Raw genomic sequence first — 55,184 nt, 5'->3', positions numbered from 1 at the left:
CGATCAACCAGGCTGGCTTGGAAAAAATTCATGTCGGAAGCAGAGGTATCAATACCTCGTGATTCAACCGTTCGTGAAACCGGGCGTTCTGTGAAGTCGTCAGCGAGCACGCGCATGTAAACCTCCGGCAAGACGCTAGGAACGTTCTTGTTGGTTTGGGAGTAATGTTGGTTTTTTTCGACGGTTCAGCATGAGCCATGCTAGCAAACGGGTTGCTTCCTCTATGTTTAATAGAGGAAGCAAAGGTTTAAAACCTTAGTTTGCCTATGTTTTCGAGTTCTTTTGTCATTATTTCGTTTTTAACCTCCTCTATTTTTAGTCGACGCATTTCAGCTTTTTTTGCCGCTTCGATATCGGAATTGTCTCCGCCACCAAGACTGCTGGCAGTAACCCGCTCGTTAACATCGATTTTACTCATAACATCACCTCTGAGTTGCTCGATTTAAATTTTTTGTTTGTTTGTGCGTTGATGCTTAACCACGAACGTAGACCCATCGTTGCCCGTCAGGCATATGAACCAAGCACATGGCTGGCCCGATCGGCGAAGTTGCTGATCATGTAGATGGCCTTTCCTTGAGTGGTTAAATGAAGATTTCAGTTCCAGAAAAACTGCTGGTCCTGGGTTTAACCTGTTCCGCCGAGTGATATATCCAGTTGTTTCATCCTGTAGTACAGCGTGCGCTTGGCAACCCCCAATTCCCCGGCTACTCCATCCACGTTGCCGCCGTGACGGCGCAGCGACTCTTCAATCAGCGATTTCTCGATTTGCTGTAGCCGCGCCTTGAGGTTCATCTCTATGTCCTGATGGTCCCTCATCGACTCTGAAAGCGGCGGAAGATCCAACACAAAGCGCTTGGCTGTCGAGCGCAGTTCGCGGACGTTGCCCGGCCAGGAATGGCATAGCAATTGTTGCAGCAGCGAGCTGGATGCCAGGGGTATCGGGTATTTAAAGTACTCGGCTTCCTGGCGGACGATGTTCAGGAACAAGGGGATAATCTGCTCGCGACGTTCGCGCAGGGGAGGGAGGCTGATGCTGATTACGTTCAGGCGAAAATACAGGTCGCGCCTGAACAATCCTTGCTCGACCATTTCGTGCAGCGAATGCTGGGCGGACGCGATAACGCGCATGTCCACCGGGATAAAGCGGGTGGAACCCAATCGTTCAACGCCCCGGGACTCCAGTACCCTCAGCAGTTTGGCTTGCAGGGTGAGGGGCATGCTGTCTATTTCGTCGAGGTACAAGGTACCCAAGTGTGCGGCTTCGACAAAGCCTGCCCGTGATTGCATCGCACCGGTGTAGGCGCCGCTGTTGACCCCGAACAGTTGGCTTTCCGCCAGGCTTTCGGGAATTGCAGCACAGTTGACGGCGACGAAGTTGCCTCGCCGGCCCGATAAGCGATGGATGCGTTGGGCCAGGGTATCTTTACCGGTGCCGGTTTCCCCCAGCAAAAGTATGTCGATGTTTAAAGCCGCAGTATTGTTGATAGTGGCTTCAATGGTTGGGCATTCAGTAAATGGATCATCCGTTTCAAACGTGCTTTGATAGGAGGCCGACATATCGCTGTTGCTCCTATTGTTTCTCATTGTTTTACTGAGGGGCTTCCCTGCTGATATGGATAAGTAGAACGGAATTTAGCTGATTTGTCATTCTGTCGGAGAGTGCGAAATAGACGTTTGTGATGTGTGAAAAACCAAAAAATCTTAAGTTAAATATTATCAAGTGGGCGCTCGCTCGTGATTGCCTGATAATGGGTCGGAATAATCTTAAACTCGGGGGTGTCAGGGAGGATTGGCGTATTTTTACGTATTGAGGGCTGTGGTTGTTTTATATGTTTGCCGTATTAAGATGTCAGGGGATATTTCAGAGTCGATCTTTGTAGAAAGTTGCAAACATCGCCCACAAAAAAGCCGATGCAGTGCATCGGCTTTTTGTTTTGCGGCATAGGCCGCAGGTAAAGCTTATACGTTGAAGCGGAAGTGCATCACGTCGCCATCCTTGACGATGTATTCCTTGCCTTCCAGGCGCCATTTACCGGCTTCCTTGGCACCGGCTTCACCCTTGAACTGGATGAAGTCGTTGTAGGCGATGACTTCGGCGCGGATGAAGCCTTTTTCGAAGTCGGTGTGGATCACGCCAGCCGCTTGCGGGGCAGTGGCACCGACCTTGACGGTCCAGGCGCGTACTTCTTCAACACCGGCGGTGAAGTAGGTCTGCAGGTGCAGCATTTCGTAGCCGGCACGGATCACGCGGTTCAGGCCAGGCTCTTCCAGGCCCAGGGCCTCGAGGAACATGTCTTTCTCTTCGCCGTCTTCCAGCTCGGCGATTTCCGCTTCGATCTTGTTGCACACTGGAACAACCATCGCGCCTTCTTCTTCGGCAATTGCCATGACCACGTCGAGCAGCGGGTTGTTCTCGAAACCGTCTTCAGCCACGTTGGCGATGTACATCACCGGCTTGGTAGTCAGCAGGTGGAAGCCCTTGATCACCGCCTTTTCGTCGGTGCTCATGTTCTTCATCAGGCTGCGTGCCGGCTTGCCCAGAGTGAAGTGGGCAATCAGTTGCTCCAGCAAGGCTTTCTGGACCACTGCGTCCTTGTCGCCGCCCTTGGCGTTACGCGTGACCTTTTGCAGTTGCTTCTCGCAGCTGTCGAGGTCGGCGAAGATCAGTTCCAGGTCGATGATCTCGATATCGCGTTTCGGGTCGACGCTGTTGGAGACGTGAATCACGTTCTCGTCTTCGAAGCAGCGGACCACGTGGGCGATGGCATCGGTCTCGCGGATGTTGGCGAGGAACTTGTTGCCCAGGCCTTCACCTTTCGACGCGCCGGCTACCAGGCCCGCGATGTCGACGAACTCCATGGTGGTCGGCAGGATGCGCTTTGGATTCACGATGGCCGCCAGGGCGTCCAGGCGTGTATCGGGCATCGGCACGATACCGGTGTTCGGTTCGATGGTGCAGAAGGGGAAGTTCTCCGCCGCAATACCGGATTTGGTCAGGGCGTTGAACAGGGTGGACTTGCCGACGTTAGGTAGGCCGACGATGCCGCAATTGAATCCCATGGTGTTTCCCCTCGGGTAAAGAGTCAGGCCTTCTGGCTGTGCAGGTTTTTCATCGCACGGTTCCATTCACCGGCGAAGATATCCGGCAGCACGCCGAGGGCAAAATCGATGCTGGCATCGAGTTTTTCCTGTTCGGCGCGTGGCGCACGACCCAGGACGAAATTTGAAACCATACTGGCAACGCCCGGGTGGCCAATGCCAAGCCGCAAGCGGTAGAACGTATTCTGATTGCCCAACTGCGCGATGATGTCGCGCAGGCCATTATGCCCGCCATGGCCGCCGCCTTGCTTGAGCTTGGCAACGCCGGGTGGCAGGTCTAGTTCGTCATGGGCCACCAGGATTTCTTCGGGTTTGATCCGGAAGAAGCCCGCAAGCGCCGCGACAGCCTGGCCGCTGCGGTTCATGTAGGTGGTGGGAATCAACAGACGAACATCCTGACCCTGATGCGAAAAGCGTCCGGTCAGGCCAAAATATTTGCGATCGGCCACAAGATTGACGCCTTGGGCGTGGGCGATACGCTCAACAAAAAGGGCCCCCGCGTTATGCCGGGTCTGTTCGTATTCGGCGCCTGGATTTCCCAGGCCAACGATCAGTTTAATGGCAGTCACGACAGGGGCCCTTCCTTTGGAGTTGTGGATAACATCGCCGTTGGTGCGGCGAAAGTGGACGACAAAAACTCATTAACCGTTAGAGGCCAACTTCGCATTCTCGCCCGCTTTCTCGCTACGTTCCGGTCCGCGATGTTTCCTCAAGCTCCGGCATTACAGAGTGAATTACTCTGCAGCGCCTTCTTCAGCTTCTGGTGCAACGCGCGGAGCGTGTACGTTTGCAACAGCTTTGTCGTCACCGTGAGCCAGTGCAACGAACTCAACGCCTTTAGGAGCCTTGAGGTCGGACAGGTGAACGATTGCGCCGATTTCCAGAGCCGACAGGTCGACTTCGATGAACTCAGGCAGGTCTTTCGGCAGGCAGGTCACTTCGATCTCGGCGATAACGTGCGAAACTTCGCCGCCTTTCTTGACCGGAGCTTCTTCACCAACGAAGTGCACAGGCACGATAGCGGTCAGTTTCTGACCAGCTACTACGCGTACGAAGTCAGCGTGCAGCACGTGGCCTTTAGCTGGGTGACGTTGCAGTGCCTTGATGATGACGTTCTGCTTGGTGCCGCCAACGTTCAGCTCGATGATGTGGCTGTAAGCCGCGTCGTTTTCGAGCAGTTTGGCGATTTCTTTAGCCAGCATGCTGATGGATTCAGGGGCTTTTTCGCCACCGTAAACTACAGCTGGAACCAGGCTTGCGAGACGACGCAGGCGGCGGCTCGCACCTTTCCCCAGGTCGGAACGCAGTTCAGCATTCAAAGTAAAATCGTTCATGTTGTATCTCCAAAATAACCACATTCGCCCTAGCGTTTGCGACCAGCGCTAAAGGCGATATGGGCAAAAAAGCCCCGCCCCAACAGAATGCTGGGGCGGGGCGCTTTTCGTCAGGTTGATGCCGCTAAGGTTTGACCCTTAACGGAACATCGCGCTGATCGATTCTTCGTTGCTGATGCGGCGAACCGCTTCGGCAACTACCGGTGCGATATCCAGTTGACGGATACGCGAACAGGCTTGAGCGGCAGCGGACAACGGGATGGTGTTAGTCACCACCAGTTCGTCCAGCATTGAGTTCTCGATGTTCTCGATCGCTCGGCCCGACAGCACAGGGTGTGTGCAGTAGGCGAAGACTTTTGCTGCACCGTGCTCTTTCAAGGCTTTCGCCGCGTGGCACAGGGTGCCGGCGGTGTCGACCATGTCATCAACCAGAATACAGGTACGCCCTTCGACATCACCGATGATATGCATCACTTCAGAGTGATTGGCTTTCTCGCGGCGTTTGTCGATGATCCCGAGATCCACGCCCAGGGATTTGGCAACAGCCCGTGCACGCACGACGCCACCAATGTCCGGGGACACGATCATCAGGTTTTCAAAGCGCTGGTCTTCGATGTCATCCACCAGGACGGGGGAGCCGTAGATGTTATCTACCGGAATATCGAAGAACCCCTGGATTTGGTCAGCGTGCAGGTCAACCGTGAGAACACGGTCGATACCTACCACGGTCAGCATGTCAGCAACGACTTTCGCGCTGATAGCCACACGTGCGGAACGCGGACGGCGATCCTGACGGGCATAACCAAAGTAAGGGATTACAGCTGTGATTCGAGTCGCTGAGGAGCGGCGGAAGGCATCAGCCATCACGACGAGTTCCATCAGGTTATCGTTGGTCGGAGCGCAAGTCGGCTGAATAATGAAGACATCTTTACCGCGGACGTTTTCATTGATCTCGGCTGTAATTTCGCCGTCGGAGAATTTACCGACAGAGATGTCACCGAGAGGGATATGCAGCTGACGTACAACACGCCGAGCCAGATCGGGGTTAGCATTCCCCGTAAAGACCATCATCTTGGACACGCGCAGTACCTAGAGGCTGAGGGTAACCTGGATGAGTATAGAAAATGGCAGGGGCGGCTGGATTCGAACCAACGCATGGCAGGATCAAAACCTGCTGCCTTACCGCTTGGCGACGCCCCTGTATCTGTTGCAACGAGTACCCAGTACTCGGTTCCTTTAGAGCAGACTTTGCAGCTTGCGATGCAACATCGAAACGTTGCTTCCCTTTGCTACAAACCCTGTAAGGGTCTCTGTAAGAAGGGCCGAGACTTTATCAGCTTCAGCTTTGCTTGGGAAGCCCCCAAACACACAACTTCCAGTTCCGGTTAATTTTGCTTCGGTAAAATTACCTAACAAATTCAAAGCGTTACGTACATCTGGATAACGCCTTGCTACAACCGGTAAGCAGTCATTTCGACTGTTTCCCTTGGGAACGGGGCGCACTTTAATGGGAGGAGAGTTACGTGTCAACAGTGGATCTGAAAAAATTTCTGCTGTACTTACAGATACTTGCGGAACAAGCACGACATACCACGGCTCTTCGGGGTCTACAGGGGTGAGTTTCTCCCCCACGCCTTCGGCAAAAGCGGCGTGCCCACGCACGAAAACCGGGACGTCCGCGCCCAGTGTCAGGCCCAGCGCCGCCAGGCGATCGTGGTCCCAACCCAGTTGCCACAAGTGATTCAGGCCGAGCAATGTCGTTGCGGCATTTGAGCTGCCGCCACCGATGCCGCCGCCCATGGGCAGGATTTTTTCGATCCAGATGTCGATGCCCAATGGGCAACCGGATTGTTCCTGGAGTTTTTTCGCGGCCTTCACAATCAGGTTGCTGTCGTGAGGTACGCCGTCGAATTCGGTGTGCAACTGGATCACGCCGTCATCGCGAACGGCGAAGGTCAGCTCATCGCCGTAGTCGAGAAACTGAAAAATCGTCTGCAACTCGTGATAGCCGTCTTCACGGCGACCAAGAATGTGCAGCATCAAATTCAGTTTGGCCGGGGAGGGCAGGGTCAGGCGTTGTTCGTTCATCTCACTGCCCCAGCTTGCGCGGTTGCCAGTCCTTGATCACCAGCGTGACGTCAAGGTCGGTGCCATGCAGCTTGATGCGCTCGGGCAGCCAGTAACCGTTCTGTTGCACATAGCTCAGGTATTCGACCTGCCAGCCATCCTGTTCCAGCGAAGCCAGGCGGCTGTCGCCATTGAGGCTCAGGCGGCTCTTGCTGTCTGGCGCAGGAAGACCGCGTACCCACCACACGAGGTGCGATACGGGGAGTTTCCAGCCCATCTGTTCTTCCAGCAGGGCTTCCGGCGTTGGCGCTTCATAGCGGCCCTGATTGGCCACTTCCAGGCTGACTTGCCCCGGCCGGCCGGTCAGGCGTGCCGCACCGCGGCCCAGCGGGCCAGACAGGCGAATGTCGTAATAGTCCTGGCGTTGCAGCCAGAACAAGGTGCCGCTGCCTGAATCTTTCGGGGCGCGAATGCCCACCTTGCCCTCGATCTGCCAACCATCAAGGCTGCTCAGTTGATCCTTGTGCTGCTGCCACTGCGCCGGGTTGCCCGGGCCTTCGACAGATTCACGGGTGCCAAGACCGGAACAGCCGGCAAGCAGGGCAATAAAGCTGAAAACGATAACGTGGCGCAAAAACATAAAGTTAAAGGGTCTCGGATCCGGTCAGGCGCTTGATGGTGCTGCGCAGGATTGGGCTTTCGGGCTGTTCCTTGAGGAACTTCTCCCAGATTTGTCGCGCTTCACGCTGCTTGCCATTGGCCCAGAGCACTTCGCCCAGGTGTGCGGCGACTTCCTGGTCGGGGAAGCGCTCCAGCGCCTGGCGCAACAAGCGTTCGGCTTCGTCCAGGTTGCCCAGGCGGTAATTCACCCAGCCGAGGCTGTCGAGTACGGCCGGGTCTTCCGGGTTGAGCTGGTGAGCTTTTTCAATCAGCTCCTTGGCTTCGGCGTAGCGCGTTGTACGGTCGGACAAGGTGTAACCCAGGGCGTTCAGTGCCATGGCATTGTCCGGGTCGCGCTTGATGATCAGGCGCAGGTCTTTTTCCATCTGCGCCAGGTCATTGCGTTTTTCCGCCTGCATGGCGCGGGTGTACAGCAGGTTCAAGTCGTCCGGATATTGCAGCAAGGCTTGCTGGAGGATTTTCCAGGCGCGATCGCCCTGCTTGTTGGCCGACAGGGTCTCGGCCTGGATCAGGTACAGCTGGATCGCGTAGTCCGGTTCGGCATCCCGTGCGGCAGCCAGGCGTTTTTCCGCCTCGTCGGTACGGCCGTTGTTCATCAGGATATCGGCCTGGCGCAGTTGCGCCGGCAGGTAGTCATTGCCGGCGCCGACCTGGGCGTATTCAAGCAATGCAGCCTGCGGGTCGTTACGCTCTTCAGCGATGCGGCCCAGGTTCAGGTGCGCCGAATCCACGTGGCTCTCGCGGGCGATCAGGTCTTCCAGGTAACCCTTGGCCTCATCCCAGGCCTTGGCTTCCAGGCACACCAGCGCCAGGGAGTAGCGCAATTCGTCATCGTCCGGGTATTGCTGCACGAGGTTGGCGAACTGCACCTTGGCGTCTTCCATGCGGTCCTGTTCAACCAGCATGCGGGCATAGGTCAGCAGCAGGCGTTTGTCGCCCGGGTACTTCTTGATGCTTTTTTCCAGCAGCGGAATCGCTTCCTTGCCGCGGTTGAGGTTTTGCAGCAGGCGGGCGCGCAGCAGGATCGGCGCGATCTCGCCCTCTTCCGGCGGGTGTTGCTCCAGCAGCTTCAGCGCAGCCTCGGGCTCATCATCCTGTTGCAACAACAGCGCCTTGCCGAAAATCAGCTGGCTGTTGTTCGGGTGTTTTTGCAGCAGGCGGTCGAAACTCTTCATCAGGCCGTTGCGGGTGTCCTGATCGGTGTCGGCGGCCGACAGCGCGAGGAAGTCAAAATGCGTGTCGCCCTTGGCCTGCAGGACCTTCTCCATATACACCATGGAGTCGTCATAGCGCCCGGCTCGGGCCAGTTGAATGGCCGCTGCCCGTTGCGCCTCGAGATCGTCCGGGGCGTTTTTCGCCCAGATCAGCGAGGAGTCCAGGGCCGCCTGATCGGCGCCCAGGTACTCGGCGATGCGAAACGCCCGCTCCGAAATCCCCGGATCCTGAGTATTGATGGCCTGGGTCACGTAGTTATCCAGGGCAATGTCGAAACGATTGCGCTGGCCGGCCAGCTCCGCGCTCAGCAGGCTGAAGATCGTCTCTTCACTGAACGAGGAATAAACCTTGGGCTTTTCAGGGGCGGGGGTGCTGTCTTCTACCGGCGGCGTACCGTCCGGCGACACGGGTGCCATGGCCTGGCAGCCGCTGAGAAAGACAAAAGCAAGGAGCAACGCGGAAGATCTATTCATATAGGAAGAGGACGACTAACCTGCGGTCGGATCATCATGACACAAGCCTTCGGCCAAACATAACCGTGTAGGAGCGAGCTTGCTCGCGAAGAACCAGAGGACAACGCGTTTTATCCCGTAAGCCAGCGTTATCGTTAACGACCATCGCGAGCAAGCTCGCTCCTACAGATGGCCTTTATAGGCGTAAGCTACTAGGACAATAGCCTACGGTGGTTGTTCTGAATCATTCGAAGTAGGACAATTGTCGGCTTCCCGACATCATCAGCGATATTGAATGGCCTTCCTTGCACTCGGTATTAACCACAAGACTGCTTCTGTAGACGTCCGCGAGCGCGTGGCTTTTACTCCCGAGCAGTTGGTTGAGGCCTTGCAGCAGCTCTGCCGGCTCACCGACAGTCGCGAAGCTGCGATCCTTTCGACCTGTAATCGCAGCGAGCTCTATATAGAGCAGGAACATCTTTCAGCGGATGTGGTGCTGCGCTGGCTGGCCGATTACCACCATTTGAGCCTCGATGAGCTGCGCCAAAGCTCATATGTGCACGAAGAGGATGCGGCAGTTCGTCACATGATGCGAGTCGCCTCCGGGCTGGATTCGCTGGTGTTGGGCGAGCCGCAGATTCTCGGCCAGATGAAGTCCGCCTACGCCGTGGCCCGCGAGGCCGGCACCATCGGCCCGCTGCTGGGGCGCCTGTTCCAGGCCACCTTCAACTCCGCCAAGCAGGTGCGCACCGACACCGCCATCGGTGAAAACCCGGTGTCCGTGGCGTTTGCCGCCGTCAGCCTGGCCAAACAGATTTTCAGTGACTTGCAGCGCAGCCAGGCCCTGCTGATCGGCGCCGGCGAGACCATCACCCTGGTCGCCCGCCACCTGCACGAGCTGGGCGTAAAGCGCATTGTCGTCGCCAACCGTACCCTGGAACGCGCCAGCATCCTGGCCGAGCAGTTCGGTGCCCACGCGGTGTTGCTCTCCGACATCCCGGCCGAGCTGGTGCGCAGCGACATCGTTATCAGTTCTACTGCCAGCCAGTTGCCGATCCTCGGCAAGGGCGCGGTGGAAAGCGCCCTGAAACTGCGCAAGCACAAGCCGATCTTCATGGTGGATATCGCCGTTCCCCGGGATATCGAGCCTGAAGTCGGCGAATTGGACGACGTTTACCTCTACAGCGTCGACGACCTGCACGAAGTGGTCGCCGAAAACCTGAAGAGTCGCCAGGGCGCTGCCCAGGCTGCCGAGGAAATGGTCAGCACCGGTGCCGACGATTTCATGGTGCGCCTGCGTGAACTGGCGGCAGTGGACGTGCTCAAGGCCTACCGTCAGCAAGGCGAACGCCTGCGGGACGAGGAATTGATCAAGGCCCAGCGTATGCTCGCCAACGGCAGCAGCGCCGAAGACGTGCTGATGCAGTTGGCGCGCGGCCTGACCAACAAATTGCTGCATGCTCCCAGTGTCCAGTTGAAAAAGCTTACCGCCGAAGGCCGCCTCGATGCGCTGGCCATGGCCCAGGAACTCTTTGCCCTCGGTGAGGGCGCGACAGAAAGCTCTTCGGATAAAAAACCGCAATGAAAGCGTCACTGCTCAATAAACTGGACGTCCTTCAGGACCGTTTCGAAGAACTGACCGCCTTGCTCGGCGATGGCGAGGTCATCTCCGATCAGACCAAGTTCCGCACCTATTCCAAGGAGTACGCGGAAGTTGAGCCGATCGTGGGCACCTATAAACAGTTGCTCAAGGTTCAGGCTGACCTCGAAGGCGCCCAGGCGCTGCTCAAGGACAGCGACCCGGACATGCGCGAAATGGCCGTTGAAGAAGTGCGAGAGGCCAAGGACAAGCTGATCGAACTGGAAAGCGACCTGCAACGCATGCTGTTGCCCAAGGATCCGAACGACGGGCGCAACGTATTCCTTGAAATCCGCGCCGGCACCGGCGGTGACGAAGCGGCGATTTTCTCCGGCGACCTTTTCCGCATGTATTCGCGCTATGCCGAGCGTCGCGGCTGGCGTGTGGAGATTTTGTCCGAGAACGAAGGCGAACACGGCGGCTATAAAGAAGTCATCGCCCGGGTTGAGGGCGAGAATGTCTACGGCAAACTGAAGTTCGAATCCGGCGTGCACCGCGTGCAGCGGGTGCCGGCCACGGAATCCCAGGGCCGTATCCACACCTCGGCGTGCACCGTGGCCGTGTTGCCCGAGCCCGACGAGCAGGAAGCCATCGAGATCAACCCCGCAGACCTGCGGGTCGACACCTACCGCTCATCGGGCGCCGGTGGCCAGCACGTCAACAAGACTGACTCGGCGATCCGTATCACTCACTTGCCTTCGGGCATCGTGGTGGAGTGCCAGGAAGAACGTTCCCAGCACAAGAACCGTGCGCGGGCCATGTCCTGGCTGTCGGCCAAGCTGAATGACCAGCAGACCAGCGCCGCCGCCAATGCGATTGCCAGCGAGCGTAAGCTGCTGGTGGGCTCGGGCGACCGTTCCGAGCGCATTCGTACCTACAACTTTGCCCAGGGCCGGGTCACCGACCACCGCGTCAACCTGACGCTGTACTCCCTGGACGAAATCCTCGCCGGTGGCGTCGATGCGGTAATCGAGCCGTTGTTGGCCGAATACCAGGCCGACCAGCTTGCGGCGATAGGTGAATAAATGACCATTATTGCCAGTTTGTTACGCGCCGCCGACCTGCCGGACTCGCCGACTGCGCGCCTGGACGTGGAATTGTTGCTGGCCGCTGCCTTGGGCAAGTCCCGCAGCTACCTGCACACCTGGCCGGAAAAAATCGTCAGCAGTGAACACGCGCTGACCTTTGCCGACTACCTGCAACGCCGCCGTGCCGGCGAGCCCGTGGCCTACATCCTCGGCCAGCAAGGCTTCTGGAAGCTCGACCTGGAAGTGGCACCGCACACGCTGATCCCGCGTCCGGAAACCGAGATGCTGGTGGAAGCCGCCCTGGAATTGCTGCCTGCCACACCGGCCAAGGTCCTGGACCTGGGCACCGGCAGCGGCGCGATTGCCCTGGCCCTGGCCAGCGAACGCCCGGCCTGGCAAGTGACGGCGGTCGACCGCGTGCTGGAAGCCGTGGCCCTGGCCGAACGCAACCGCCAGCGCCTGCACCTGAACAACGCCACGGTGCTGAACAGCCATTGGTTCAGTGCCCTCGAAGGCCACACTTACAACCTGATCATCAGCAACCCACCTTATATAGCCGACACCGACCCGCACCTGGTGGCCGGTGACGTGCGCTTTGAACCGGCCAGCGCGCTGGTATCCGGGCATGACGGCCTGGACGACCTGCGGCTGATCATCGCCCAGGCGCCTGCGCACCTCGACGCCGCGGGTTGGTTGTTGTTGGAACACGGTTACGACCAGGCGCCCGCCGTGCGCGACCTGCTGCAGGGGGAAGGCTTTGAAGAAGTCCACAGCCGCATCGACCTGGGCGGCCACGAACGCATCACGTTGGGACGCCGCCCGTGATGAACGACCAGGAGCTGTTGCGCTATAGCCGGCAGATTCTGTTGCAGCATGTCGACATCGAAGGCCAGTTGCGCCTGAAAAACAGCCGCGCGCTGATCGTCGGCCTGGGTGGCCTCGGTTCGCCAGTGGCGCTGTACCTGGCGGCGGCGGGTGTGGGTGAGCTGCATTTGGCGGATTTCGACACTGTCGACCTGACCAACCTGCAACGCCAGATCATTCACGACACCGACAGCGTCGGCCTGAGCAAGGTCGACTCGGCGATTCGCCGCCTGAGCGCGATCAATCCTGAAATACAGCTGGTTGCCCATCGCAGCGCGCTGGATGAGGATTCCCTCGCGGCCGCCGTTGCGGTGGTCGATGTGGTACTGGACTGCAGCGACAACTTCTCCACCCGCGAAGCAGTCAACGCTGCGTGTGTCGCTGCCGGCAAGCCTTTGGTGAGCGGTGCGGCGATTCGCCTCGAAGGCCAGCTGTCGGTGTTCGACCCTCGTCGCGCCGAAAGCCCCTGCTACCACTGTTTATACGGGCACGGCAGCGACGCCGAACTGACCTGCAGCGAAGCTGGTGTCATCGGCCCGCTGGTGGGTTTGGTCGGCAGCCTGCAAGCCCTGGAAGCCTTGAAATTGCTGGCCGGTTTCGGCGAGCCGCTGGTGGGGCGGCTGTTGTTGATCGACGCCCTGACCACGCGTTTTCGCGAGTTGCGGGTCAAGCGCGATCCCGGCTGCAGCGTCTGCGGTAGCCAACATGGTTAAGGATGCGCCGATTGGTGTGTTCGACTCCGGTGTCGGCGGCCTGTCGGTGCTGGACGAAATCCAGCGCCTGCTGCCCCATGAGTCGCTGCTGTACGTGGCGGATGGCGGGAATATCCCCTACGGCGAGAAAACCCCGGCGTTCATCCTCGATCGTTCGCGACAGGTGGCGGCGTTCTTCCGTGAGAAGGGCGCCAAAGCGTTTGTGATTGCCTGCAACACGGCGACCGTTGCGGCGGTTGCCGATTTGCGCCAGGACTATCCCGACTGGCCATTGGTGGGCATGGAACCGGCAGTCAAACCCGCGGCTGCCGCGACCCGCAGTGGCGTCGTCGGCGTGCTGGCGACCACCGGCACCCTGCAAAGCGCCAAGTTCGCCGCCTTGCTTGACCGCTTCGCCACCGATGTGCGGGTGATCACCCAACCCTGCCCGGGCCTGGTGGAGCTGATAGAAACCGGCGACCTGGACAGCCCGGCCCTGCGCCTGCTGTTGCAAGGCTACGTGGAGCCGCTGATTGCGGCCGGTTGCGACACCATCATCCTTGGCTGCACCCACTACCCGTTCCTCAAGCCCCTGCTCGCCGAGATGCTCCCGCCGACGATCATTTTGATCGACACCGGGGCGGCAGTAGCGCGTCAATTGCAGCGTCTTTTGAGTGATCGCGAACTGCTGGCCACTGGCAATCCGCCGCCTGTACAGTTCTGGACCAGCGGCGATCCGCAGCATCTAAGAAATATCCTACCGACCCTATGGAAATCTCCCGGAGTTGTGCGTAGTTTTGGCGTGTGAAAAAAACGTGAAATAACGCCTTTATCCGCTGAACTTCTGGCTATACGGCAGCTTCTATAGCAAGTTAGCCGGTACAAAATCATACAACTTCGTTCGGAAGGGATGTTTCTCTATGAAGCGCTTGTTCTGTTTGGCTGCGATTGCGGCCGCAATGTTGGGGCACTCTTTTTCCGCACAGGCGGCAGGCCTGGAACTTGGGGTGGGAAGTACGAGCGATTCGACCATGACCTATCGGTTGGGGCTGACCTCGGACTGGGATAAAAGCTGGTGGCAGACCGATACGGGGCGCGTGACCGGGTACTGGAGCGGCGCCTACACCTACTGGGACGGTGACAAGCGGGCCAGCGTCAGCAGCCTGTCGTTCTCACCCGTGTTTGTGTATGAGTTTGCCGGGGAGAGGGTGAAGCCGTACATCGAGGCCGGCGTGGGTGTGGCCGTGTTCTCCCGCACGCGGGTAGAAGACAACAATATCGGCCAGGCTTTCCAGTTTGAAGACCGGCTGGGCTTTGGCTTGCGCTTTGTCGGTGGCAGTGAAGTGGGGATTCGGGCCACCCATTACTCCAATGCCGGGATCAGCAGCAATAACGATGGTGTAGAGAGTTATTCGCTGCACTACACGCTGCCGTTGTAGTTTTTTAAGCACACTGCAAAACCATTGTGGGAGCGGGCTTGCTCGCGAAAGCGGTATATCAGCCACGAATCAGTTGACTGACACACCGCTTTCGCGAGCAAGCCCGCTCCCACATTGGCTACTCATTGGTTCCGAAATCAGCGATACACCGTCGCAATCCCCTGGCGCTCATCGATGCACTCCGGCGCGCCCATCTCGAATTCCCGGCAGATCAGCGGCCGCTTCTCGTAAATCGTGCACATCATCGTGTCGCGGTCCAGCGCCGCGCACCAGCCGTCATCCAGGCGCAGCATGACTTCGCCGCCCCAATCGTCGGTATCGATAAAGCGATCGGGCACGCCGGTGTCGGTGATCAGCATGACTTCCAGCTGGCAGCAGCACGCGGCGCAGGTGGAGCAGGTGACGGCAGGTTCGGCGATTTGGGTATGGGGGATGTTGGTCATAGGCGCGCAGTGTAAGGCAAGCGGCTCATAGGTGTGTGAAAGGCCTGACGGACGTCAATGCGCCAACTGCCTGGCGACCCAATGCAACAACGGAAAAATCATCCCCCAGAGTAACGCCAGGCCGATGACGGTCGGCACGGTGCCATAGCCGAAACTCACCCCGGCCAGTTGGCTGCCCGCGTAATAGGACAGCGGCCCGCCCACCGCCCCCAACAAACTCGCACGCCACCAGGGCTGCGCGCTCCAGGCCAGGCAATGGCGCAGCGTGGTCGCCAGCAATGCCCACAACAGGATCAGCCACAATGGTGCCAACGGTCCGGGCAGGCTGAAATGAAACACGCCGAATGCTCGTAGCACGGTGTCGATCACGGTGCCCAACAAGGTGACGGCAAGAATCACCTGGCCTTCCGCTGACCACGAACTTATCCACAGCAGGTGGATTACCAGCACCGCCAACCCCACCAACAGCCACAGACTGTCGCCGCCCAGCACACAGGCAAACCAGCCGCACTGGAACAGCACGGCATTTGCCAGTGGTTTAAGCATCAAAGCGCCCGAGCAGTGGCTGGGTCAGCGCCGCCGGCTTGGCCAGCAGCATCTGCGCGGTGCCGATGGTGCGCTCCATAAAGCCGCCTTCGCAGTAGCACAGGTAAAACTCCCACAGCCGCAGGAAGTATTCGTCGTAGCCCATTTCCGTCAGGCGGCTGTGGGCGCGACGAAAGTTCTCATGCCACAGGCGCAGGGTTCGCGCGTAGTGCAGGCCGAAGTCCTCCATGTGCAGCAGGTTCATGTCCGTGTCGCGGCTGACGACCTCCAGCATCTTCTGTACACACGGCAAGGCGCCGCCGGGGAAGATATAGCGCTGGATAAAATCCACGCTGCTCTTGGCCTGTTCGTAGCGCTGCTCGCGAATGGTGATCGCTTGCAGCAACATCAGGCCGTTGCTCTTGAGCAACTGCGCGCACTGTTTGAAATAGGTCGGCAGGAAGCGGTGGCCCACGGCTTCGATCATCTCGATCGACACCAGCTTGTCGTACTGCCCGGTCAGGTCGCGGTAGTCCTCCAGCAGCAACGTCACCTGATTCTGCAAACCCAGGGCCTCGATGCGTTTTTCAGTGTAGGCAAACTGCTCTTTGGACAGGGTCGTAGTGGTGACCTTGCAGCCGTACTGCTGCGCGGCATAAATCGCCATGCTGCCCCAGCCGGTGCCGATTTCCAGCAGGTGGTCGGACGGTTTCAGCGCGAGCTTCTGGCAGATGCGTTCCAGCTTGTTCAGTTGTGCCTGTTCCAGTGTGTCATCGGCGGTGAGGAACTGCGCGGCCGAATACATCATGGTCGGGTCGAGGAATTCCTCGAACAGGTCGTTGCCCAGGTCGTAGTGGGCGGCGATGTTTTTCTGCGAGCCCTTGCGCGTATTGCGGTTGAGCCAGTGCAGGCCCTGGGTGAAGGGCCGCGCCAGTTTGGCCAGCCCACCTTCCAGCGCATCCAGCACGTCGAGGTTGCTGACCATCACCCGTACCACGGCGGTCAGGTCCGGGCTGCTCCAGTAACCATGGATAAATGCCTCGCCGGCGCCGATGGATCCGTTGGCCGCCACCAGCCCCCACACGGCTGAATCGAGGATCTGGATCTCCCCCAGCAGGTGCGCTTCCCGTGCGCCGAAGACTTGCCGTTCGCCGTCCTCGATCACCACCAACTGGCCGTGGCGCAGTTGGCCGAGCTGGCGCAGCACGGCTTTGCGCAGCAGCGCGGCGGTCATGCCGTTGACGTTCAAGCGGTTGGATTTGACCGATAAGCTAGGGGATTTCATGGCGGCGATCCTTGGTGTAACCGACTGCGGTGCGAGAAGCGCCTTCGGCGGCGTGATGGGAAAAAATCGGCGTGCGTTTAAGCAAGAGGCGCAAGGCCTGCCAATAAATGGCCAGGCAGGTCTTGGCGGTCATCCACGGGAAGCGCCACAGGTAGCGGTGCAGGCTGGCGCGGTTCAGGGCTTCGCGTTGCAGGCTTAAGGTGGCGTCGAAGACTTTCAGTTCGCCCTGCCAGTCGGCCATATGCACGCCGAGCCTGGCGGCGGGCGGGCTGAAGCTCATGCGGTATTCCAGGTCCCGGGGCAAGAACGGCGACACATGAAACGCCTTGGCCACGGCGAAGTGCTGATGCTCACCGGCAGGCAGCGCCTGGGCCGGCAGCACGTAGTGATAGCGCTCGCGCCACGGGGTGTTGGTCACTTCACAAAGGATCGCGGCCAGCGTTCCGTCGGCCTCGAAGCAGTAGAAGAAACTCACCGGGTTAAAGGCCAGGCCCCAACTGCGGGCCTGGGTCAGCAGGCAGATAACGCCCGAGGGGATGCGCCCCAGGGCCTTGCCGACTTCTTGGCGTACGGCATCGGTCAAGCTCATGCCGTGACGGGTAAATTCACGCAGGTAATCCTGCTGGCGAAACGCGAACGGCGCCCAGCGCTCGCCCGCCAATGGCGACAAGCCGAACACTTCGTCCTGTTCGCTGAGGTCCAGGTACAGCAGGCCGATCCGGTAGCGGAAGGCATGGCCCTTTGGCGTAAACCGCCGATGGGCGATCCAGCCACCGTACAGGGCGCTGTTCACAGGATTTCCCCGAACGCCTTGGCCACGCGCAATGCGCTGACCACGCCGTCTTCGTGGAAACCGTTGGCCCAGTAGGCGCCGCAATAATAGGTGTGCTGCGCGCCGTGCAGTTCTTCCCAGCGCGCTTGGGCGGCCACGGCGGCCAGGCTGTATTGCGGGTGGGCGTAGGTGTAGCGGGCGAGGACTTTGAGCGGGTTGATCAGCGCCGTTTGATTGAGGCTCACGCAAAAGGTGGTGGTGCTGTCGATGCCCTGCAGGATGTTCATGTCGTAGGTCACCGCCGCCTGTTTTTGCGCGCGGCCATCCAGCCGGTAATTCCAGCTGGCCCAAGCCAGTTTGCGCTCGGGCAGCAGACGGGTATCGGTGTGCAGGACGACGTCATTGTCGGCGTAGGGCAGGGCGCCGAGGATCTGTTGCTCGGCCAGGCTCGCATCCCCCAGCAAGGCCAGGGCTTGGTCGCTGTGGCAGGCGAACACCACCTTGTCGAATGCCTCGCTGCCGGCGGCGCTGTGGATAACTGCGCCGATGGCTGAACGCTCAACCCGGGTGACCGGGCAATTGAGGCGGATATTTTCGCGGAAGGACTGGGTCAGCGGTTCGATATAGCGGCTGGAACCGCCTTCGATCACGCACCACTGCGGCCGGTTGCTCACCGACAACAAGCCATGGTTCTTGAAGAACCGCACGAAAAATTGCAGGGGAAACCCGAGCATGTCAGCCAGAGACATCGACCAGATCGCCGCGCCCATCGGCACGATGTAGTGCTGGATAAATCGCTGGCCGTAGCCGCCCGCTTGCAGGTACTCGCCCAGGGTCGTCTCGGCGCTGATGCGTTGCTCTTGCAGGTCCAGGGGCGCCTGGCGGTTGAAGCGCAGGATATCGCGCAACATGCCCCAGAACCCCGGCGACAGAATATTCCGGCGCTGGGCAAACAGGCTGTTGAGGTTGTTGCCGTTGTACTCGAACCCGGCGTTCGGGTCGCACACCGAAAAGCTCATCTCGGTGGGTTTGTACGTCACGCCAATTTGCCCCAGCAGCTTGATGAAGTTGGGATAGGTCCAGTCGTTGAACACGATAAAGCCGGTGTCCACCGCATGGCTTTTGCCTTCCACTGTGACATTCACCGTGTGAGTGTGGCCGCCGATGCGGTCGCCCGCTTCGAACAGGGTGATGTCGTGGCGGCGACTGAGCAGGTAGGCGCTGGTCAGCCCGGCAATGCCGCTGCCGATAATGGCGATCTTCACAGGTCGTCCTTTCTCGGCGGCGGGCTGCGCAGCATGCGTTTGCCAATGATCAACTGGACGCGGTTCGGCAGTTTCGACAGTGGCCACAAGGCGGCAATAAACAGGGCAGGGAAGGCAATTTCCAATGGGCGGTTTTGCAGCTTGGCGAAGATATGTCGCGCGGCCTTGTCCGCCGGCCAGCTCAGGGGCATCGGGAAATCATTGCGGGCGGTCAGCGGGGTGTCGACAAACCCCGGGCTGACCACGGTGACGTCGATCCCTTCAGGTGACAGGTCGATACGCAGGGACTCGAACAGGTAACGCAGGCCGGCCTTCGACGCACCATAGGCTTCCGCCCTGGGCATCGGCAGGTAGGTCACCGCACTGGCCACACCGACCAGGTGCGGTGTATGACCGGCACGCAACAGCGGCAGCGCGGCCTCGATGCAGTAACTGCTGGCCAGCAGGTTGGTGCGCACCACGTGCTCGATGATCGAGGCGTCGAATTGCCTGGCATCCACGTATTCGCAGGTGCCGGCATTCAGGATCACCGTATCCAGCGAACCCCAGGCCACTGCGATGTGTTCACCGATCTCGCGCACGGTCTGGCTGTTGGTCAGGTCGCCGGCCACCACCAGCACTTGCCCGGGGTATTGCTGGGCAAGCTGTTCCAGGGGCGCCTTGGAGCGGGAACTGAGGGCCACATGGGCACCGCTTTCGAGCAGCGTCTTCGCCAGTTCGGCCCCGATGCCACTGCTGGCACCGGTCAACCAGTAACGACGTGGAAGGTTAAGGCTCATCCCATTCTCCTTTTCAGCCAGCTGACCACACCGCCAAGGACCGGCACGTGTTCATACAGCAACTGTCCAGCGTCAAAATAATCCCGGTGGCGATACACCTTGTCGCGCCACAGCAGGTGCGAGCAGCCTTCCACACGAATCACTTCGCCCTTGGCCAGGCGCGGGTGGCAGAAGCTCATTGTCCAGCGCAGGTAGCCTTCGCCTTCCGCCACTTGATCAAAGCCATGGAAGTCAAAGCGCAACTGGGTAACGTTGTCGTACAGCTCGGCGAAGTAGCGGTGCAACGTCGGCAGCCCGTGCACCTCGTGCAGTGGGTCGGTGAAACTGATGTCCTGGCTGTACAGGCCGTCGAGCAGGTGCAGGTTGTGCTTGTCCACACTGGCGAACACCTGGGCGAAGCGGCGCAGGAAATCACTCATAAGCACCTCCGACCGCCTGGCGTGAAGGCAGGTTGCGGAAAGCGGCGAGGGCGCGCTCGCGGGATTTTTTCAAGTCGACGATAGGACGAGGATAGTCGGCCACACCAAACAGGCCGCCCACGGCGTCGGGGTTGTGCACTTCCTTTTTGTTCAGCGCCGCCAGTTGCGGCAGCCAGTGCTTGATAAACACACCTTCGCCGTCGAATTTTTCCGATTGGCTCAAGGGGCTGAAAATCCGGAAGTACGGGGCCGAGTCGGTGCCGGTGGACGAACTCCACTGCCAGCCACCGTTGTTCGCCGCGAGGTCGCCGTCGATCAGGTGACGCATGAAAAAGCGCTCGCCTTCGCGCCAGTCGATCAGCAGGTTTTTGGTCAGGAACATCGCCACCACCATGCGCAGGCGATTGTGCATCCAGCCGGTTTCCAGCAGCTGGCGCATGGCGGCGTCGATGATCGGCAGGCCGGTGCGTGCTTCCTGCCACGCTTTCAAGTCTTCCGGGCTGTTGCGCCAGGCCACGGCTTCGGTCTCTGGGCGGAATGCGCGGTGGCGCGAGACCCGTGGGTAGCCCACCAGAATATGTTTGTAGAACTCGCGCCACAGCAGCTCGTTGATCCAGGTAATCGCGCCGATGTCGCCGCTTTCGAATTCACCCTGGTTGCTTTGCAGCGCGGCATGCAGGCACTGGCGCGGTGAAACCACGCCCGCTGCAAGGTAGGCCGAAAGCTGGCTGGTACCGGGCTTGGCCGGGAAGTCGCGTTCGTCCTTGTAGTAGCTGATTTGTGCGTCGGCGAACTGGTCGAGACGGCGCCGGGCTTCGGCTTCGCCGGCAGGCCACAGGGCGCGCAAGGCTTCGCTCGGGGTAGCGAAGCCCTCGACGTGATCCGGAACCTCGTCGCTTTTGAGTGTGAGCGGCGCCTGCGCCTTGGGAGTGGCGACCAAACGCGGCAAGGCGCCATGCAGGCGGCTGTAGCAGACCTTGCGGAACTGGCTGAACACCTGGAAGTAGGTGCCGGTCTTGGTCAGCACGCTGCCGGGCTGGAAAAACAACTGGTCCAGATAGGTGTGGAACGTGATGCCTTGAGCTTCGAGGGCCTTGGCCACGGCGGCGTCGCGGCGCTCTTCGTGGATGCCGTATTCGTCATTGACGTGCACCGACTCCACCGACAGTTCCTGGCACAGGCCTGCCAAAACTTTAGGTGCTTGATCCCAAGTGTCGGCATGGCGGATCAATAACGGAATGTTCAACTCGCCCAGCGCTGAGCTCAAGCGCTGCAGGTTGCGCAGCCAGAAATCGACCTTGCACGGCGCGTCATCGTGGGCCAGCCATTGCCCGGGGCTGATCAGGTAGACGGCCGCTGTCGGGCCACGCTGTGCGGCGGCGGCGAGGGCGGTGTTGTCATGTAGGCGCAGGTCGGTGCGCAGCCAGATCAAGTGCATTTAAATAAGTCCACGCTGGATCAGTACCTGATGGGCCGACAACGGGTCTTCGGCCAGGAGCAATTCAGGAATCTCTTGGGTTAATACGGACAGCTCCGCCTGGTGGATGCATACCGTTGGTCCGGTTATCAGTTTTGGGCAACTGAAGCCGCTCAACAGTTTGCCCAGCACCGAGGTATGGAGTGCCTTGCTCGAATACAGCAGTACCGCGCGGGGTTGCAGATGCTCGACGGCCAGGGCCAGTTCGCCTGCCGGCAATGGCCAGTCGAAAACTTCCACCGGGCAATCGGCGCTGCTGGCGAGCCAGGCGGTGAGCCACAGGTGCGGCTCCAGCGGCAGGTCGGAATGGTTGATCAGCAGCAGGGGGGCGCCGTTGAGCTGGCGGTTGTTGTGATACATCCGCGCACCGAATTTGCTGCGCAGCCAGGAATAGAAAAATACCCGTTCCATCTGCGCGCCGAACTGGCCTTGCCAGCGCAGTTCGAGCTCCTTGAGCAACGGCAATAACAGTTGCTCGCACAAGGTGCGCGGCGGGTACAGCGCCATGGCCTGGTTGAAGGCATCATCCACCCGGCGCTCGGCCAGTTCGCTGATGGCCTGCACCAGGTGCTGGCGGCGGTTGTGCCATTCGTTTTCCACCGGCGGCTCGCTGGTGGCTTGCGCGGTGTCGATCAGGCTCTTGACCTGGCTGACCGGCACACCGCGGTTGAGCCAGGTCAGGATGGTATGGATGCGTTGCACGTGCTCGGCACTGAACAGGCGGTGCCCCTTGGGCGTGCGCTGGGGCACGATCAGCCCGTAGCGCCGCTCCCAGGCGCGCAAGGTCACGGCGTTGACGCCGGTCTGGCGCGCCACTTCGCGGATCGGCAGCCAGCCTTGTTCGATGGCCTCGGCGATGTCTTCGCCAGGTTCTTGCAGGGGAAAAGTCATAGGTTAAATCGCATTACGCAGGCTGAGGTTTTCCGGGTGCGGTTGCAGGTAGGCCTGCTGCGCGATATAGCGGTCCGGATGCTGGCGAAAGTGGTGCTTGAGCAGCGTCAGCGGTACCACCAGCGGCACGATGCCCTGGCGGTATTGGCTGATGATGGTCTGCATTTCCTGTTTGTCTTCGGCGCTGATGGCTTGCTTGAGGTAGCCGCTGATGTGTTGCAGCACGTTGGTGTGGGTGCCGCGTGTGGCGCACTGGGTCAGGGCGCTCATCAGTTCGCTGAAGTAGCCGGCGGCCAAGGCGCCCAGGTCGACGTCCCTGGGCATGCTGCCCAGCAGGTTGCCGAGGCTTTTGTAATGCACCGGGCTGTGGGCCATCAGCAGGTATTTGTAGCGCGAGTGAAATTCCAGCAGGCGGTGACGGGTCAGGCCTTCGGCGAGCAGTTGCTGCCAGGTGGCGTAGACGAACACCCGGGTCAGGAAGTTTTCCCGCAGCACCGGGTCATTCAGCCGACCGTCTTCTTCCACCGGCAGGTTGGGGTGGCGCGCACAAAACGCCTGGGCGTAGATGCCGCGCCCGCCGCCGTCGATGGGCATGCCGTTGTCCTGATAGACCTTGACCCGCTCCAGGCCGCAGGACGGGGATTTCTGCATGAAGATGTAACCGCAGAGGTCGGTGTGTTCAGCAGCCATTTGCTGGCCGTAATCGTCCAGCGGCTGGGTCACGTTAAGTTCGCGGTTTACGGTGCCAACGGCCTGTGGATTGAGCGGGTCGCCCACCAGGCGAATCGGTTCGCGGGGGATGCCCAGGCCAATGGCGACTTCAGGGCACAGCGGCACGAAGTCGAAATAATCGGCCAGGGTCTGGCTACACAGCTGGGATTGTTTATGCCCGCCGTTGAAGCGCACGTTCTCGCCCAACAGGCAGGCGCTGATGGCGATTTTCGGTTTGCCGGTGGCGGGCAGGGTGCTGGACATGGCCAAACCTCGATGAAATTCCTGTACAGGGTTAAATTCCTGTACAACTTAATCTCATCATAGGTTTGAAGCTGTACAAGTCAAATAATTTGTACAGGTATTTGCGGAATGGCTATTTCCAGCCGATTTTCCAGTCTTCGGCGTTTTGCAGGGTTTGCCAGGCCAGGCGCTGCACGCGATGGCTCATCACGGCTTCCAGCTCGATTTCCTGCACATCGCCTTCGTCATCACGCAGCAGTTTGGTCACCAGAAAATGTTTTTCCTTGTGCTGCGGGCGGGCTGCTGTCCACTTCGACAGCAGCAACTTGGCGGGATTGATGCGGTTCATCGCAGGTGCTCGATCAACCGCCGCGCCGCCTCCTGGCCGCTGAGCCACGCGCCTTCCACGCGGCCCGACAGGCACCAGTCGCCACACACGTACAAGCCCAGGTCGGCGTCGGCCAGCACGCCAAATTCATGGCTGGTGGACGGCCGCGCGTACAGCCAGCGGTGGGCGAGGGTGAAGGATGGCGCCGGCATGGCGCTGTGCAGCAGTTCGGCGAAGGCGCCGTGCAGGTGTTCGATCACGGCTTCCTTGGACAGGTCCAGGTGTTGCTTGCTCCAGGTGCTGGTGGCGTGCAAAACCCAGGTGTCGAGGGTGGTGTCGCGCCCCGGTTTGCTGCGGTTGCGCGCCAGCCAGTCCAGCGGGCTGTCCTGGACGAAGCAGCCTTCCATGGGCGTATCCAGCGGCTTGTCGAAGGCCAGGGCAATGGCCCAGGTCGGGTCCATCTTGACCCCGGCGGCGACACTCGCCAGCTTGGGCGCAGCGGCCAGCAAGGCAGTGGCCTGGGGCGCCGGGGTGGCGATGATCACGTGGCTGAACGGGCCGTGGCTTTCGCCGTCGGCGTCCAGCAGGTTCCAGTGATGTTTACCCTGGAACACTTCGGTGATGCGGCAACCGAACTGCACCGGCAAGTCATCGAGCAGGGCGCGGGTGATCGCACTCATGCGCGGCGTGCCGACCCAGCGGATCTGTTCATCGGGGGAGGGCGTCAGTTGGCCGGACTTGAAGTTGTACAGCTGTGGCTTCCATTGCTCGGCGCAACCATTGGCCTGCCAGCGTTGCACCTCGTTGACGAAGCGCCGGTCGCGGGCGGTGAAGTACTGTGCGCCCATGTCCAGCGATCCCGCATCGCTGCGCTTGCTGGACATGCGACCGCCACTGCCGCGGCTTTTATCGAAGAGTTGTACAACGTGCCCCGCGTCTTTCAACGCTCGGGCGGCGGAGAGACCGGCGATGCCGGTGCCAATGATCGCGATGGGAACAGTCATGGGAGGCCTCGTTTTACCGTTGGGTACAGACTACGCCGACACCAATAGCTGTACAATATTGTTTTTTGGTATAAGTTTTGGCGTACCTGATCGTTTGGCGTGACCTATGGTTAAACCTGAAGGTTTAACCAGCGTTGCGCCCGATTAAAACATCCCTGTTTATAAAATAGACTAACGGTGGTCGGCGAACGTTACACGAGGAACAACTCATGCACATTTTGCTGACCGGCGGTACCGGTTTGATCGGCCGTCAACTTTGCCAATACTGGCTTGCCCAGGGCCATCGCCTCACGGTCTGGAGCCGCCATCCCGAACAAGTGGCTAAATTGTGCGGCGCCCAGGTGCGTGGCGTCGCCCGCCTGCAGGACATAAACGAGGCGGTGGACGCGGTGGTCAACCTGGCCGGCGCGCCGATTGCCGACCGGCCCTGGACGCATAAACGCAAGGCGCTGTTGTGGAGCAGCCGTATCGGCCTCACCGAAACCCTGCTGGCCTGGTTTGAGGACCTTGAGCACAAACCGGCGGTGTTGATCTCCGGTTCCGCGGTGGGCTGGTACGGCGACGGCGGTGAGCGCGAGCTGACCGAAGACAGCGGTCCGGTGCAGGACGATTTCGGCAGCCAGCTCTCCATTGCCTGGGAAGAAACCGCCCAGCGTGCCGAGGCATTGGGCATCCGCGTGGTGCTGGTGCGTACCGGGCTGGTGCTGGCGGCGGAGGGCGGCTTTTTGTCGCGGCTGTTGCTGCCGTTCAAACTGGCGCTGGGCGGGCCTATCGGCAATGGTCGGCAGTGGATGCCATGGGTCCATATAAAGGATCAAATCGCCCTGATTGATTTTCTTCTGCACAAGACCGATGCCAGCGGTCCTTATAATGCCTGCGCGCCACACCCGGTACGCAACCTGGAGTTCGCCAAGACCCTGGGCAAGGTGCTGCACCGCCCGGCGTTCATGCCCATGCCGGCGTTTGCCTTGCGTATCGGCCTGGGCGAGTTGTCCGGTTTGTTGCTGGGTGGCCAGCGGGCTTTGCCGCAGCGGCTGTTGGCGGCCGGTTTCACTTTCCAGTTCACTGAGTTGCATGCGGCCCTGGACGACTTGTCCAGCCGCCTCTAGAGATAGGATGTTGCATGACGGATCACGCGTTGTTACTGGTCAACCTGGGTTCACCGGCGTCCACTTCGGTGGCGGATGTGCGCAGCTACCTCAATCAGTTCCTGATGGACCCTTACGTCATTGACCTGCCATGGCCGGTTCGGCGTTTGCTGGTGTCGCTGATCCTGATCAAGCGCCCGGAGCAATCGGCCCATGCCTACGCCTCGATCTGGTGGGACGAAGGCTCGCCGCTGGTAGTTCTTAGCCGTCGCTTGCAACAACAGATGACTGCACAGTGGACCCAGGGGCCGGTGGAGTTGGCCATGCGCTATGGCGAGCCGTCGATTGAAAGCGTACTGACCCGGCTGGCGTCCCAAGGCATCCAGAAAGTGACCCTGGCGCCGTTGTACCCGCAGTTTGCCGACAGCACCGTGACCACGGTAATCGAAGAGGCCCGGCGCGTGGTGCGGCACAAAAAGCTGGCGATCGAGTTTTCGATTCTGCAGCCGTTCTACGATGAACCGGAGTACCTGGATGCCTTGGCCAACAGCGCCAGAGCCTATGTGGAAACGGATTTCGATCACCTCCTGCTGAGCTTTCATGGGTTGCCCGAGCGCCACCTGAAAAAGCTCGACCCTACCGGGCAACACTGCTTCAAGGACGCCAACTGCTGCCAGAACGCCTCTCCCGAGGTGCTTGCCACGTGCTATCGCGCGCAGTGTTTCAGCGTTGCGCGGGATTTTGCCGAGCGCCTTGGCTTGCCGGATGGCAAATGGTCGGTGGCGTTCCAGTCGCGGCTGGGCCGGGCCAAGTGGATCGAACCGTACACCGAGGCACGCCTTGAAGCGTTGGCTCAACAGGGCGTGAAGAAGCTGCTGGTGATGTGCCCGGCGTTTGTTGCGGACTGCATCGAGACACTGGAGGAAATTGGTGATCGCGGCCTGGAGCAATTCCGCGAGGCGGGGGGCGAGGAGTTGGTGTTGGTGCCGTGCCTGAACGATGACCCGCAGTGGGCGGCGGCGCTCAATACCCTGTGTGAAAGAGCGCCGGTCGCGCTGTAATCAAGACGAGTGAGGACTGAATGTGGGAGCGGGCTTGCTCGCGAAGGCGGTGGGTCAGTTAATGAAGATGGCGACTGACACACCGCTTTCGCGAGCAAGCCCGCTCCCACATTGACTGTGCCCACTCTGAATTTTCGGTGTTACTCGTGATGCGGCTCGCCCAGGAAGGTCAGGGAACTGGAAAGAGCGCCGGTTGCACTGTAATCAAGCCGAGTGAGGACTAAATGTGGGAGCGGGCTTGCTCGCGAAGACGGTGGGTCAGTTAATGAAGATAGCGACTGAAACACCGCTTTCGCGAGCAAGCCCGCTCCCACATTGACTGTGCCCACTCTGGATTTGCGGGGTTACTCGTGATGCGGCTCGCCCTGAAAGCTCAGGGAACTGGAAAGAGCGCCGGTTGCACTGTAATCAAGCCGAGTGAGGACTAAATGTGGGAGCGGGCTTGCTCGCGAATACGGTGGGTCAGTTAATGAAGATGGCGACTGACACACCGCTTTCGCGAGCAAGCCCGCTCCCACATTGACTGTGCCCACTTTGGATTTGCGGGGTTACTCGTGATGCGGCTCGCCCAGGAAAGTCAGGGAACTGAACAGTCCGCGAGTCGCGACATCAGCATTGTCTTTGAGCGGGATTTCCACCTGCGCCGCAATCACATTCAATCCTTCATTTCTCACCAGCACCTGGGCGCGACCGTCTTTATCGGTCTCGGTGCTCAGGGTGTTCGGTGCGTTGCGATAGTCTCCGATCAGCTTGACCCCAGCCGCCGGCTTGCCATCCAGCAGCACCCGTACCGGCAGTGATTTACCCGGGCCGACCGTCAGCGGATCAACTTCTGGCAAGATCAGTAGCTTGATCTGATCCAGCTTCGGCACCTTCGCCCCCGGCTGGTAGATCGCCAGGCTGTACTTGAAGGTCTGGGTCGACTCAATCGCCCCCGGCACCTTGCTGCGGCCCTCGTTGATCCACTTCTTGTCAGGCGTCTGTGACCACATCCCGTTATCCAGGGCGACCGCCAATACAGCCGGCGATTTGAGCGGCTTCAGGCGCGCATGGTCGGGCAGACGTTCCACGGTCACCGGGATCATTTTGCCGCCCGCGTCATAAGCCCAGGCGCCGCTGATTTTCTGCGCCTTGAACGCGTTGTCTTCGGCGCCGTGGCCGTAGATCACTTCGATATTGCCGCGCCGTTGTTCGGTCCACAGTCCGTGGGCCGAGACTTGGGTGGCAAACAGCAGGCCGAGCACGGCCAGGGATTTGAAGGCTTGCATGGTGACGTCCTTTTACAGGTTGAGGGTCAGGCTGACGGTGAAGTTGCGCGGCTCGCCGGGATTGACCCAGTAGTTGCTGTAGGAGCGCTCGTAGTACTTTTCATCGAACAGGTTGTTGAGGTTCAGGCCCACGGTGACGTTGTCGCTGGCCTTGTAATGGGCCAGTAAATCGACGGTGTGGTAGGCCGGTAATTCAAAGCTTTTGCCGGCTTCGCCGGAGCGGTCGCCGACGTAGGTAAAGGCCGCGCCGAGGTCGGAGCCGCGCAGCAAGCCGTCCTGGAATTCATACACTCCGAGCAAGCTGGCGCTGCGTTTGGCTACGCCGAGAATCCGGCTGCCAGTGGGGATGGCTTTGTCGCCTTTGGTCACTTCGGCGTCGATGTAGGCAAAGGCGCCGATCACCCGTACGGCGGCAGTCACCTGGCCGGTCAGTTGCAGGTCAAAACCCTGGCTGCGGGCCTTGCCCATGGCGCGCTGTGTGTCGGTAGCCGGGTCCAGGGCCAGGACATTTTCTTTCTCGATATGGAAGGCGGCGAGGGTGGTGCTCAGGCGGTCGTCGAACAGCTCGCTCTTGATCCCGATTTCATACCCCACGCCTTCTTCCGGCTTGAAGGATTTGCCGCCGGCGTCCAGGCCATTGTTGGGTTTGAACGAGGTGGAGGCGTTGGCGAACAGGCCCACTTCAGGCGTCAGTTGGTAGAGCAAGCCGGCGCGTTGGGTCAGGGCGTCGTGGGTCTGCCGGCTTTTGGCATGGTTGCGGCTGAAGTCGTCGGTGCGCTGCTCGAAGTGTTCGAACCGCGCGCCGATCATCCCGCGCAGGCGGTCGGTGAAGATGATCTGGTCCTGCAGGTTCAGCGCCTGGCTTTTCACCTGTTCGAAAAAGTCAGTGCCGGAGCGCTTGCCGTTCGGTTTGGGCTGGCCATAGACCGGGTCATAGATGTCGATGGCGTAATCGCCGCCGGCGATGGCGGTCACCCGTTCTTTCTTGCGGTAGTCCTCGTACTCGGTGCCGATCAGCAATTCGTGCTGCCAACTGCCGATGTCGAACCGACCGCGCAGTTCGAGCTGGGTGATGCTGTCATGCCAACCGGTGGAGCGCTCGCGGTAGCGACGGCTGAGGGTGTGGCCATCGGCATCCAGCGCGCGGTTTTCCGAGGCGTTGCCCCACAGGCTGCCTTGTTTGTAATGGCTGGCCAGGCGCAGTTGCCAGGTATCGTTGAGGTGATGCTCGAGGCTGGCTTGCAGGCGGTTGTTGTGGTTGCGGATATCGCCGTCGTCGGGCTCGCCGAGAAAGGTCGAGCGGGAGACGCCGCTCCAGCGGTTGTTGGGCGCGACGATGCCGCGGTCGAAAGTGGAGCGGTGACGCACGAATTCACTTTCCACCAGCAGGCGGGTGTCCGGGTCCAGTTGCCAACTGATGGAGGGCGCGACGAAGACCCGCCTGGCCTCAACGTGGTCGCGGAAGCTGTGGTTGTCTTCCACCGCCAGGTTGACCCGCGATAACACGTTGCCCTCGCTGTCCAGCGGCGTGTTCACGTCCAGCGCGGTGCGGTAGCGGTCCCAACTGCCGGCGCTGGTCTGCAGTGTGGTGAAGGCCTCGGGCTGCGGCTTTTTGCTGACGATATTCACCGTGCCGCCTGGGTCACCACGGCCATACAGGCTGGCGGCGGGGCCCTTGAGCACCTCGATGCGCTCGATATTCGCCGCGTCCGGCGTGCTCGGGTAACCGCGGTTGGCGCTGAAACCGTCCACGTAAAACTCTGACGTGGTGAAGCCGCGAACGCTGTATTCGTAGAGCGTCAGGCCGCCGAAGTTGTTCTGTTTGGACACGCCGCCGGCAAACTCAAGGGCACGCTCGACGTTGGTGCTGCCCAGGTCGTTGAGTACCGAAGCGGGAATCACGCTGATGGACTGTGGGATATCCCGCAAGGCGGTGTCGGTTTTTGTGGCGCTGGCGGAGCGGGTGGCGCGATAGCCCTTGACCGGGCCGGTGGCTGATTCGTACGCCTCGCTGGTGATGCGGGTGGCTTCCAGTTCAATTGTCGCGGTGTCTTCGGCGTAGGCCGGGTCCACCAGCAAACCCAGGGCGATTCCCGCCAGCGGGGCAAATCTTCGAGACGGCATGATAGAGCGTTCCAATAGCGATATTGAAACAATATAACATGACTAATGAGAATGAATTTCTTTTGAAATATTAGGTAACAGGAGCCCGCGAACGGGCTCCCGAAGCCGTTATTCCTCTTCTTTCACCGGTGCAGGCGGCGGACGCAGGCCGATTTCAGCCGACAGCTTGATTTCCTTGCCATTGCGCATCACCTGGATCGCCACCTTGTCGGTGGGTTTGATCCGCGCCACCTGGTTCATCGACTTGCGACCATCTCCGGCCGGCTCGCCGTCGATGCTGAGGATCACATCCCCCAGTTGCAGGCCGGCTTTCTGCGCCGGGCCGTCGCGGAAGATCCCGGCGACCACGATGCCAGGGCGCCCGGTCAGGCCAAACGACTCGGCCAGTTCCTTGGTCAGCGGCTGGACTTCAATCCCCAGCCAGCCACGAATCACCTGGCCATGCTCGATGATCGACTTCATCACTTCAGTGGCCAGCTTCACCGGAATCGCGAAACCGATGCCTTGGGAGCCGCCGGACTTGGAGAAGATCGCGGTGTTGATGCCGGTCAGGTTGCCGTTGGCATCCACCAGCGCGCCGCCGGAGTTGCCCGGGTTGATCGCCGCGTCGGTCTGGATGAAGTCTTCGTAGCTGTTGAGGCCCAACTGGTTACGCCCGGTGGCGCTGATGATGCCCATGGTCACGGTCTGGCCGACGCCGAACGGGTTGCCGATGGCCAGCGCCACGTCACCTACGCGCAGCCCTTCGGAGCGCCCGATGGTGATCGAGGGCAGGCCTTTCAAATCGATTTTCAGCACCGCGAGGTCGGTTTCCGGGTCGCTGCCGACCACGCGGGCCAGGGTTTCCCGGCCATCACGCAGGGCCACCACAATCTGGTCGGCGCCGGTGGTCACGTGGTTGTTGGTGAGGATGTAGCCTTCCGGGCTCATGATCACACCGGAGCCGAGGCTGGATTCCATGCGCCGCTGCTTGGGCGAGTTGTCGCCGAAATAGCGACGAAACTGTGGGTCTTCAAACAGCGGGTGCGCCGGTTTGTTGATGACCTTGGTGGTGTACAGGTTGACTACGGCGGGGGCGGCGATCACCACCGCATCGGCGTAAGTCACCGGGCCTTGTACCACCGCGCTGGTTTGCGGTGCCTGTTGCAGGTTGACATCAAGGGTCGGCAGGCCGACCAGTTGTGGATAACGCTGAATAATCAGCATCGCGATCAGCACGCCAGCCAACAATGGCCATCCAAAAAAACGCAGTGCCTTGAGCATGAAGAAAAATCCTGACAGGTTGCAGGGGGCGGGAGAGCGCCCATAATGTCGCGCATTATACGAGGCCGTGAGCGCCTCTGAACGGGATATTTAGGAGTCTTTTATGGCCGTTGCCCTGAGCACCTTAGTCGAGGAAGCGGACCGCTACCTTAATAGTGCCAAAATCGCCGATTACTGCCCCAACGGCCTGCAGGTCGAGGGCCGACCGCAAGTGCTGCGCATCGTCAGCGGCGTGACCGCCAGCCAGGCATTGCTGGACGCGGCGGTCGAAGCCCAGGCCGACCTGGTGCTGGTGCACCACGGTTATTTCTGGAAAGGCGAAAGCCCGTGCATCACCGGCATGAAGCAGCGCCGCCTGAAAACCCTGCTCAAGCACGACATCAGCCTGCTGGCCTATCACTTGCCGCTGGACCTGCACCCTGAGGTCGGCAACAACGTGCAACTGGCCCGGCAACTGGACATCACCGTCGAAGGCCCGCTGGACCCGGACAACCTCAAGGTCGTCGGCCTGGTGGGCTCCCTGGCCGAGCCGGCGTCGCCCCGTGATTTTGCCCGCCGCGTGCAGGAAGCCATGGGCCGCGAGCCGCTGCTGATCGAAGGCAGCGAGATGATCCGCCGCGTGGGCTGGTGCACCGGTGGTGGCCAGGGCTATATCGACCAGGCGGTGCTTGCCGGGGTTGACCTGTACCTGAGCGGCGAAGCCTCGGAGCAGACCTTCCACAGCGCCCGGGAAAACGACATCAGCTTTATCGCGGCCGGGCACCATGCCACCGAGCGGTATGGTGTACAGGCGTTGGGTGATTACCTGGCGCGACGCTTCGCCCTCGAACACCTCTTCATCGATTGCCCAAACCCGATCTAACGAACACCACCGGACACATGTGGGAGCGGGCTTGCTCGCGAATGCGGTGCATCAGTCGCCATATGCATTGACTGACACACCGCATTCGCGAGCAAGCCCGCTCCCACATTTGATCGAGTCGAGCCAAACCCAGCGGTATATTGATATACCGTTTCGATCTAGCCAGCCCCCTCAATAGAATCAGGCGCTGTGCTAGCATGCCCCGCTCGAACACGGCCCGCTGGCCGTCCATAAGATCGTTTTTCCGTGAGTAACCATGGTCGACAAACTGACGCATCTGAAACAGCTGGAGGCGGAAAGCATCCACATCATCCGCGAGGTCGCCGCCGAGTTCGATAACCCGGTGATGCTCTACTCGATCGGTAAAGACTCCGCCGTGATGCTGCACCTGGCACGCAAGGCCTTTTTTCCGGGCAAGCTGCCGTTTCCGGTGATGCACGTCGACACCCGCTGGAAATTCCAGGAGATGTACAAGTTCCGCGACAAGATGGTCGAAGAGCTTGGTCTTGAGTTGATCACTCACGTCAACCCGGACGGTGTGGCGCAGGGCATCAACCCGTTCACCCACGGCAGCGCCAAGCACACTGACATCATGAAGACCGAGGGCCTGAAACAGGCGCTCGACAAGTATGGTTTCGATGCTGCATTCGGCGGTGCCCGTCGCGATGAAGAGAAATCCCGTGCCAAAGAGCGCGTGTACTCGTTCCGCGACAGCAAGCACCGCTGGGACCCGAAAAACCAGCGCCCGGAGCTGTGGAACGTCTACAACGGCAACGTCAACAAAGGCGAGTCGATCCGTGTGTTCCCGCTGTCCAACTGGACCGAGCTGGATATCTGGCAGTACATCTACCTGGAAGGCATCCCGATTGTCCCACTGTACTTCGCCGCCGAACGCGAAGTGATCGAGAAGAACGGCACGTTGATCATGATCGACGACGACCGCATCCTCGAGCACCTGTCCGACGAAGACAAAGCCCGAATCGTCAAAAAGAAAGTACGTTTCCGTACCCTTGGCTGCTACCCGTTGACGGGCGCGGTGGAGTCCGAAGCCGAGACGCTGACGGACATCATTCAGGAAATGCTCCTGACGCGAACTTCCGAGCGCCAGGGCCGTGTCATCGACCACGATGGTGCCGGCTCGATGGAAGATAAAAAACGTCAAGGCTATTTCTAAGGGGCTGTCATGTCGCATCAATCTGATTTGATCAGCGAGGACATCCTCGCCTACCTGGGCCAGCACGAGCGCAAGGAAATGTTGCGCTTCCTGACCTGTGGCAACGTCGACGACGGCAAGAGCACCCTGATCGGGCGCCTGCTGCACGACTCCAAGATGATCTACGAGGATCACCTGGAAGCCATCACCCGCGATTCGAAGAAATCCGGCACCACCGGTGACGACATCGACCTGGCGTTGCTGGTCGACGGCCTGCAGGCCGAGCGTGAGCAGGGCATCACCATCGACGTTGCCTACCGCTACTTCTCCACCGCCAAGCGCAAATTCATCATCGCCGACACCCCCGGCCATGAGCAGTACACCCGCAACATGGCCACCGGTGCCTCCACCTGTGACCTGGCGATCATCCTGATCGACGCCCGCTACGGCGTGCAGACCCAGACCCGTCGCCACAGCTTCATCGCCTCGTTGCTGGGCATCAAGCACATCGTGGTGGCCGTCAACAAGATGGACATCAATGGCTTTGACCAAAGCGTATTCGAGTCGATCAAGGCTGATTACCTGAAGTTTGCCGACGGTATCGCGTTCAAGCCGAGCACCCTGGCCTTCGTGCCGATGTCGGCGCTCAAGGGCGACAACGTGGTGAACAAGAGCGAGCGTTCGCCCTGGTACACCGGCCAGTCGCTGATGGAGATCCTCGAGACCGTCGAGATCGCCAACGACCGCAACTACACCGACCTGCGTTTCCCGGTGCAGTACGTCAACCGTCCGAACCTGAACTTCCGTGGTTTTGCCGGCACCCTGGCCAGCGGCATCGTGCACAAGGGCGACGAAGTTGTGGTGCTGCCGTCGGGCAAGAGCAGCCGCGTCAAATCCATCGTCACCTTTGAAGGTGAACTGGAAAACGCAGGTCCCGGCCAGGCCGTGACCCTGACCATGGAAGACGAAATCGACATCTCCCGTGGCGACCTGCTGGTGCATGCCGACAACGTGCCGCAAGTGACCGACGCTTTCGACGCCATGCTGGTGTGGATGGCTGAAGAACCGATGCTGCCGGGCAAGAAATACGACATCAAGCGCGCCACCAGCTACGTGCCGGGTTCTATCACCAGCATTGTGCATCGCGTGGATGTGAACACCCTGGAAGAAGGCCCGGCGAGCGCCTTGCAGTTGAACGAGATTGGCCGGGTCAAGGTCAGCCTCGACACGGTCATCGCCCTGGACGGTTACGCGAGCAACCGCACCACCGGTTCGTTCATCGTCATCGACCGTTTGACCAACGGCACCGTGGCTGCGGGCATGATCATCGCGCCGCCGGTGACCCATGGCAGCGCGGCGCAGCACGGCAAACTGGCTCACGTGGCCACCGAAGAACGCGCCCAGCGCTTCGGCCAGCAACCGGCGACCGTGTTGTTCAGCGGCTTGTCGGGCGCCGGCAAAAGCACCCTGGCCTACGCGGTTGAACGCAAGCTGTTCGACATGGGCCGTGCGGTGTTTGTGCTGGACGGCCAGAACCTGCGCCACGACCTGAACAAGGGCTTGCCGCAGGACCGTGCCGGGCGTACCGAGAACTGGCGTCGTGCCGCGCACGTGGCGCGTCAGTTCAACGAAGCCGGCTTGCTGACGTTGGCGGCGTTTGTTGCCCCGGATGCTGAAGGGCGTGAACAGGCCAAGGCGCTGATCGGCGGTGATCGTTTGCTGACTGTGTACGTGCAGGCTTCGCCGCTGGTGTGTGCCGAGCGTGATCCGCAAGGTTTGTACGCGGCGGGCGGCGATAACATCCCGGGTGAGTCGTTCCCGTATGACGTACCGTTGAATGCGGACCTGGTGATCGACACCCAGGCGTTGTCGCTGGAAGACAGCGTCAAGCAAGTGCTGGAGCTGCTGCGCCAGCGCGGCGCGATCTAAGCTTCACGCGCGCAAAAAAGCCCGCCATGTTGGCGGGCTTTTTTTATGGGGCCTTGGAAACAACTCGGTCAAATGTGGGAGCGGGCTTGCTCGCGAAAGCAGAGTGTCAGCCGCCACATGTATAGGTTGGCACACCGCATTCGCGAGCAAGCCCGCTCCCACATTTTGATCAGCGACTGGCGGGATAATCTGTGTGCAATTTGGCGAGCAGCACATCCTTCTCTTCCCACAACCGGTTGATCCAGCCCTGGAACGCCAACCGATATTCCCCATCCTGCTCATAATTCTTGCCGATAAACTCGGCCGGAATCTGCACCTCTTCAAACTGCACGACAACGTCCTTCACATTCCCGCACAGCAAATCCCAATAACCGGGGCGCCCACCAGGATAGTGAATGGTCACGTTCACCAGCGACTTCAGCTGTTCACCCATGGCATCCAGCACAAAGGCAATGCCGCCGGCCTTGGGCTTGAGCAGGTAGCGAAACGGTGACTTTTGCTGTGCATGCTTGCCCGGGGTAAACCGCGTGCCTTCGGCAAAGTTGAAAATGCCCACCGGGTTGTGGCGAAACTTCGCGCAGGTCTTGCGGGTAGTTTCCAGGTCCTTGCCTTTCTTTTCCGGGTGCTTTTCCAGGTACGCCTTGGTGTAGCGCTTCATGAACGGGAAGCCCAGTGTCCACCACGCCAAGCCAATCACCGGGACCCAGATCAACTCTTGCTTGAGGAAGAACTTCAGCGGGCGAATGCGCCGGTTGAGCACGTATTGCAGCACCATGATATCGACCCAGCTCTGGTGGTTACTGGTCACCAGGTACGAGTGTTCATAGTCCAGGCCTTCCAGGCCCTTCAGGTGCCAACGGGTGCGACACACCAGGTTCATCCAGGCCTTGTTGTTGCTGATCCAGGCCTCGTGGGTCTGGTTCATCAGCCATTCGCTGAAGCGCTTGGCAAACGGCAGCGCCTTGAACAGCGCCACGATAAACAGGAACGAGCACAGCAAAATCGTATTCAACGCCAGCAACAGCGAGGCGATCACCCCGCGCACAGCGGCAGGTAGAAAATCCAGCATTTAGACATCCATAGGTCGGTTGGCGGCTTGAATCGCGGTCAATGCGATCGTGTACACGATGTCGTCCACCTGCGCCCCGCGGGGCAGGTCGTTCACCGGTTTGCGCAGGCCTTGCAGCATTGGGCCCAGGCTGACGCAATCGGCACTGCGCTGCACGGCCTTGTGGGTGGTGTTGCCGGTGTTGAGATCCGGGAACACGAACACCGTGGCCTTGCCCGCCACCAGGCTGTTGGGCGCCAGTTGCCGGGCCACGCTTTCGTTGGCGGCGGCGTCGTACTGCAACGGGCCGTCGATCAGCAGCGAGCTTTGGGCTTCGTGGGCGAGCAGGGTGGCTTCGCGGACCTTCTCGACCTCCTCGCCCGTGGCCGAATCACCGCTGGAGTAACTGATCATCGCCACCCGTGGCGTGATACCGAATGCGGCGGCCGAGTCGGCGCTTTGCAGGGCGATTTCCGCCAGCTCCGCCGCGCTGGGGTGCGGGTTCATCACGCAGTCGCCGTATACCAGCACTTGCTCGGGGAACAGCATGAAAAACACCGACGAGACCAGGGTGCAGCCCGGCGCGGTCTTGATCAGTTGGAGGGCCGGGCGAATGGTATTGGCAGTGGAGTGGATGACGCCGGAGACCAGGCCGTCCACTTCATCCAGGGCGAGCATCATGGTGGCGATCACCACGGTGTCTTCCAGTTGCTGCTCGGCCATCGGCGCGTTGAGGCTTTTGGTTTTGCGCAGGGCCACCATCGGTTCCACGTAGCGCTGGCGAATCAGGTCGGGGTCGAGAATCTCCAGGCCTTCGGGCAGCTCGATGCCATGGGCGCGGGCTACGGCTTCCACGTCGGCCGGCTTGGCCAACAGTACGCAACGGGCGATCCCGCGTGCCTGGCAGATGGCGGCGGCCTGCACGGTCAGCGGCTCGCTGCCTTCGGGCAACACGATGCGCTTGTTGGCCGCCTGGGCGCGCTGGATCAGTTGATAACGGAACACCGCCGGCGACAGGCGCATCTCCCGCGGCGTGCCGCAGCGTTGGTGCAGCCAGCGGGCGTCGAGGTGGCTGGCGACGAAGTCGGTGATGATCTCCGCACGTTCGCGGTCATCAATCGGGATTTCCTTGTTCAGGCTGTTGAGCTGGTTGGCGGTGTCATACGAGCCGGTGCTCACCGACAACACCGGCAGCCCGGCCTGGAACGCGCCACGGCACAGGTCCATGATCCGTGGGTCGGGCAGGGTGTCACTGGTCAGCAACAGGCCCGCCAGCGGCACGCCATTGATGGCGGCCAGGCTGACGGCGAGGATGATGTCGTCGCGGTCGCCGGGTGTCACCACCAATACGCCGGGCTTGAGCAGCTCCACGGTGTTGCGCATGGTACGGGCGCAGATGATGATCTTGGTCATGCGCCGGGTTTCGTAATCACCGGCATTGAGGATCTGCGCGCCCATCAGGTCGGCCACGTCGCGGGTGCGCGGGGCGTTGAGTTCCGGTTGGTAGGGAATGCAGCCCAACAGGCGGAAATCGCCGCTGCGCAACAGAGGCGAATGCTCTTTGAGCCGCGCCGAGAAGGCTTCCATGCTTTCGTCGGTGCGCACCTTGTTGAGGATCACACCCAGCACTTTTGGATCTTTCGGGCCGCCGAACAGCTGGGCCTGCAATTCCACGCGGCCGGAGAGTTCGGTCAGCACTTCGTTTTCCGGAGCCGAGACCAGGATCACCTCGGCGTCCAGGCTCTTGGCCAGGTGCAGGTTGACCCGGGCCGCATAGCTGGCGCTGCGGGTCGGCACCATGCCTTCGACGATCAGCACGTCCTTGCCTACGGCGGCTTGCTGGTAAAGGGTGATGATTTCTTCCAGCAGCTCGTCGAGCTGGCCGTCGCCGAGCATCCGTTCGACATGGGCCAGGCCCAGAGGCTGGGGCGGTTTCAGGCCGTGGGTGCGGGCGACCAGCTCGGTGGAGCGCTCGGGGCCGGTGTCGCCGGGGTGCGGCTGGGCAATCGGTTTGAAGAAGCCGACTTTCAGCCCGGCCCGTTCAAGGGTGCGCACCAGCCCAAGGCTGATGGAGGTCAGACCCACACCAAAATCGGTGGGCGCGATAAAAAAAGTCTGCATGCGAATTCTCTGGAGGTGCATGGCTTCGGTGGCGGCCTATGGCTGGCTGCCTACCGGGAATCAGGTGCCAAGGTTATCTTTATCTGAGCCTTGCGCACACCAGCCGCACGTAAAGGGCTTGTCTATTTTTTCAAGGCGTTGCGCCGGGTCCGTGACCCAGGCCCGGGATTGCCAGGGTGGCTGGTGGCGCAGGTGCTGGGTGTGGCCGCAGGAAAGCTCGACGACCCAGTGCCGGTCTTCGTCCTGGTGAAATCCGACGACCGTCGGGTCAGTTGTTCGACCCCGTCCGTCCGGGTTGTGTTCGCTTTCGGGCAAATCCTTGTTTAGACTTGTCCGTTCTTCATTCTTCTGCAAAAGGTCTCGCCCCATGCCGATCGCCGCCAATAAGGCTGTCTCCATTGACTATACCCTGACCAACGACGCTGGTGAGGTCATCGACAGTTCTGCCGGCGGCGCGCCGCTGGTCTACCTGCAAGGTGCAGGTAACATCATCCCGGGCCTGGAAAAGGCCCTGGAAGGCAAAGAGGTCGGTGACGAACTGACCGTTGCCGTAGAACCTGAAGATGCCTACGGCGAATACGCTGCCGAACTGGTCAGCACCCTGAGCCGCAGCATGTTCGAAGGTGTCGACGAGCTGGAAGTGGGCATGCAGTTCCACGCTTCCGCTCCGGACGGCCAGATGCAAATCGTCACCATCCGTGACCTGGACGGCGACGACGTGACCGTCGACGGCAACCACCCGCTGGCTGGCCAGCGCCTGAACTTCCAGGTGAAGATCGTCGCTATCCGTGACGCTTCCCAGGAAGAAGTGGCCCACGGCCACGTGCACGGCGAAGGTGGTCACCACCATTAATTGACTGAGCGACGCTCTGTCAGTTGGAAAAAGGCGCCTTCGGGCGCCTTTTTCATTTGGCGGCTATTCTTGCCGACTTGGCGGCTGTAATCTCGAATGGCCGTTACGAAGAACATGGGATATCTGGAGTTCGTCATGAGTGCTTTCCACGACCTTAAACTCAAAGCCCTGGATGGTCAGGAGCTGCCTCTGGCGCCCTTCAAGGGGCAAGTCGTGCTGGTGGTCAACGTCGCCTCCAAATGTGGGTTGACCCCACAGTACGCCGCGCTGGAAAACCTCTATCAGCAATACAAAGACCAGGGTTTCACCGTACTCGGGCTGCCGTGCAATCAATTTGCCGGGCAGGAACCGGGTACTGAAGAAGAAATCCAGGAATTCTGCAGCCTCAACTACGGCGTGACCTTTCCCCTGGGCAGCAAGCTTGAGGTGAATGGCCACGATCGCCACCAGCTGTATCGATTGCTGGCGGGCGAGGGCGCCGAATTTCCCGGGGACATCACCTGGAACTTCGAGAAATTCCTGTTGGGCAAGGACGGCCGGGTGCTGGCGCGTTTCTCGCCGCGTACACCGCCGGATGACCCCTCCATTATTCAGGCGATCGAAAAAGCATTGAACTGATACTTTTCAGCATTCTCGAGTGAGTTTCTGTGGCAAGGGAGCTTCCTGTGGCAGGGAGTTTCCTATGGCAAGGGAGCTTGCTGTGGCGAGGGAGCTTGCTCCCGCTGGGCTGCGAAGCAGCCCCATGCCCTCCCGCTTTTACCCCTTAATCACCCCAATCAATAGTGCTATCCAACACGCTGAACACTCCATATTATCCACATCATAAATTCCTTTCCGATGGAGTGCTCCCATGCCTGTCCAAGCTTTGTTCAAACCGTTCCAGCTCGGTGCACTGCAACTGCCGAGCCGCGTGGTCATGGCGCCGATGACCCGTTCCTTTTCTCCGGGTGGCGTGCCCAACTCCAAAGTGATCGAGTACTACCGCCGCCGCGCCGCCGCCGGTGTCGGCCTGATCATTACCGAAGGCACCGTGGTCGGCCACCCGGCTTCCAACGGCTACCCGAACGTCCCGCATTTCTATGGTGAAGCCGCCCTGGCCGGCTGGAAGAAAGTAGTCGACGCGGTACATGCCGAAGGCGGCAAGATCGTTCCGCAACTGTGGCATGTGGGCAGCGTGCGGCGCATCGGCACCGAGCCGGATGCCAGCGTCCCGGCTTACGGCCCCACCGAAAAACTCAAGGACGGCAATGTCGTCGTCCACGGCATGACCGTGCAAGACATCAAGGACGTGATCGCCGCGTTCGCCCAGGCTGCCAAGGATGCCCAGAGCATCGGCATGGACGGCGTTGAAATCCACGGCGCCCATGGCTACCTGGTGGACCAGTTCTTCTGGGAAGGCACCAACCAGCGCACCGACGAATACGGCGGCAGCCTGGCCAACCGTTCGCGTTTCGCCATCGAGTTGATCCAGGCCGTCCGCGCCGCCGTTGGGCCGGACTTCCCGATCATCCTGCGTTTCTCCCAGTGGAAGCAGCAGGACTACACGGCGCGCCTGGTGCAAACCCCGGAAGCCTTGGGTGAATTCCTCAAGCCACTGTCTGACGCCGGCGTGGATATTTTCCACTGCTCCACCCGTCGTTTCTGGGAGCCGGAGTTCGAAGGCTCCGAGCTGAACCTGGCCGGCTGGACCCGCAAGCTTACCGGCAAGCCGACCATCACCGTGGGCAGCGTCGGCCTGGATGGCGAGTTCCTGCAGTTCATGGTCAACACCGATAAAGTGGCGCAACCCGCCAGCCTGGAAAAACTACTGGAGCGCCTGAACAACGACGAGTTCGACCTGGTCGCTGTGGGCCGTGCGCTGCTGGTGGATCCGGATTGGGCGCTGAAGGTTCGCGAAGGCCGTGAAGGCGACATCCTGCCTTTCAGTCGTGAGGCGTTGACGACCCTCGTTTGACGCGCACACGTTTAACTGCGTGGCTGCAAAAAATGCCTGGAACCAGTTTCCAGGCATTTTTGCCAAGTTGCCTTGAGTTGTATTAAAACTTCAGCTGGTTTTTTTCCTGCTCCTGCTGCTCCTGCTGCTGCTGCAATGCAAGGAGGCCTGCTTGTTGATCGTCAGGCCGCTTGCCGCGAATACCCCCGTTCTCTAAGCCCGAAGGCGCAGGAGGCAGACTGAACGACGAAGGCTGGATGCTGTTGAGTGGCATCGACATGGGTGAACTCCACATATTTTATCTAAGAGTATTTGGGCTTTATGGCTGGTTCTTCCTATGACCCTGAACAACCTGCCACTGATGTTGTGGTGTTCACCTGCGCACTAGTTCCCAACTGCAACTCGCAACATTCCCCCTCACGCAGCACTGAGTTGGCTTGTCTACTGGTCATGCAAGGGTGTTCGCTTGGGCAGATCAAAAATATCTACATCGAATACTAGACATTCATAGTGTTGCTGCTGACTTTGTACACACTCGATATGCCCCTGCATACATCCAGTAACTTGCTTTCAAACTGCTCAATAATTGCCGGCCAGCCCTGGCGACTGGCGTGTTGTCGGGCATTGAGCCTGACCCTGCGCAAACTTTCACGCTCCTCCAACAACCAGTTGGCGGCATCACAAAATGCCTCCTCGTCCCCAGGCATCGCCAGCACACCGTTGTAACCATGGCGAATATGCTGGGTTGCAGCTGCCTGGTCGTAAGCCACCACCCCCAACCCTGCGGCCATGGCCTCTAACACTACATTGCCAAAGGTTTCGGTCAGGCTGGGGAACAGGAACAGATCCCCTGAGGCGTAGTGCCGAGCCAGCTCCTCATCGCGTCGGGTACCGCAAAAAATTGCCTGAGGCAGCGATTTCTCAAGCATTGTCCGTTGGGGGCCATCGCCGACAATGATCAGTTTCAACCGGCGCTGTGGGTAAGTGGTTTGCAGCGAGTCGAAGCAGCGCTTGAGCAGCCCGAGATTTTTTTCCTGGGCCAGGCGTCCGACGTGCAGCACGGCGATGTCTTCATCGCTCAGCCCCCACTGCTCACGCAGGGCTGGGTCGCGTTTGGCCGGGTGAAACAGCTGGCTGTCGACACCGCGCGCGAGCATGCCCAGGCGCTCGAAATGGCGGCGCTCCAGCTCCAGTCGCTGGCTGGCGCTGGGCACCAGGGTCAGGGTCGAGCGGTTATGGAACCAGCGCAGATAGTGGGTCAGCACCCGGCTCAGCATGCCCAGGCCGTACTGGTTGGAATACTGCTGGAAGTTGGTGTGGAAGCCACTCACCACGCTGATCCCCAGGCGCCGCGCCGCCCGCAACGCCGACAAACCCAGCGGGCCTTCCGTGGCGATATACAACACATCCGGGCGCTGGCGGGTCCAGCGCCGCAACAGCTTGTGCATCGACGACTGGCCCCATTGCAGCCCCGGGTAGCCCGGCAGCGGCCAGCCGCGACAGAGCATCAGGCCGTCGTCGCTGGGCCGGCTCTGGTCGCTGCCCTGGCGCGGGCGAACCAGTTCGACTTGATGCCCGCGCGCGCGCAAACCGTCACACAGGCGGCCAAGGGTATTGGCCACCCCGTTGATCTCTGGCGGGAAGGTTTCGGTGATCAGGGTGATGTGGAGCGAAGCTGTCGTCATGACCCACAGTGTCGGCGTGGGCCATGTCGTCATTGTGTCTTTTGGATGATGGATTTGTGACGGCTCAGGCCTTTTTAATGGCCATGGCCTCGGCGCCTTGCTCACGCACCCAGAACAACGTCGCCCCAGCCACCGCTGCCGGCATCATCAGCAGGTTGACCACCGGCACCAGCAACACCAGGTAGACGATGCCGCCAAAACTCATGCTCTGCCAGCGCTTCTGGCGCAGCCAGGCGAGCATTTCGTTCCAGCCCAGCTTGTGGTTGTCGGCCGGGTAGTCGATGTACTGGATCGCCATCATCCACACACCAAACAGCAGCCACAGCGGTGCTGCCACCAGATTGACCACCGGGATGAACGACAGGATAAACAGGCCGATAGCCCGGGGCAGGAAGTAACCCAGTTTGCGCATTTCCCGGGCCAGGGTGCGCGGGACCATGGCCGCCAGTTCGCCCCAGCTGAACGCCGGGAAATCATCGGTGCCGCGCACCACCACTTCGACCTTTTCCGACAGAAAGCCGTTGAACGGCGCGGCGATAATGTTGGCAAGCATGGTGAAGGTGAAAAACACCATCAGCACCACCAGCACCACAAATAAAGGCCACAGCAGATAATTGAGGAAGCTCAGCCAGCTCGGCAGCGTCGGCATGAGTGTGTCGACCCACAGGCTGAACTGATGGCCGGCGAAGTAGATCAATCCGACGAACAGGATCAGGTTGATTGCCAGCGGCAGCAGCACAAACAGCCGCAGGCCGGGGCTGAGTACCAGTTTGAGACCTTCGCGCAGGTACTGTGGGCCTGAAAGAACGGGGGCGGGCATGGATAACTCCGGGCAATAGGGGCGAACGCGCCGACCTTACCGGCTTTGGGAGTACCGGGAAAGCACGGCCCGCATCGCGACATTAACGGTAACAAAGGTGTCGATTAATAGAGGGCATGGGATAGAGACCACCTATGAGCTGGATTGTTAATCCGTATTTCCTTAATCTTGCCTCCCTCTATACGCTGCACCCATTATTTTCAGGATCTGCGAGTTCAAGCCTTCCCCAAGTGCTTCGCGGTCCTTTTTTATTCCAGCCGTTCTGTAGTCCGGGCGGTCGATAGGAGTGAGTCATGTCTGATACCCGTCATTCGCGAGTGATTATTCTCGGTTCCGGCCCTGCCGGTTACAGCGCTGCCGTCTACGCTGCCCGGGCCAACCTCAAGCCGTTGCTGATCACCGGCATGCAAGCGGGCGGTCAGTTGACCACCACCACTGAAGTCGACAACTGGCCGGGCGACGTCCACGGCCTGACCGGCCCGGTGCTGATGGAGCGCATGAAAGAGCACGCCGAGCGTTTCGAAACCGAGATCGTGTTTGATCACATCAACAAGGTCGACTTCTCCAAGAAGCCTTACAGCCTGACCGGCGACAGCGGTGTGTACACCTGTGACGCGCTGATCATCGCCACCGGCGCCAGCGCTCGGTACCTGGGCCTGCCGTCGGAAGAAGCGTTCATGGGCAAGGGCGTTTCCGCCTGCGCGACCTGCGACGGTTTCTTCTACCGCAACAAGCCAGTGGCTGTGGTCGGTGGCGGCAACACCGCGGTGGAAGAGGCGCTGTACCTGGCCAACATCGCCAGCACCGTGACCCTGGTTCACCGCCGCGAGACCTTCCGCGCCGAGAAGATCCTGATCGACAAGCTGCATGCCCGCGTGGCCGAAGGCAAGATCATCCTCAAGCTCAACGCCACCCTGGATGAAGTCCTGGGCGACAACATGGGCGTGACCGGTGCTCGCCTGAAGAACAACGACGGCAGCTTCGACGAGCTGAAAGTCGACGGCGTGTTCATCGCCATCGGCCACACTCCGAACACCTCGTTGTTCGAAGGCGTGCTGGATGCCAAAGACGGTTACCTGATCGTGCAGGGCGGCCGTGAAGGCAATGCGACTGCCACCAACATCGAAGGTATCTTCGCTGCCGGTGACGTGGCCGACCACGTGTACCGCCAGGCGATCACCTCCGCCGGCGCCGGTTGCATGGCGGCACTGGATGCCGAGCGTTACCTCGACGGTTTGAAGGACGCTTCGTTCTAAACCGTAGAAACAAAAAAACCGGCTGCGAGGCCGGTTTTTTTATGCACGGGATTTGATGATCACCTCAGTCCAAATGTGGGAGCGGGCTTGCTCGCGAAAGCGGTGTGTCAGTCACCCGATGTATTGACTGACACTCTGCTTTCGCGAGCAAGCCCGCTCCCACATTTTGATCTATGTCTGACTCAGGATTTGCGGGTCAGTGGCTGTGCGGCAAACTTCACACCCGCCAACCCATGCTCAATCAGCGCACGAATGTTGCCATGGTCACTGCCTTCAGGCGTGGCCAGCACCGAACGGTAATGCTCGCCAAACGCCAACAGCGCTTCCTGGTCGCTCAAGCCTTCCAGCAGCGCCAGGCCCAGGGTCTTGCACGAACCTTCGTTCTGCCCGGCGGCGTTTTCCACGCTGCCATTGGTGAACGCTTGTGGCTGGTAGTCGTAACCGGCAGCCACAAAGGCCAGGGTATCGGCAAAAACATGTTCGCCACTGTTGAGGCTGGCGCGCAGGGTGTTCAGGTCAGTCATGGGGTTTTCCTTTGGCGAATGCCGCTTGCTGTTCGGCACTGGCTTCTTGCTGGTATTGGGCTTTCCACTCGGCGTACGGCATGCCGTACACCACTTCACGGGCGTCATCGAGGCTCAGCTCGATCTGGCGCTCGTCGGCCTCGGCCTTGTACCACTTGGACAAGCAGTTGCGGCAGAAGCCCGAGAGGTTCATCAGGTCGATGTTCTGCACATCCTTGCGGCTGTCCAGGTGGGCCACCAGCCGGCGGAAGGCGGCGGCTTCGAGTTCGAGGCGTTGTTGATCGTTCATGATGCTCACTGCAAAGGTAAGGGTTAGCGACTGGCCGCCAGGGTGATCGACACCGATTCGGCAAAACGCAACGCATGGGGTTTGTCGACTTCGACTTCGGCGTACAGCACCGATGTATTGCTCATCACCAGGTCGAGGATCTCCTGGGTCAGGCGCTCCAGCAGGGCAAAGCGGTTGCCTTCCACATGGGCGATGATCGCCTTGGTGATGGTGCGGTAGTTCAGCGCGTGGTCGATGTCGTTGTCGCGCACGGCTTCCTGGGCGGCATACAGGATGGTCAGGTTGATCAACACATCCTGCTTGTTGAGGATTTCATCCTCGTTGATCCCGATAAACGTGCGCAAGCACAGGTCCTTGACCCGGATGCGCGCCATGCCTGGCTGAAGTTGTGGCATTGCTACTTGCTCCGTCCAATCAGTTGCAGGAACTCCATGCGCGTGGTGTTCGACTCGCGGAAGGCGCCGAGCATCACCGAGGTGTTCATGGTTGAATTCTGTTTTTCGACACCGCGCATCATCATGCACATGTGCCTGGCTTCGATCACCACCGCCACGCCGGCGGCCTGGGTCACCGTCTGGATGGCGTCGGCAATTTCCCGCGTGAGGTTTTCCTGGATCTGCAGGCGACGGGCGAACATGTCGACGATACGCGCCAGCTTCGACAGGCCGAGCACCTTGCCGGTCGGAATATAGGCCACATGGGCCTTGCCGATAAAGGGCAGCAGGTGATGCTCGCACAGCGAATACAGCTCGATGTCCTTGAGGATCACCATCTCGTCGTTGTCGGAGGCAAACAGCGCACCGTTGACGATTTCTTCCAGGTTCTGCTCGTAGCCGTGACACAGGTACTGCATGGCCTTGGCGGCACGCTTTGGCGTGTCGAGCAAACCCTCGCGCTCGGGGTCTTCACCCAGGCCCTTGAGGATCTCGCGGTAGTGGTGGGGCAGGGACAAAGTCATACAACATCCTCGCAAACGGCTTACTTGATATGCCGCCCGCCGTTGACGGTCAGGGTGGTACCGGTGACATACGGGTTATCCAGCAGGTAGCGCACGCTCTGGTAAATCACCTCGGGGCCGGGCTCGATGCCCAGTGCCGCCTTGGCCAGGACCTTGGCGCGGTAAGCCGCGTCGTCGCCCTCGTTGAACATCACCATTGCCGGGGCAATGCCGTTCACCTTGATATCCGGTGCAAGCTGCGCGGCAAACGACAAGGTCAGGCTGTCGAGCCCGGCCTTGGTGGCGCAGTAGGCAATGTGCTGGCGGCTGCCCTTGCGGGTCACGTCATCGCTGATGTGCACGATATCCGCAGGCGTGGAGCGTTGCAGCAGGTAAGCACAATGCAGGTTGATCAGGTACGGCGCAAGCATGTGCACGCTGAACATGTCGGTAAAGGCGCGGCTCTCGTCGCCGGGCGCTTCCGCCACCCAGGCCGAGGCATTATGAATGATCGCCCGCAGGCTTTGGGTGTGCGTCTTCAGTTCGTCGATGAAGGCGAGAATACCGGTCTCGTTGGAGAAGTCGGCAAACACACCGATCGCACCGCGTTCGCGCAAGGCTTGCACGCCGGGACGTTCGCTGCGGTAGCTGAAAATCACTGGCTGCCCTTCGTCCAGCAGGCGCTGGGCGCAATGCAGGCCGACGCGCTGGCCGGCACCGGTGATCAGGATCGGGGCGGGTGTTGAAGACATGGGAGGCTCGAATCGCTGGCAGGCTAAAACTATACCAGCGAGCGGCCTCCCTTGTACTCAAGCAGCGGCTTCGGTGGCCTTTACCCGGGCTGGCGCCGGATGCAGCCAGCCGGCCAGCAGGTGGGTCGACAACGGGATAAAGAAGTAAACCATCAATGGCGTGAGCGCGAGGGTGCTGACCAGCACACGGCTCAACAACCCCAACTCGCTGAGCAGCGGCTCAAGGCCGAAGTTGAACAGCAGCGACACCGGGAAAAATGCCAGCCAGATGGCCACGGCCTGCTTCCAGCGCGGCGGACGTGCGGCGGCGGCGCCAAACCAGCCGTCGATACCGCGTACGCGATGCTCCGACGGCGCAGCAAACAGCTCACTGCCACGCCCGAGCCATGCACCACGGGAGGCGGAAAACTCCCACGCATGCAGGGTTTTTTCGTCGGCGAAACGGAAAATAATCTGGAACTCGTCATCGTTGGGCGGCGGTGCAAGCACGCCTGAACCCAGGTAACCGGGGAAGTCCGTGGCCAATTGCTCGCCTTCGCGCAGCCAGGCCATCAACTCTTCATAGCGACCCTTGGCCACGCGGCGCGCAACCATCAGGGTGACGGGGGAGGTAGACATTGTGTATCTCCATAAGGATCAGGTGCACTGGGCCGGGTAGGCGGCGCACGAACGAAGCTGCGGGGTAAGCAGCCACGTTGAAAAAACAGGCAAGGATTATTCCTGTTTTGCAGAAATACACCAGCGACATTGGTCGGCTTGTCGAAGACCTTGAATCGGACAGCTGTATGGGCGTTAAATGGGATCCAAGTTCCTGACAGTATATTGATGCCCTGATGTCTGTAATGACTGCTCCACGTCCCGAAATGGCCCTTGGCAACCCTGCCGATTCCGATGAGCTGTTTCCGATTCGCGAAGTCGCGAGATTGACAGGCATCAACCCTGTCACCTTGCGTGCCTGGGAACGGCGTTACGGGCTGATCCACCCGGTTCGCACCGAAAGTGGGCACCGCCTGTATTCGCGCACCGATATCGAGACCGTTCATCGCATTCTTGACTGGATCGAGCGTGGCGTGGCCGTGAGCAAGGTCGGCAAGATCCTCGCCCGCGACGATCATCAAGTCGAAGCGGCGGCTGCTTCGCCGGCAGGTGCAGAGCATGAATGGGCCCAATGGCAGGCGCAGTTGCGAACGGCCGTCGGTGCCTTCGACGACCGGCAACTGGACCGGTTGTATGGCCAGATTTTCGCCGCCTACCCGGTCGCGGTGGTGTTCCAGGACATCCTGATGCCCCTCTGGCAGCAACTGTTGCGACATCAGGGGTTGTTTGGCCAAACCAGTGAATGGCTGTTTTTTGATGGATTCCTGCGCAGCCGAACCTGGAAACGCCTGCAGATAGGCTGTGCCTCAGCGGCGCCGCGGGTATTGCTGGCCGCCATTGCGGGGGAGTGCCGAGAGCTGGAGTTGTTGGTCGCAGGCCTGTTGATGAGCGGTGACGAGTTGGCGGTCAAGGTTCTGGCTGTGGGCCAGCCGATGGATGAATTGACCCTTGTCTGTGAAAAAACCAGGCCACAAGCCCTTGTGGTGTTCTCCAATCACTCGCCGGCCAATGGCTTGCCTCGGCGCCTTGAACGGCTGGCCCTGACCCTGGATTGCCCGCTGTTGCTGGCCGGCGATGCGGCGGAGTTGGCGCAGGAACAACTGGTGGGTTCATCCGTCGGCTGCCTGGGTAACGAAGGGCGATTGATGCAGCGCCGCTTGCAGCAGTTTCTGCGCGGTAACCTGGATACCTGACTTCAGGCGTGGACTTCGGGGTGAAACAGGCGGTGTTGCTGCAGGATAAACTGGCGCAGGCGCTCGGTCTCATCCACATCGTTCTGGCTCAGGCGGTAGGCGAACAATCCTCGGGCAGTTTCCCGTTCCAGCGTGCCCCGCACCGAAATGCGCTCGTACCCGGACGGACTGAACCACAGCGAAAAGGTTCTTGGCGCCTTGATCCGCCCGCGAATTTCCACCAGCAATCCCTTGAATGACACCTCATGCACCCACAGCGCACCGGGCTGGCCCTTGATGTTTTCCAGCGGCACCGGCTCTTCGAGCGCCAGGCGCCACGGGCGGATCATCGGCCCGTCTTCGAAAATACTCGGTACACCCAGCCGCAGATGCACGGCATGAAACTCGTCTTCCACCAATTGCAGCGGAAACGTCATTTGCTGGTTGTCGAATTGGGCCTGGAGGGTGACATGGTCATGGGCGGCCAGGCGGGTGAGCAGATCACGAATCTGCGCACCGCCATTGACCGTCAGGCTCGACGACGCGTCCCGCATATTGAGTTGCGGGTTATGGTGCATGGTCTGAATAAAATCCAGCTCGTCCTGCGTCAAAAGCGCGTCGCGTTGCATTGATCTTGCTCAAGAAAAAGGTATTAAAACGCCATTATCTCTTTAAAGACCGCGTTTTCTAGTTTTTGTTAGATCCGCTCGTCGCCTTGAGTGCCGCAAGCTCCGCCTTGAGGTCAGCCAACTGGGCTTCCAGTTGCGCGACACGCTGCTGGGCCTTGACCTGAACGGTCACATCCTTCTGCACACCGACAAAGTAGGTCTGCTTGTCGGCCGGGTTGTAAACCGTCGATAACGACAGCTCGTTCCAGAAATGTGTGCCGTCCTTGCGGTAATTGCGCAGGATTTCCCGGCAGGCGCCGCCACTCTCCAGGGCTTCGCGAATCGCCATCAGCCCCGGCTGGTCACGATCGCCCGATTGCAGGAAGCGGCAGTCCTGATAGAGGATTTCGTCGAGGGTGTAGCCAGTCATGCGCTCGAAGGCCGGGTTCACATAAATCAGTGGCTTGTCCTTGCCTTCGCGCTCGGCGATAACGATGCCGTCGTTGGAAGCGTTGATCACCAGTTGCATCAGCTTGGCGTTAATCATTGAGCGGTCCATGGCTTGTAGTTGGAGTTTGCAGTTTAAGACATGCCGGCAGCCTGTCCATGGGCCCCAGCTGTTAATATCCCAGGCTTTTAGTCAGCTACAGGATCAGATTGATGAAAGTCGCCATCCTTTCCGGCTCGGTGTACGGCACGGCTGAAGAAGTCGCCCGTCATGCTGCAAGCATCCTCAACGCTGCCGGCTTCGACGCCTGGCACAATCCGCGGGCAACCCTCGCCGACGTACAGGGCTTTGCTCCGGAAGCCTTCCTGGCCGTGACGTCCACCACTGGCATGGGCGAACTGCCCGACAACCTGCAGCCGCTGTACTCGACCATTCGCGACCAACTGCCGGCCGCCTGGCGAGGCTTGCCCGGCGCGGTGATCGGCCTGGGCGACGCCAGCTATGGCGACACCTTCTGCGGCGGCGGCGAGCAAATGCGCGAGCTGTTTGCCGAGTTGGGCGTGCACGAAGTGCTGCCGATGCTGCGCCTGGACGCCAGCGAAAGCGTGACCCCGGAAGCCGACGCCGAGCCGTGGCTGGCCGAGTTGGTTACTGCACTGCGCGGTTGACCGGAAACTCGCGCAACAACGCTAGCCAGGCCTGGGCGGCTTTCGACAGATAGGCGCCCTCACGCCAGATAAAGGCAATGTCCCAGCGCAGGTATTCCGGTGCCTTGAGCGTCAGGCGCACCACGCCGGGCCTTATCAGGCCCCGGGCTACTACGCTGGGCAGCAGCACCACGCCTTGGCCGGCGGCCACCAGGGCCGCAAGGAAATCCGCCTGGCCGCTGCGACCACTTTCCTTCGGGGTGAAGCCCAGTTGCTGACAGGCCTGTAGCAGGCGGTCGTTCAACACAAAACTGCGCTGATACATCAGGAACGGCGTGTCAGCCAACTCCTCCAGGCGGATCTGCGCGTTATCGGCCAATGGATGGTCCATCGGCAGCAGGGCATCCAGCGGTTCATCGCAGAATGCCTGCCAGGCGAATGCCGGGTCGCTGGGCATCAGGCTGCCGCCCACTTCCAGCTCTCCGCTCAAGATCGCCTGCTCGATATTGCGGCTGCCGCCTTCCAGCAACTGGATGGTGACGTTCGGATAACGCCGGCGGTATTCGGCAAACAGCCCGGCGAACAACGTGTCGCCGCCCAACTGCGGCAGGCCCATGCGCAACTCGCCACGGGTCAACTGATTCAAGTCATCCAGCTCACTGAGCAACTCGGCTTGCTGGCGCAGCATGGCCTCCGCCCGCTGCAGCACCACTTGTCCGGCAGCCGTCAGGCGAATCTGCGAACCCAGGCGATCCAGCAGCGGCGTGCCCAGGCTTTGCTCCAGTTGTGCCACCTGCTTGCTGACGGCGGACTGGCTGATGTGCAGGGTTTTGCCGGCCTGGGTAAAGCCGCCGCGGTGGATCACTTCGACAAAGCTGCGCAGTTGTTTAAATTCCATCGATATGATTCCAGTTTGGAATAGCTTGCAGTCTAACAATTCGCTGTGGGGATGCCAGGGGCCTCTTTAAAATGGGAGCCCTGCGAGGACCCAAAGCTCATGAAACGTTTCACCTTCAAAGTCGTCGGTCGGTTGTTGACTGAACTGATTGTGCTGCTGGCCATATATTTTCTGGGCTGCCAATTGGCCGCCTGGCTGAGCTGGCCTATTCCCGGTGGTGTGGTCGGCCTGGGCCTGTTGTTGCTGACCTTCGCCACCGGCCTGGTAAAACCGGCGGCTCTGCAACTGGGCGCCGGTGTACTGATGGCGGAGATGCTGCTGTTCTTTATTCCTGCCTTGATGAGCCTTTTGGACTACGGTGGCCTGGTAAAGCACGACGGCTGGCGGATCATGTTGGTGATCGGCTTCAGCACCTTGTCGGTGATGCTGGTGACTGCGTTTACCGTGGAATTCGTCTGCCGCTGGAAGCTGCGCCATGAAGCTTGAGCTGATGCCGATGTTCTGGCTGGCGCTGACCCTCGGCGCCTACGGCTTCAGCCGCTGGATCTACCGGCGCACCGGGCGCTACCTGCTGTCGCCGCTGATCCTGGTGCCGGCGCTGCTGCTGGCGGTGGCCGTGCCGATGAAAACCGCCTATGCCGAATACGCCACCGACACCCACTGGCTGATGCTGGTGCTGGGCCCGGTGACCGTGGCGTTCGCGATTCCGATCTGGCAACAGCGCCAATTGCTGATGCGCCACTGGTCAGCGTTATTGCTGGGGATGGTCGCGGGCAGCGCGGCGTCCATCGCCACTTCGTATGGCCTGGCCAAGGCCCTCGCTCTCGACAGCTCGGTGACGATGTCGTTGGTGCCCCGTTCGATCACCACCCCGTTCGCCATGCCGGTGTCTTCCGACCTGGGCGGCGTGCCGGAACTGACGGCGGTGTTCGTGATGTTCACCGGGGTGTTTGGCGCCATGCTCGGCGGCGTACTGCTCAAGTGGTTGCCGTTGCGCACGCCATTGGCTCGTGGCGCATTGTTTGGCGTGGGCGCTCATGGCGCGGGTGTCAGCCGGGCTCATGAAGTGGGCGGCGAGGAAGGCTCCGTGGCGGGCCTGGTAATGGTGCTGACCGGGTTGCTCAACCTGTTCGCCGCGCCTTTATTGGCGTCGCTTCTCTGACACGCGCAGAACAAAATCGAACTATCCTCAGGACTGACCCGTTCGGTCATCAAGCTGGCTGCCAATGCAACTACGGCGGCCTCGAGGTCTGACTAGACTGCCTCTTCACTCAAAAAAACAATAATAAGCGCGCCAAGGAGGTCATTGCCGTGAGCCTAGCCACTGTTCAATCGACACACAGTGTAAAAGACCAGGTCAGCGCGGCCGAATGGCAGGCCCGCGTCGACCTCGCCGCGTGCTATCGCCTGGTGGCGATGCATGGTTGGGACGACCTGATTTTCACCCACATCTCGGCCAAGGTGCCGGGCACCGAAGACTTCCTGATCAACCCCTACGGGCTGATGTTCCACGAGATCACCGCGTCGAGCCTGGTGAAGGTCGATCAGGCCGGCAACAAGCTGATGGACAGTCCCTACGAGGTCAACCCTGCCGGGTACACCATTCACAGTGCGGTGCACGAAGTGCGGCACGATGTGGTCTGCGTGCTGCACACCCACACCGCCTCCGGCATTGCCGTCTCCGCGCAGAAACAGGGCGTGCTGCCCATCAGCCAGCAATCGTTGTTCGTGTTGTCCAGCCTGGCCTATCACGCCTACGAAGGTGTGGCGCTGAACCACGAGGAAAAGGCCCGCTTACAGGCCGACCTTGGCGAAAACAATTTCCTGATGCTGCACAACCACGGTCTGCTGACCTGTGGCGGCAGCATCGCCGATACGTTCCTGATGATGTTCATCTTCCAGCGCACCTGCGATATCCAGGTGATGGCGCAGAACGGTGGCGCTGAACTGATCAGCATTGCGCCGCAGATATTGGCCGGTGCCCGGGCGATGATCGCCGGGGTCACCAAAAGCGCTCAGGGCATGGGCGGCGCGCTGGCGTGGCCGGCGTTGCTGCGCAAACTCGATGCACTCGACCCCGGGTATAAAAGCTGATGCCACTCGCCGAGATCCCGCTGCGCATCTGGCGCCAGCGTGCCCAGAGCTTTGAGTTTCGCGGCCGCACCATTCGGTACTGGGTGGCGGGGCAGGGCGAGCCGTTGCTGCTGATCCATGGTTTTCCCACGGCCAGTTGGGATTGGCATTACCTCTGGCAGCCGTTGGCCCAGCGCTATCAAGTGATTGCCTGCGACATGCTGGGGTTTGGCGATTCGGCCAAGCCGCTGGACCACACCTATTGCCTGCTGGAGCAGGCGGACTTGCAACAGGCGTTGCTGGAGCATCTTTGGGTGCAGCAGCCGGTGCATGTGCTGGCCCATGATTACGGTGACAGTGTTGCGCAGGAGTTGTTGGCGCGGCATTACGAAGGCCGGTTTCGGATGGGCAGTTGTGTGTTTCTCAACGGTGGGTTGTTTCCGGAGACGCATCGTCCGGCGTTGGTGCAGAAGCTGTTGCTGAGCCCATTGGGTTGGATGATTGGGCGGGCGTTTGGGCGTAATGCCCTGGCTAACAGTTTTGGGCAGATTTTCGGGCCGGCGACTCGGCCCAGTGAGAGTGCGCTGGATGATTTCTGGAGCTTGATCGAGAGCCAGGATGGGCCGCGGATTCTGCACAAGTTGATTGCGTATATTCCTCAGCGTCGGCGGCAGCGGGATCGATGGGTGGCGGCCATGCAGCGGGGGGAGGTGCCGTTGCGGGTGATCGATGGGGAGGTTGATCCGATTTCCGGGGGGCATATGGTTCAGCGTTATCGTGAGCTGGTGCCGCACGCGGATACGGTGTTGCTGGCGAATATTGGGCACTACCCGCAGATTGAGGCGCCGGTGCAGGTGTTGAAGCATTATTTGGCGTTTCGGGAGGGGCTTGGGGTTGGGGCTGCTCGGGTGGCTTATTCTTGATTGGGGTTGAGTACATATCCGTTATTTAGGTAACGGCGGCTTATGGTTCCGCTCTTACAGCGGGTCACTTTTGAAAAGCGCCAAAGTAACCAAAGCGCTCTGCCCCGCCTGTCGGCGCCTCGCTAGGGCTCGGCGTTCCCTCACTCCGGCATTGCTCCGCGGGCCGCCGCGACGGGCCATCCATGGCCCGGCGCGGCTAA

General features: G+C 60.3%; 61 protein-coding genes and 1 tRNA gene (1 of these 62 running past the window's edge). 21 read left to right on the top strand and 41 right to left on the bottom strand.

Annotated features, from left to right (window positions below; translation table 11 throughout):
• The 11 genes from HX805_RS18285 to HX805_RS18235 form a co-directional block, all read right to left on the bottom strand.
• A protein-coding gene (locus HX805_RS18285; RefSeq protein ID WP_023659153.1) for a hypothetical protein crosses the window boundary here: on the bottom strand, positions 1–116 show its 5' end (the start). The gene continues 247 nt to the left of window position 1, outside the view; only the first 116 of its 363 coding nucleotides appear in the window; it begins with the start codon at positions 114–116; its stop codon lies beyond the left edge, outside the window.
• Positions 117–247: 131 nt separating this feature from the next.
• Positions 248–418 (bottom strand): hypothetical protein, encoded by a 171-nt coding sequence (locus HX805_RS18280; RefSeq protein ID WP_177022694.1) that lies wholly within the window; start codon positions 416–418, stop codon positions 248–250.
• 206 nt (positions 419–624) lie between these two features.
• On the bottom strand, positions 625–1,557 hold the full coding sequence (locus HX805_RS18275; protein WP_102368125.1) for a sigma 54-interacting transcriptional regulator: 933 nt from the start codon (positions 1,555–1,557) through the stop codon (positions 625–627).
• Between the two features lie 402 nt (positions 1,558–1,959).
• Complete coding sequence (gene ychF, locus HX805_RS18270) at positions 1,960–3,060, bottom strand: redox-regulated ATPase YchF (protein ID WP_010177033.1); 1,101 nt, start codon at positions 3,058–3,060, stop codon at positions 1,960–1,962.
• Positions 3,061–3,083: 23 nt separating this feature from the next.
• Positions 3,084–3,668, bottom strand: coding sequence for an aminoacyl-tRNA hydrolase (pth, locus tag HX805_RS18265; protein ID WP_003208389.1), 585 nt, complete (start codon positions 3,666–3,668; stop codon positions 3,084–3,086).
• A 165-nt stretch (positions 3,669–3,833) separates the two neighbouring features.
• Positions 3,834–4,433, bottom strand: coding sequence for a 50S ribosomal protein L25/general stress protein Ctc (locus tag HX805_RS18260; protein WP_003208391.1), 600 nt, complete (start codon positions 4,431–4,433; stop codon positions 3,834–3,836).
• A 138-nt stretch (positions 4,434–4,571) separates the two neighbouring features.
• Entirely contained in the window at positions 4,572–5,513 is a 942-nt protein-coding gene (locus HX805_RS18255; RefSeq protein WP_003208392.1) for a ribose-phosphate pyrophosphokinase, read from the bottom strand.
• Between the two features lie 45 nt (positions 5,514–5,558).
• A tRNA-Gln gene (locus HX805_RS18250) sits at positions 5,559–5,633 on the bottom strand.
• Between the two features lie 36 nt (positions 5,634–5,669).
• Complete coding sequence (ispE, locus tag HX805_RS18245; RefSeq protein WP_003208395.1) at positions 5,670–6,521, bottom strand: 4-(cytidine 5'-diphospho)-2-C-methyl-D-erythritol kinase; 852 nt, start codon at positions 6,519–6,521, stop codon at positions 5,670–5,672.
• Between the two features lies 1 nt (position 6,522).
• Positions 6,523–7,140, bottom strand: a complete 618-nt coding sequence (lolB, locus tag HX805_RS18240) for a lipoprotein insertase outer membrane protein LolB (protein ID WP_008432261.1) — start codon at positions 7,138–7,140, stop codon at positions 6,523–6,525.
• Positions 7,141–7,144: 4 nt separating this feature from the next.
• Positions 7,145–8,869 (bottom strand): tetratricopeptide repeat protein, encoded by a 1,725-nt coding sequence (locus HX805_RS18235; protein ID WP_177117146.1) that lies wholly within the window; start codon positions 8,867–8,869, stop codon positions 7,145–7,147.
• Between the two features lie 274 nt (positions 8,870–9,143).
• Here HX805_RS18235 and hemA point away from each other — a divergent pair, with 274 nt between their 5' ends.
• The 6 genes from hemA (at position 9,144) to HX805_RS18205 (ending at position 14,510) form a co-directional block, all read left to right on the top strand.
• Positions 9,144–10,433: a glutamyl-tRNA reductase gene (gene hemA / locus HX805_RS18230; RefSeq protein ID WP_008432265.1), complete on the top strand. Its 1,290-nt coding sequence runs from the start codon at positions 9,144–9,146 to the stop codon at positions 10,431–10,433.
• On the top strand, positions 10,430–11,512 hold the full coding sequence (prfA, locus tag HX805_RS18225; RefSeq protein ID WP_177117145.1) for a peptide chain release factor 1: 1,083 nt from the start codon (positions 10,430–10,432) through the stop codon (positions 11,510–11,512). Before hemA ends, prfA begins: the two co-directional genes overlap by 4 nt.
• Entirely contained in the window at positions 11,513–12,340 is an 828-nt protein-coding gene (prmC, locus tag HX805_RS18220; RefSeq protein ID WP_087693770.1) for a peptide chain release factor N(5)-glutamine methyltransferase, read from the top strand.
• Positions 12,337–13,092 carry a molybdopterin-synthase adenylyltransferase MoeB gene (locus HX805_RS18215; RefSeq protein ID WP_008432269.1) on the top strand — a complete coding sequence of 252 codons (756 nt, stop codon included), beginning with the start codon at positions 12,337–12,339 and terminating at the stop codon, positions 13,090–13,092. Before prmC ends, HX805_RS18215 begins: the two co-directional genes overlap by 4 nt.
• Positions 13,085–13,879: a glutamate racemase gene (murI, locus tag HX805_RS18210; protein WP_003208413.1), complete on the top strand. Its 795-nt coding sequence runs from the start codon at positions 13,085–13,087 to the stop codon at positions 13,877–13,879. The genes HX805_RS18215 and murI overlap by 8 nt, the downstream gene beginning before the upstream one ends.
• A 112-nt stretch (positions 13,880–13,991) precedes the next feature.
• Entirely contained in the window at positions 13,992–14,510 is a 519-nt protein-coding gene (locus HX805_RS18205) for an acyloxyacyl hydrolase (protein ID WP_003208415.1), read from the top strand.
• Between the two features lie 137 nt (positions 14,511–14,647).
• Here the strand turns inward: HX805_RS18205 and HX805_RS18200 are convergent, their stop codons facing one another.
• From HX805_RS18200 to HX805_RS18145, 12 genes are all read right to left on the bottom strand, one after another.
• Positions 14,648–14,953, bottom strand: a complete 306-nt coding sequence (locus HX805_RS18200; protein ID WP_003208416.1) for a YkgJ family cysteine cluster protein — start codon at positions 14,951–14,953, stop codon at positions 14,648–14,650.
• A gap of 54 nt (positions 14,954–15,007) precedes the next feature.
• The gene (locus HX805_RS18195; protein WP_063033123.1) at positions 15,008–15,499 is read right to left on the bottom strand and encodes a DUF2878 domain-containing protein; all 492 of its coding nucleotides are present in this window, start codon (positions 15,497–15,499) and stop codon (positions 15,008–15,010) included.
• Positions 15,492–16,763 carry a cyclopropane-fatty-acyl-phospholipid synthase family protein gene (locus HX805_RS18190; RefSeq protein ID WP_087693767.1) on the bottom strand — a complete coding sequence of 424 codons (1,272 nt, stop codon included), beginning with the start codon at positions 16,761–16,763 and terminating at the stop codon, positions 15,492–15,494. The genes HX805_RS18195 and HX805_RS18190 overlap by 8 nt, the downstream gene beginning before the upstream one ends.
• On the bottom strand, positions 16,750–17,556 hold the full coding sequence (locus HX805_RS18185) for a DUF1365 domain-containing protein (protein WP_177081301.1): 807 nt from the start codon (positions 17,554–17,556) through the stop codon (positions 16,750–16,752). Before HX805_RS18185 ends, HX805_RS18190 begins: the two co-directional genes overlap by 14 nt.
• Complete coding sequence (locus HX805_RS18180) at positions 17,553–18,800, bottom strand: FAD-dependent oxidoreductase (protein ID WP_177081303.1); 1,248 nt, start codon at positions 18,798–18,800, stop codon at positions 17,553–17,555. The genes HX805_RS18185 and HX805_RS18180 overlap by 4 nt, the downstream gene beginning before the upstream one ends.
• The gene (locus HX805_RS18175) at positions 18,797–19,579 is read right to left on the bottom strand and encodes an SDR family oxidoreductase (protein WP_008432280.1); all 783 of its coding nucleotides are present in this window, start codon (positions 19,577–19,579) and stop codon (positions 18,797–18,799) included. Before HX805_RS18175 ends, HX805_RS18180 begins: the two co-directional genes overlap by 4 nt.
• A complete protein-coding gene (locus tag HX805_RS18170; protein WP_177081305.1) occupies positions 19,576–19,998 on the bottom strand; it encodes a nuclear transport factor 2 family protein in 423 nt (140 codons plus the stop codon). Before HX805_RS18170 ends, HX805_RS18175 begins: the two co-directional genes overlap by 4 nt.
• On the bottom strand, positions 19,991–21,436 hold the full coding sequence (phrB, locus tag HX805_RS18165) for a deoxyribodipyrimidine photo-lyase (RefSeq protein WP_177081307.1): 1,446 nt from the start codon (positions 21,434–21,436) through the stop codon (positions 19,991–19,993). The genes HX805_RS18170 and phrB overlap by 8 nt, the downstream gene beginning before the upstream one ends.
• Positions 21,437–22,366 (bottom strand): MerR family transcriptional regulator, encoded by a 930-nt coding sequence (locus HX805_RS18160; RefSeq protein WP_177070173.1) that lies wholly within the window; start codon positions 22,364–22,366, stop codon positions 21,437–21,439.
• Positions 22,367–22,369: 3 nt separating this feature from the next.
• Positions 22,370–23,341 carry a DUF523 and DUF1722 domain-containing protein gene (locus HX805_RS18155; RefSeq protein WP_008432288.1) on the bottom strand — a complete coding sequence of 324 codons (972 nt, stop codon included), beginning with the start codon at positions 23,339–23,341 and terminating at the stop codon, positions 22,370–22,372.
• 112 nt (positions 23,342–23,453) lie between these two features.
• Positions 23,454–23,669, bottom strand: a complete 216-nt coding sequence (locus HX805_RS18150; RefSeq protein ID WP_003208432.1) for a TIGR02450 family Trp-rich protein — start codon at positions 23,667–23,669, stop codon at positions 23,454–23,456.
• Positions 23,666–24,652: an NAD(P)/FAD-dependent oxidoreductase gene (locus tag HX805_RS18145; RefSeq protein ID WP_003208434.1), complete on the bottom strand. Its 987-nt coding sequence runs from the start codon at positions 24,650–24,652 to the stop codon at positions 23,666–23,668. The genes HX805_RS18150 and HX805_RS18145 overlap by 4 nt, the downstream gene beginning before the upstream one ends.
• A gap of 209 nt (positions 24,653–24,861) precedes the next feature.
• Here HX805_RS18145 and HX805_RS18140 point away from each other — a divergent pair, with 209 nt between their 5' ends.
• Positions 24,862–25,761, top strand: a complete 900-nt coding sequence (locus HX805_RS18140) for a TIGR01777 family oxidoreductase (protein WP_177117144.1) — start codon at positions 24,862–24,864, stop codon at positions 25,759–25,761.
• Between the two features lie 14 nt (positions 25,762–25,775).
• A complete protein-coding gene (hemH, locus tag HX805_RS18135; RefSeq protein ID WP_177117143.1) occupies positions 25,776–26,801 on the top strand; it encodes a ferrochelatase in 1,026 nt (341 codons plus the stop codon).
• A gap of 548 nt (positions 26,802–27,349) precedes the next feature.
• Here the strand turns inward: hemH and HX805_RS18130 are convergent.
• The 3 genes from HX805_RS18130 to algW form a co-directional block, all read right to left on the bottom strand.
• The gene (locus HX805_RS18130; RefSeq protein WP_177117142.1) at positions 27,350–28,069 is read right to left on the bottom strand and encodes a DUF4198 domain-containing protein; all 720 of its coding nucleotides are present in this window, start codon (positions 28,067–28,069) and stop codon (positions 27,350–27,352) included.
• A gap of 12 nt (positions 28,070–28,081) precedes the next feature.
• The gene (locus HX805_RS18125; RefSeq protein ID WP_177117141.1) at positions 28,082–30,193 is read right to left on the bottom strand and encodes a TonB-dependent siderophore receptor; all 2,112 of its coding nucleotides are present in this window, start codon (positions 30,191–30,193) and stop codon (positions 28,082–28,084) included.
• Positions 30,194–30,301: 108 nt separating this feature from the next.
• Entirely contained in the window at positions 30,302–31,456 is a 1,155-nt protein-coding gene (gene algW / locus HX805_RS18120; protein ID WP_003208442.1) for a Do family serine endopeptidase AlgW, read from the bottom strand.
• Positions 31,457–31,559: 103 nt separating this feature from the next.
• Here algW and HX805_RS18115 point away from each other — a divergent pair, with 103 nt between their 5' ends.
• From HX805_RS18115 to cysN, 3 genes are all read left to right on the top strand, one after another.
• Entirely contained in the window at positions 31,560–32,318 is a 759-nt protein-coding gene (locus HX805_RS18115; RefSeq protein WP_003208444.1) for a Nif3-like dinuclear metal center hexameric protein, read from the top strand.
• Positions 32,319–32,574: 256 nt separating this feature from the next.
• Positions 32,575–33,492, top strand: coding sequence for a sulfate adenylyltransferase subunit CysD (cysD, locus tag HX805_RS18110; protein ID WP_003208447.1), 918 nt, complete (start codon positions 32,575–32,577; stop codon positions 33,490–33,492).
• Between the two features lie 9 nt (positions 33,493–33,501).
• The gene (cysN, locus tag HX805_RS18105) at positions 33,502–35,400 is read left to right on the top strand and encodes a sulfate adenylyltransferase subunit CysN (RefSeq protein WP_008432291.1); all 1,899 of its coding nucleotides are present in this window, start codon (positions 33,502–33,504) and stop codon (positions 35,398–35,400) included.
• Positions 35,401–35,569: 169 nt separating this feature from the next.
• On the opposite strand, the gene HX805_RS18100 is transcribed toward cysN, so the two are convergent.
• Genes HX805_RS18100 through HX805_RS18090 form a run of 3 tightly spaced genes read right to left on the bottom strand, consistent with a single transcriptional unit; the run spans position 35,570 to position 38,968 of the window.
• Positions 35,570–36,469 carry an acyltransferase gene (locus HX805_RS18100; protein ID WP_177117140.1) on the bottom strand — a complete coding sequence of 300 codons (900 nt, stop codon included), beginning with the start codon at positions 36,467–36,469 and terminating at the stop codon, positions 35,570–35,572.
• On the bottom strand, positions 36,470–38,569 hold the full coding sequence (gene pta, locus HX805_RS18095; RefSeq protein ID WP_003208454.1) for a phosphate acetyltransferase: 2,100 nt from the start codon (positions 38,567–38,569) through the stop codon (positions 36,470–36,472).
• 60 nt (positions 38,570–38,629) lie between these two features.
• A complete protein-coding gene (locus tag HX805_RS18090; protein WP_003208456.1) occupies positions 38,630–38,968 on the bottom strand; it encodes a DUF3565 domain-containing protein in 339 nt (112 codons plus the stop codon).
• Between HX805_RS18090 and HX805_RS18085 the strand changes: the two genes are divergently transcribed.
• The 3 genes from HX805_RS18085 (at position 38,937) to HX805_RS18075 (ending at position 41,376) form a co-directional block, all read left to right on the top strand.
• Positions 38,937–39,422 (top strand): peptidylprolyl isomerase, encoded by a 486-nt coding sequence (locus HX805_RS18085; protein ID WP_003208457.1) that lies wholly within the window; start codon positions 38,937–38,939, stop codon positions 39,420–39,422. The genes HX805_RS18090 and HX805_RS18085 overlap by 32 nt on opposite strands.
• 135 nt (positions 39,423–39,557) lie before the next feature.
• Entirely contained in the window at positions 39,558–40,040 is a 483-nt protein-coding gene (locus tag HX805_RS18080) for a glutathione peroxidase (RefSeq protein ID WP_102368136.1), read from the top strand.
• 232 nt (positions 40,041–40,272) lie between these two features.
• Positions 40,273–41,376, top strand: a complete 1,104-nt coding sequence (locus tag HX805_RS18075) for an NADH:flavin oxidoreductase (protein ID WP_003208465.1) — start codon at positions 40,273–40,275, stop codon at positions 41,374–41,376.
• A gap of 82 nt (positions 41,377–41,458) precedes the next feature.
• Here the strand turns inward: HX805_RS18075 and HX805_RS18070 are convergent, their stop codons facing one another.
• The 3 genes from HX805_RS18070 to cysZ form a co-directional block, all read right to left on the bottom strand.
• Entirely contained in the window at positions 41,459–41,635 is a 177-nt protein-coding gene (locus tag HX805_RS18070; protein WP_177117139.1) for a hypothetical protein, read from the bottom strand.
• A gap of 217 nt (positions 41,636–41,852) precedes the next feature.
• Positions 41,853–43,040, bottom strand: a complete 1,188-nt coding sequence (locus tag HX805_RS18065; protein WP_102368138.1) for a glycosyltransferase family 1 protein — start codon at positions 43,038–43,040, stop codon at positions 41,853–41,855.
• 64 nt (positions 43,041–43,104) lie between these two features.
• Positions 43,105–43,860 (bottom strand): sulfate transporter CysZ, encoded by a 756-nt coding sequence (gene cysZ / locus HX805_RS18060; RefSeq protein ID WP_003208468.1) that lies wholly within the window; start codon positions 43,858–43,860, stop codon positions 43,105–43,107.
• Positions 43,861–44,153: 293 nt separating this feature from the next.
• Between cysZ and trxB the strand changes: the two genes are divergently transcribed.
• Complete coding sequence (gene trxB, locus HX805_RS18055) at positions 44,154–45,116, top strand: thioredoxin-disulfide reductase (RefSeq protein ID WP_003208470.1); 963 nt, start codon at positions 44,154–44,156, stop codon at positions 45,114–45,116.
• A 182-nt stretch (positions 45,117–45,298) separates the two neighbouring features.
• Here trxB and HX805_RS18050 read toward each other — a convergent pair whose 3' ends face one another.
• The 6 genes from HX805_RS18050 to HX805_RS18025 are packed head-to-tail and all read right to left on the bottom strand — an operon-like array spanning position 45,299 to position 48,236.
• The gene (locus tag HX805_RS18050; protein WP_008432300.1) at positions 45,299–45,640 is read right to left on the bottom strand and encodes a HopJ type III effector protein; all 342 of its coding nucleotides are present in this window, start codon (positions 45,638–45,640) and stop codon (positions 45,299–45,301) included.
• Positions 45,633–45,929 carry a DUF1244 domain-containing protein gene (locus HX805_RS18045; RefSeq protein ID WP_003208473.1) on the bottom strand — a complete coding sequence of 99 codons (297 nt, stop codon included), beginning with the start codon at positions 45,927–45,929 and terminating at the stop codon, positions 45,633–45,635. Before HX805_RS18045 ends, HX805_RS18050 begins: the two co-directional genes overlap by 8 nt.
• Positions 45,930–45,952: 23 nt before the next feature.
• The gene (gene folX / locus HX805_RS18040; protein WP_003208474.1) at positions 45,953–46,324 is read right to left on the bottom strand and encodes a dihydroneopterin triphosphate 2'-epimerase; all 372 of its coding nucleotides are present in this window, start codon (positions 46,322–46,324) and stop codon (positions 45,953–45,955) included.
• Positions 46,325–46,326: 2 nt separating this feature from the next.
• Complete coding sequence (folE, locus tag HX805_RS18035) at positions 46,327–46,887, bottom strand: GTP cyclohydrolase I FolE (RefSeq protein ID WP_010176988.1); 561 nt, start codon at positions 46,885–46,887, stop codon at positions 46,327–46,329.
• 20 nt (positions 46,888–46,907) lie between these two features.
• A complete protein-coding gene (gene folM / locus HX805_RS18030) occupies positions 46,908–47,618 on the bottom strand; it encodes a dihydromonapterin reductase (protein ID WP_003208477.1) in 711 nt (236 codons plus the stop codon).
• A gap of 57 nt (positions 47,619–47,675) precedes the next feature.
• Positions 47,676–48,236: an antibiotic biosynthesis monooxygenase gene (locus HX805_RS18025; RefSeq protein WP_008432309.1), complete on the bottom strand. Its 561-nt coding sequence runs from the start codon at positions 48,234–48,236 to the stop codon at positions 47,676–47,678.
• Between the two features lie 215 nt (positions 48,237–48,451).
• Between HX805_RS18025 and HX805_RS18020 the strand changes: the two genes are divergently transcribed.
• The gene (locus HX805_RS18020) at positions 48,452–49,408 is read left to right on the top strand and encodes a MerR family transcriptional regulator (protein ID WP_371317078.1); all 957 of its coding nucleotides are present in this window, start codon (positions 48,452–48,454) and stop codon (positions 49,406–49,408) included.
• Positions 49,409–49,410: 2 nt separating this feature from the next.
• Here HX805_RS18020 and HX805_RS18015 read toward each other — a convergent pair whose 3' ends face one another.
• Both HX805_RS18015 and HX805_RS18010 read right to left on the bottom strand, forming a co-directional pair.
• Positions 49,411–50,016, bottom strand: a complete 606-nt coding sequence (locus HX805_RS18015; RefSeq protein WP_177117138.1) for a hypothetical protein — start codon at positions 50,014–50,016, stop codon at positions 49,411–49,413.
• Positions 50,017–50,074: 58 nt separating this feature from the next.
• Positions 50,075–50,542, bottom strand: a complete 468-nt coding sequence (locus HX805_RS18010; protein ID WP_003208484.1) for a PAS domain-containing protein — start codon at positions 50,540–50,542, stop codon at positions 50,075–50,077.
• 113 nt (positions 50,543–50,655) lie between these two features.
• On the opposite strand from HX805_RS18010, the gene HX805_RS18005 reads away from it, so the two are divergent.
• Positions 50,656–51,111, top strand: coding sequence for a flavodoxin (locus HX805_RS18005; protein WP_003208486.1), 456 nt, complete (start codon positions 50,656–50,658; stop codon positions 51,109–51,111).
• On the opposite strand, the gene HX805_RS18000 is transcribed toward HX805_RS18005, so the two are convergent.
• Positions 51,092–51,988: a LysR substrate-binding domain-containing protein gene (locus tag HX805_RS18000; RefSeq protein WP_177117137.1), complete on the bottom strand. Its 897-nt coding sequence runs from the start codon at positions 51,986–51,988 to the stop codon at positions 51,092–51,094. The genes HX805_RS18005 and HX805_RS18000 overlap by 20 nt on opposite strands.
• Positions 51,989–52,087: 99 nt before the next feature.
• Here HX805_RS18000 and HX805_RS17995 point away from each other — a divergent pair, with 99 nt between their 5' ends.
• From HX805_RS17995 to HX805_RS17980, 4 genes are all read left to right on the top strand, one after another.
• Entirely contained in the window at positions 52,088–52,474 is a 387-nt protein-coding gene (locus HX805_RS17995; protein ID WP_087693754.1) for a CidA/LrgA family protein, read from the top strand.
• Complete coding sequence (locus tag HX805_RS17990) at positions 52,464–53,150, top strand: LrgB family protein (protein WP_102368140.1); 687 nt, start codon at positions 52,464–52,466, stop codon at positions 53,148–53,150. Before HX805_RS17995 ends, HX805_RS17990 begins: the two co-directional genes overlap by 11 nt.
• Positions 53,151–53,299: 149 nt before the next feature.
• Positions 53,300–54,082 (top strand): class II aldolase/adducin family protein, encoded by a 783-nt coding sequence (locus HX805_RS17985; protein ID WP_003208491.1) that lies wholly within the window; start codon positions 53,300–53,302, stop codon positions 54,080–54,082.
• Positions 54,082–54,984 carry an alpha/beta fold hydrolase gene (locus HX805_RS17980; RefSeq protein WP_102368142.1) on the top strand — a complete coding sequence of 301 codons (903 nt, stop codon included), beginning with the start codon at positions 54,082–54,084 and terminating at the stop codon, positions 54,982–54,984. The genes HX805_RS17985 and HX805_RS17980 overlap by 1 nt, the downstream gene beginning before the upstream one ends.
• Positions 54,985–55,184 lie beyond the last annotated feature (200 nt).

Origin of the sequence: Pseudomonas sp. G5001 (genome assembly GCF_013385475.1) — a bacterium.
In the GTDB taxonomy this organism is placed as follows: domain Bacteria; phylum Pseudomonadota; class Gammaproteobacteria; order Pseudomonadales; family Pseudomonadaceae; genus Aquipseudomonas.
The sequence above is the reverse complement of the archived record's forward strand: the minus strand, read 5'-3'. Positions and strand labels throughout refer to the sequence as shown.

Coding starts and splice junctions, on each gene's coding strand:
- pta (WP_003208454.1), bottom strand. CDS start 38,569: ATGCAGACTTTTTTTATCGCGCCCACCGATTTTGGTGTGGGTCTGACC.
- HX805_RS18010 (WP_003208484.1), bottom strand. CDS start 50,542: ATGATTAACGCCAAGCTGATGCAACTGGTGATCAACGCTTCCAACGAC.
- HX805_RS18205 (WP_003208415.1), top strand. CDS start 13,992: ATGAAGCGCTTGTTCTGTTTGGCTGCGATTGCGGCCGCAATGTTGGGG.
- HX805_RS18175 (WP_008432280.1), bottom strand. CDS start 19,579: ATGAGCCTTAACCTTCCACGTCGTTACTGGTTGACCGGTGCCAGCAGT.
- HX805_RS18075 (WP_003208465.1), top strand. CDS start 40,273: ATGCCTGTCCAAGCTTTGTTCAAACCGTTCCAGCTCGGTGCACTGCAA.
- HX805_RS18195 (WP_063033123.1), bottom strand. CDS start 15,499: ATGCTTAAACCACTGGCAAATGCCGTGCTGTTCCAGTGCGGCTGGTTT.
- HX805_RS18065 (WP_102368138.1), bottom strand. CDS start 43,040: ATGACGACAGCTTCGCTCCACATCACCCTGATCACCGAAACCTTCCCG.
- HX805_RS18275 (WP_102368125.1), bottom strand. CDS start 1,557: ATGTCGGCCTCCTATCAAAGCACGTTTGAAACGGATGATCCATTTACT.
- HX805_RS18170 (WP_177081305.1), bottom strand. CDS start 19,998: ATGAGTGATTTCCTGCGCCGCTTCGCCCAGGTGTTCGCCAGTGTGGAC.
- hemA (WP_008432265.1), top strand. CDS start 9,144: ATGGCCTTCCTTGCACTCGGTATTAACCACAAGACTGCTTCTGTAGAC.
- cysD (WP_003208447.1), top strand. CDS start 32,575: ATGGTCGACAAACTGACGCATCTGAAACAGCTGGAGGCGGAAAGCATC.
- HX805_RS17990 (WP_102368140.1), top strand. CDS start 52,464: ATGAAGCTTGAGCTGATGCCGATGTTCTGGCTGGCGCTGACCCTCGGC.
- HX805_RS18070 (WP_177117139.1), bottom strand. CDS start 41,635: ATGTCGATGCCACTCAACAGCATCCAGCCTTCGTCGTTCAGTCTGCCT.
- phrB (WP_177081307.1), bottom strand. CDS start 21,436: ATGCACTTGATCTGGCTGCGCACCGACCTGCGCCTACATGACAACACC.
- ispE (WP_003208395.1), bottom strand. CDS start 6,521: ATGAACGAACAACGCCTGACCCTGCCCTCCCCGGCCAAACTGAATTTG.
- HX805_RS18015 (WP_177117138.1), bottom strand. CDS start 50,016: ATGCAACGCGACGCGCTTTTGACGCAGGACGAGCTGGATTTTATTCAG.
- HX805_RS18085 (WP_003208457.1), top strand. CDS start 38,937: ATGCCGATCGCCGCCAATAAGGCTGTCTCCATTGACTATACCCTGACC.
- HX805_RS18190 (WP_087693767.1), bottom strand. CDS start 16,763: ATGAAATCCCCTAGCTTATCGGTCAAATCCAACCGCTTGAACGTCAAC.
- HX805_RS18260 (WP_003208391.1), bottom strand. CDS start 4,433: ATGAACGATTTTACTTTGAATGCTGAACTGCGTTCCGACCTGGGGAAA.
- HX805_RS18125 (WP_177117141.1), bottom strand. CDS start 30,193: ATGCCGTCTCGAAGATTTGCCCCGCTGGCGGGAATCGCCCTGGGTTTG.
- HX805_RS18025 (WP_008432309.1), bottom strand. CDS start 48,236: ATGTCTACCTCCCCCGTCACCCTGATGGTTGCGCGCCGCGTGGCCAAG.
- HX805_RS18045 (WP_003208473.1), bottom strand. CDS start 45,929: ATGAACGATCAACAACGCCTCGAACTCGAAGCCGCCGCCTTCCGCCGG.
- HX805_RS18080 (WP_102368136.1), top strand. CDS start 39,558: ATGAGTGCTTTCCACGACCTTAAACTCAAAGCCCTGGATGGTCAGGAG.
- HX805_RS18050 (WP_008432300.1), bottom strand. CDS start 45,640: ATGACTGACCTGAACACCCTGCGCGCCAGCCTCAACAGTGGCGAACAT.
- HX805_RS18280 (WP_177022694.1), bottom strand. CDS start 418: ATGAGTAAAATCGATGTTAACGAGCGGGTTACTGCCAGCAGTCTTGGT.
- HX805_RS18200 (WP_003208416.1), bottom strand. CDS start 14,953: ATGACCAACATCCCCCATACCCAAATCGCCGAACCTGCCGTCACCTGC.
- HX805_RS18160 (WP_177070173.1), bottom strand. CDS start 22,366: ATGACTTTTCCCCTGCAAGAACCTGGCGAAGACATCGCCGAGGCCATC.
- HX805_RS18130 (WP_177117142.1), bottom strand. CDS start 28,069: ATGCAAGCCTTCAAATCCCTGGCCGTGCTCGGCCTGCTGTTTGCCACC.
- HX805_RS18145 (WP_003208434.1), bottom strand. CDS start 24,652: ATGACTGTTCCCATCGCGATCATTGGCACCGGCATCGCCGGTCTCTCC.
- algW (WP_003208442.1), bottom strand. CDS start 31,456: ATGCTCAAGGCACTGCGTTTTTTTGGATGGCCATTGTTGGCTGGCGTG.
- HX805_RS18005 (WP_003208486.1), top strand. CDS start 50,656: ATGAAAGTCGCCATCCTTTCCGGCTCGGTGTACGGCACGGCTGAAGAA.
- lolB (WP_008432261.1), bottom strand. CDS start 7,140: ATGTTTTTGCGCCACGTTATCGTTTTCAGCTTTATTGCCCTGCTTGCC.
- prfA (WP_177117145.1), top strand. CDS start 10,430: ATGAAAGCGTCACTGCTCAATAAACTGGACGTCCTTCAGGACCGTTTC.
- HX805_RS18000 (WP_177117137.1), bottom strand. CDS start 51,988: ATGGAATTTAAACAACTGCGCAGCTTTGTCGAAGTGATCCACCGCGGC.
- HX805_RS18090 (WP_003208456.1), bottom strand. CDS start 38,968: ATGGAGACAGCCTTATTGGCGGCGATCGGCATGGGGCGAGACCTTTTG.
- HX805_RS18155 (WP_008432288.1), bottom strand. CDS start 23,341: ATGTCCAGCACCCTGCCCGCCACCGGCAAACCGAAAATCGCCATCAGC.
- prmC (WP_087693770.1), top strand. CDS start 11,513: ATGACCATTATTGCCAGTTTGTTACGCGCCGCCGACCTGCCGGACTCG.
- folX (WP_003208474.1), bottom strand. CDS start 46,324: ATGCCACAACTTCAGCCAGGCATGGCGCGCATCCGGGTCAAGGACCTG.
- HX805_RS18020 (WP_371317078.1), top strand. CDS start 48,452: ATGTCTGTAATGACTGCTCCACGTCCCGAAATGGCCCTTGGCAACCCT.
- hemH (WP_177117143.1), top strand. CDS start 25,776: ATGACGGATCACGCGTTGTTACTGGTCAACCTGGGTTCACCGGCGTCC.
- HX805_RS18115 (WP_003208444.1), top strand. CDS start 31,560: ATGGCCGTTGCCCTGAGCACCTTAGTCGAGGAAGCGGACCGCTACCTT.
- folM (WP_003208477.1), bottom strand. CDS start 47,618: ATGTCTTCAACACCCGCCCCGATCCTGATCACCGGTGCCGGCCAGCGC.
- trxB (WP_003208470.1), top strand. CDS start 44,154: ATGTCTGATACCCGTCATTCGCGAGTGATTATTCTCGGTTCCGGCCCT.
- folE (WP_010176988.1), bottom strand. CDS start 46,887: ATGACTTTGTCCCTGCCCCACCACTACCGCGAGATCCTCAAGGGCCTG.
- murI (WP_003208413.1), top strand. CDS start 13,085: ATGGTTAAGGATGCGCCGATTGGTGTGTTCGACTCCGGTGTCGGCGGC.
- HX805_RS17980 (WP_102368142.1), top strand. CDS start 54,082: ATGCCACTCGCCGAGATCCCGCTGCGCATCTGGCGCCAGCGTGCCCAG.
- HX805_RS18150 (WP_003208432.1), bottom strand. CDS start 23,669: ATGAACCGCATCAATCCCGCCAAGTTGCTGCTGTCGAAGTGGACAGCA.
- HX805_RS17995 (WP_087693754.1), top strand. CDS start 52,088: ATGAAACGTTTCACCTTCAAAGTCGTCGGTCGGTTGTTGACTGAACTG.
- HX805_RS18140 (WP_177117144.1), top strand. CDS start 24,862: ATGCACATTTTGCTGACCGGCGGTACCGGTTTGATCGGCCGTCAACTT.
- HX805_RS18100 (WP_177117140.1), bottom strand. CDS start 36,469: ATGCTGGATTTTCTACCTGCCGCTGTGCGCGGGGTGATCGCCTCGCTG.
- cysZ (WP_003208468.1), bottom strand. CDS start 43,860: ATGCCCGCCCCCGTTCTTTCAGGCCCACAGTACCTGCGCGAAGGTCTC.
- cysN (WP_008432291.1), top strand. CDS start 33,502: ATGTCGCATCAATCTGATTTGATCAGCGAGGACATCCTCGCCTACCTG.
- HX805_RS18235 (WP_177117146.1), bottom strand. CDS start 8,869: ATGAATAGATCTTCCGCGTTGCTCCTTGCTTTTGTCTTTCTCAGCGGC.
- ychF (WP_010177033.1), bottom strand. CDS start 3,060: ATGGGATTCAATTGCGGCATCGTCGGCCTACCTAACGTCGGCAAGTCC.